Here is a 54537-nt window from a genome sequence, read left to right on the forward strand (position 1 = left end):
GCCCTGGAGCAATCAGAATGGCGGCGGCGGCCCATGGGGCGGCGGCGGTGGAGGAAACAACCAGGGCGGCGGTGGCGGCCCGTGGGGGCAGGGGCCTAACCGGCCTCGCGGCGGTGGCGGCGGCAATGGCGGTCCGCCCGATCTGGAAGAGATCATCCGGCGCAGCCAGGACCGTTTCAAAAATGTGCTGCCCGGCGGTTTCAATGGCGGCGCAGTTGCCATCGTGGTTCTCGTCGTGCTGGTTTTCCTCGGCATCCAGTCCATCTACACCGTCCAGCCGGACGAGCGCGGCGTGGAGCTGCGTTTCGGCCGTCCGAAGGACGAAATCTCGATGCCCGGTCTGCATTTCCATCTGTGGCCGATCGAGACGGTTGAAATCGTCAAGGTCACCGAGCAGCAGCAGAATATCGGTTCGCGGGCCTCGTCGTCCTCGTCGAGCGGCGTGATGCTCACCGGCGACCAGAACATCGTCAACGTTCAGTTCTCGGTGCTCTATACGGTTTCCGATCCGAAATCCTATCTCTTCAACGTCGACAGCCCGGCCGAGACGCTGCAGCAGGTTTCCGAAAGCGCCATGCGCGAAGTCGTCGGCCGTCGTCCGGCGCAGGATATCTTCCGCGATAACCGTCAGGCGATTGCGGCGGATGTGCGCACCATCATCCAGTCCACCATGGACGGTTATGGCGCCGGCATTTCCATCAATGCCGTGGCCATCGAAGATGCGGCGCCGCCGCGTGAAGTGGCCGACGCGTTTGATGAAGTGCAGCGTGCCGAGCAGGACGAAGACCGCTTCGTTCAGGAAGCCAATCAATACGCCAACCAGAAGCTCGGCGCTGCTCGCGGTCAGGCCGCGCAGATCCTCGAAGAGGCGAACGCCTACAAGTCGCGCGTCGTCAACGAGGCGCAGGGTGAGGCGCAGCGCTTTGTCTCCATCTATGACCAGTATCGCACCGCGCCTGAGGTGACCCGTCAGCGCATGTTCCTGGAAACGATGGAACAGGTCCTGAAGGGATCCAACAAGATCATCATCGATGAAAAACAGGGCGTGGTGCCTTATCTGCCTCTGAACGAGATCATGCGCAACAATCCGGGCGCAGCACCGCAGGGAGGCAACTGATATGGGTAACCGTCTTACAGCCGTTCTCGTCGGTCTCGCCGTCCTGCTTTTTCTCGGTTATTCGTCGATCTTCGTGGTCAACGAGCGCCAGCAGGCCATCGTCGTCCGCTTCGGTGAAATCCAGGACGTGAAAACAGCGCCGGGCCTCTATTTCAAGCTGCCCTTCGCCTTCATGGATGCTGACCGCGTGCAATATATCGAGAACCGCGCCTTGCGTTTCGACCACGATAATATCCGTGTTCAGGTTTCCGGCGGCAAGTTCTACGAGGTCGATGCCTTCGTGGTGTACCGTATTACGGATGCGCGCCGCTTCCGGCAGACGGTCTCCGGTGACCAGATGTCGGCTGAATCGCGCCTGCGCACCCGTCTCGACGCATCGCTGCGCCGGGTTTACGGTCTGCGCGGCTTCGAATCGGCGCTGTCGGATGCACGTGCGTCGATGATGCAGGAAGTGCGTGACGATCTGCGTCCCGATGCGGAATCGCTCGGCATCAGCATCGTCGATGTCCGCATCCGCCGTACCGACCTGACGCAGGAAGTCTCCCAGCAGACCTTCGAACGCATGAAGTCGGAGCGTCTGGCGGAAGCCGAACTGATCCGCGCCCGTGGTAACGAAGAAGCGCAGCGCCGCCGCGCTATCGCCGACCGTCAGGTTGTGGAACTGGAATCCGACGCTCGCCGCCAGTCCGAAGTTCTGCGCGGTGAAGGCGATGCGGAGCGTAACAAGGTGTTCGGCGAGGCTTTCCAGCGTGATCCGAACTTCTTCGAGTTCTATCGCTCCATGTCGGCCTATGCCAACGCACTGAACGGCAATGGCACGACGCTGGTTCTGTCGCCGGACTCGACCTTCTTCCGTTATTTCAACAATATCGACGGTGCGGCCCCTGCCTCTCCGGCCGCGCCCGCACCTGCGCCGGCGAACTGATAGCGGATAAAATGAATTTGGAGGGGCCGGTTTTTACCGGCCCTTTCTTTTTGGTGGGGTTTCGTGCCAATGCTGTGGCTAAGGGCAAGGCGTCCCCGCCTGTTCACGAAAAGGTATTTTTACACTTCATCATTCCGCCTTATGCTTTGACGATATATGCAGGGCAAGACGATTTGAAACGCGAGGACGCATATGGCCGTGACCCTTCTTTCGCCTTTTCGCAGCAGCATTTCCGCAGTCGCGGTAATAGCGCTTGTTGCGGGCAGCCTTGCGGCGCCGCTTCCGGCGGGCGCGCAAAGCCACGGGCCGGAATCTGTTGCCGATCTTGCCGAGCCGCTGCTGGATGCGGTGGTGAATATTTCCACGTCGCAGAACGTCAAGACAGATGGCAAGGGGCCGGTTCCGCCACGTCTGCCGGAAGGTTCGCCCTTCCAGGAGTTCTTCAAGGATTATTTCGACAGCCAGAAGCCGGAAGGCGGTGAAAAGGTCAATTCCCTCGGGTCCGGTTTTGTGATCGATCCCGCCGGTTATGTCGTCACCAACAACCACGTCATCGAGGGTGCCGATGCCATCGAGGTGATTTTCCCGAATGGCTCGAAGCTCAAGGCGACGCTTGTCGGCACCGATACCAAGACCGATCTTTCCGTTCTGAAGGTGGAGCCAAAAACGCCGCTGAAGGCGGTCAAATTTGGCGATTCGCGCAGCATGCGCATTGGCGACTGGGTAATGGCGGTCGGTAACCCCTTCGGGCTTGGCGGATCGCTGACCGTTGGCGTCATTTCAGCGCGCGGCCGCAATATCAATGCCGGCCCTTATGACAATTTCATCCAGACGGACGCGGCCATCAACAAGGGTAACTCCGGTGGCCCGCTCTTCAACATGAAGGGCGAGGTGATTGGCATCAATACGGCGATCATTTCGCCGAGCGGCGGTTCGATCGGTATCGGTTTCGCCGTGCCGACGGAGCTTGCACAGAACATCGTTCAGCAACTGATCGAATTCGGAGAGACCCGCCGCGGCTGGCTGGGTGTTCGTGTCCAGCCGGTCACGGACGATGTCGCCGCAAGCCTCGGCATGGACAGCGCCAAGGGCGCGCTGATTTCCGGGGTCGCCAAGGGCGGCCCGGTGGAAAACGGTCCGATCCAGGCTGGCGACGTCGTGCTGAAATTCGATGGCAAGGATATTCACGAGATGCGCGACCTTCTGCGGATCGTGGCGGAAAGCCCGGTTGGCAAGGAAGTCGATGTCGTCATCCTGCGCGACGGAAAGGAAGAGACCGTCAAGGTCAAGCTGGGCCAGCTGCAGGATACCACGGATGAGAAAGCTTCGACTGACGACCAGCAGACTGACGACGGCGACAGCGGTGTGATCGCGCCGGAAGACAATGATGGCGGCGACGATCAGGCCCAGGATCAGACTCCGGAGGTGCGTGAAGCGCCCCAGAGCGTGCTTGGCATGAATCTCGTTGTGCTCAGCAATGAGTTGCGGACGGAAAAGGGCATTGCCGAGAGCGTTGAAGGCGTGCTGGTCGCAAGTGTCGATCCGGGTTCGTCCGCAGAACAGAAGGGCATGAAGGCAGGCGATGTGATTGTGGAAGTCGGACAGGACTTCATGGAGGTTCCCGGCGACGTGCTGGTGCGGGTGAATGGTCTGAAATCGGAAGGCCGCAAGAACGCCCACATGATGGTGGCCGATGCGCAGGGCAATCTGCGCGTGGTGGCGCTGCCGCTGGAATAACGCTTTCCGCACGGTCGGGCAGGAATCGGGTGGTTCCGATGCTGCCGGCTCTTTAAGCCTTGGCCTCCACCGAACGGAGACCAAGGCTATGAAATTACTTGAAAACAAAGTCGCCATCATCATCGGCGCGTCATCCGGCATCGGCCGCGCAACGGCGCGCCTGTTTGCCGCTCATGGCGCCGCCGTCGTCATCAATGCGCGCGGCGAAAAGGCGCTGGACGAGGTTGCCGCCGAGATTCGTGAGGCGGGCGGACATGTGCACACGGTTGCCGGCGACGCTGGCGTTGCGGAAACCCATTCCTGTTTGGCCGAGGCGGCCACCGACGTTTTTGGTGGTCTCGATATCGCCGTCAACAATGCGGGCGGCGTGGGTGCCGCCAAGCCGCTGGCGGAGATTTCGCCTGACGAATGGGATTACGTGCTTAACGTCAACCTGACTTCCGCCTTTCTTGGCGCGCGCTATCAGATTCCGCTGATGCTGAGGCGCGGCGGCGGTTCTATCGTCTTTACCTCAAGCTTCGTCGGCACCAGTGTCGGCATACCGGGCATGTCGGCTTATGGCGCTGCGAAGGCCGCGCTGATGGGGCTGGTGAAGGGTATTACCGCCGATTATGCCGCCCGCGGCGTTCGCGCCAATGCGTTGTTGCCCGGGGGTGTGGACACGCCGATGGCAGGGGATCAGGCACAAAAGGACTGGGCCGCCGGCCTGCATGCGATGAAACGCATTGCCCAGCCCGAGGAAATAGCGCAGGCAGCGCTTTTCCTCGCCAGCCCGATGGCGAGTTTTGTCGCTGGCGCGGCGCTTTTTGCCGATGGTGGCAACGCCGCGGTGAAATAATTCCGGACCGGCGGGTCACGTCAACGCGCCCGCCATTGCTCCAGCGTCAGCGCATAGGTGACGTGCGGACGCAGATGGGGATGCGTCTCCGCGGGCACGCGGGGATGGTCGAAATCCCGCGAGGGATCACGTTTCAGCCCGATTCGCTCCATCACGGCCGTCGAACGGTGGTTGTTCCAGACAGCGAAGGAGACGATTTCCGGCGTCTCCTTTTCGTCAAAGGCCATCACGAGCAGCGACTGCGCCGCTTCGGTGACATAGCCATGTCCCCAGAAACGGGTGGCGAGCCGCCAGCCGATCTCCATGGTGCCGACCGGGAAGGGCGGGTCGAGATTAAGGACGGGCGAAATACCGCAAAATCCCATGGATTCGCCTGTTTCCCGCTGCTCCATCGCATAGAAGCCATAACCACTGCCGCGGATCATGCCATTGATGGTTTCGAGAACCGCGTCCGCTTCCGCATGGCTGCGGCGGAAGGGGAAAAATTCCATGACCTTCTCGTCGGCATTGATTTCACGGAAAAGGTCTCGGTCGCTCTCCTTCCACTCGCGCAGAATAAGTCTTGGCGTCTCGCGAATGATCATGGGGTGACAAAGTCCGTCTTTCGATAACCTTGAATGTAAAGAAGCGCCGTCAGGTCGCCATGGTCGATGCGCATCTGCGCTTCGGCCGCCACGGCCGGCTTGGCGTGCAGCGCGACGCCCGCGCCCGCCACATGCAGCATGCCCAGATCATTGGCTCCATCGCCAACCGCCATCGCCTCATCTGGAGAAATGCCGAGTTTGGCGGCAATATCATTCAACGCATCCACTTTGGCCTGTTTTCCGAGGATGGGTTCGGCAACGGTGCCATCAAGCTCGCCATTTGCCTCACCAAGCAGATTGGCGCGGTTCTCGTCAAAACCGAGCACCGCGGCGACACGGCTGGTGAAGACGGTGAAACCGCCTGACACGAGGGCCGTGTAATAGCCTTTCGCCTTCATGGTGGCGATGAGTTCCTTGCCACCCGGGGTCAGCGTGATGCGCTTTTCTATGACGTCATCGATGACAGCAACCGGCAGTCCTTTCAGCAACGCGACGCGCTCCCGCAGTGCCGGTTCAAAGGCGATTTCGCCGTTCATGGCGCGTGCGGTGATGGCGGAGACCTTGTCCTTCAGCCCGACTTCAGCTGCCAGCTCATCGATGCATTCCTGACCGATCATGGTCGAATCCATGTCTGCGATCAGGAGTTTCTTGCGGCGCTGGTCCTGCTCCTGGATCACGATATCGATCGGCTGGCCGGCGAGGGTGTCAGCGATAGTCCTGTGTGCCTGCTCGGTTGCGGTGCCGGAGGGCAGTGCGATATCGCAGGCAATCCCGTCCGCCAGCCAGTAGAGGCCCGATGCGTTCACGGCCTTCGCGGCCGCTTCGCCGAGGGCCGGTGTCAGAACAGGATTTGACGGATTGGCGATAAGCGTGGCAACCAGAGCCATGATGAAAAACCTTGATGAGAATTTTGATGCGATCCTGATAACCGGCCCGACGGCTAGCGGCAAGTCCGCGCTTGCGCTTCGTCTGGCTGTGGAGCGGGATGGTGTCGTCATCAATGCCGACAGCATGCAGGTTTACGACACGCTGCGCGTGTTGACCGCCCGACCGTCCGAAGACGAGATGGAGGGGGTGCCGCATCTCCTCTACGGTCACGTGCCGGCGAGCAGCCTCTACTCCACGGGCGAATGGCTGCGGGACATCTCCGCCGTGCTTGCCGATCTGCGCGGGCAGGGGCGTTTCCCCGTCATCGTCGGCGGCACGGGGCTTTATTTCAAGGCGCTGACAGGCGGGCTTTCCGACATGCCTGCCATTCCGGACACGATCCGTGAGCCGATGCGGGCCCGGTTGATCGAAGAAGGCGCAGCCATCCTTTACGCCGAGCTTGCCCGGCGCGATCCCGTCATGGCCGACATGCTCCAGCCGGGAGACGGCCAGCGTATTGTCCGCGCGCTGGAGGTGCTTGAAGCGACCGGGAAGTCCATCAGGGATTTTCAGCTTGCCCGTGGCCCGATGATCGTTGATCCGGACCGGGCGCAAAAACTCGTGGTCCTGCCGGAGAGGCCGGTATTGCATGCGCGTATCAACCGGCGTTTCGAAGCCATGATGCATAGCGGTGCGGTGGAGGAGGTACAGGCGCTTCTCGCCCTCGATCTTCCGGCCGATGCCACCGTCATGAAGGCGATTGGCGTTGGCCAGATCGCTGAAATGCTGGCCGGGCGCATGAGCACGGCGGATGTAGTTGAAAGATCGGCCGCTGCAACCCGACAATACGCCAAACGGCAGATGACATGGTTCCGCAACCAGATGGATGAAGACTGGATGCGTATTCAGCCGTGAAGGAACTCAATCTTTCCTGTAGAGACTGCCGAGCGGTTTCTTGAGCAGGCTTTCACGCAGCGACGGGCGTGTATCACCCTGGGGACCATTCTGCGCCTGCATCTGGAAACCGGCTTTGCGCAACTCGTTGACGGCGCTGGAGGCGGTGTCGGTGCCTACCGGATTTTGTGATGCAGGCAGGGCGCGCCCGGGTAGCATGTCCGGGCGGTAGGGTTCGTATTCCTCGCTTACGGCCGCCCCCAACTCCCGCTTCCAGGGATCGATATCGGCCGCGTCGAGAGGCCGCGCGGCCGGTTCCGCCGGATCTGAAAAGGCCGCTTCCACGCTCTGCTGAAAGCCTGTGATAACCGGTCTGCTTGCGGCGCGCATGCGGGTGACGATGGCGTTCAGGTCAACGGTATCGGGCGTTTCCTGGCTGGCGTGGCTGATCGTGCCGCTCGCCTTGGGCAATTTGATGGTGGGCACCCGGTCGAAACGCATGCGCATTGGCACCCCGACTGCCTCGCCGAAGGCGATGGCTTCGCCATTGCCGATGGAGGAAAGAAAGCTTGTGGTTGAGGCCGATGCGTTCGGCACAGCCGAGAGAATGATCTTCTGGTCGATCTCGTTCGACAGCCGCATGGCGAAAACAGTCGAACATTGCGACAGGATTGTCTGATCCAGCTCACTGGGTCTCTGGGTGATGATGCCCAGCGAAATGCCGTATTTCCGGCCTTCCTTGGCAATCTGGGCGATGGATTGCCGGGTGGGGAAAAAGCCGCGCTCGGGGTCGGCGGGAACATAACGGTGCGCTTCCTCGCACACCACGAGCATATGCAGCGAACCGCGCGCCAGCACCGCCAGTTCGAAGGACATACGGCAAAGAACGGAAACCACCGAGTTTACCACTTCGGACGGGATGCCCGACAGTTGGAATACCGAAATCGGTTTGCCTTCCCCGGGGATGCGGAAAATATGCGCCACGGTTTCCAGAATCGTGTCGCTGATCGTATTGCTGGAAAACATGAAATTATAACGCGTGTCGTTGATGGCCGAAAGAATGCGGCCTTTCAGCGTGCGCAGCGCCGGTTTTTCGCCACGCCCCTCCAGCCGCCCGATGCGCTCGTCAATGAGGGCGAGAAGATCGGCGATGCGGTAGGGAACCGGCGTGTCCGGTGTGATCGCGCTCTTGTCGGAGGTGCGGCGAACGGCCGAACCTTCGGTTCCGCGAAACGCTTTTTTCGCCTCGGGAATCAGATCCCGCAGAACATCCATTTCCTCCGGCACGGGTTTGCGGCCGCGGAACACAACTTCCGCGAACTCCTCAAGGCGCATCAACCAGAAGGGAAGGTCCAGCGTATCGGTGTCGATGACGACGGAATGATCTGGGAAGGCGGCGGCGAATTCGTTGTGCGGATCAAGAATGAGGACACGCAGTTTCGGGTCGGTCTCGATTGCCTTGTTCAAAAGCAGGGAGACCGCAGTGGTCTTGCCCACACCGGTCGAACCGACAACGGCGAAATGTTTGGCCAGCATCTGCGGAATATTGATGGCGGCATTGATCGTATCGTCCTGCGTCAGCTTGCCGATGACGCAGGCGTCGCGCTTGCCGCCGTCGTAAATCCTGGAGAGGTCGCTCGCACGGATACGATGCGCGACCGCGCCGAGATAGGGATAACGGGAGATGCCGGTGGAAAAGCGTTCGCTGCCATCTTCGGTACGATAAACCTCGCCCACGAGTTCAACGTCGATCAGCAGCCTGTTCGGCTTGTCTGGCGCCCAGTATTCTTCGCCGGTGCGCATGGCAAAGACAAGCGCGGCGACGCGGCTCGTGCCCATTTCAATGGAGATCAGGCGTCCGACGGACCAGAGCTGCGATACGTCTGTGGTGCCCGGTTCGGTTTCCGTAACAATGGTGGCGCGGGCGCCGTCGCAGGCGATGACACGGCCGAGCATGCGGTTCGCCGGCTGCTCGCCGGATCGCCTTTCGTTTTCGCCCATGCGGGACGCGTTATGAAACGTGTCGTTACTCACATTTTTTCCCGGTACATGCGGATGATCGCGGTGGTTCCGGCAGCATCTGCCTTCCCGGTATAAAAGATTATGCTTAACAACAGGTGTATCGCTCGCGTTCGAAAATTTCGCGCAGGCACGCTTTCCGGTAATAAAAGAAGGCGACGGTGATTTTTTCATGCAATATGCGTTGACGGCTGGGGCTTTTGTGGCTAACACTCCGGCCCATGAAAAATCTTAACGTACTTATCGTGGTGGGACGGCGCATGGGCAGGATGGTGTAACCATCCGGCGAAAGCACCCATGCGCTGAACGAGGCTCCTCTAGGGGCCTTTTTTTATGTCTTCAAACAGGCCCTCGGGCTCCTCGATATCCAAAGCCAAAGCGGGATGGAAACAGGCAATGACGGATAAGGACAATACGGAAAACAGCAATCGCATGACAGGTGCGGAGATCGTTCTGCAGGCGCTGAAGGACAACGGCGTCGAGCACATCTTCGGTTATCCCGGCGGCGCCGTACTTCCGATCTATGACGAGATTTTCCAGCAGGAAGACATCCAGCATATTCTCGTGCGCCATGAGCAGGGCGCTGGCCATGCGGCTGAAGGTTATGCCCGCTCGACCGGCAAGGTCGGTGTCATGCTCGTCACCTCAGGTCCCGGCGCGACCAATGCGGTCACCCCGCTGCAGGATGCGCTGATGGATTCCATTCCGCTCGTCTGCCTGTCCGGCCAGGTTCCCACCACGCTGATCGGCTCGGACGCGTTCCAGGAATGCGATACTGTTGGCATCACGCGCCCCTGCACCAAGCACAACTGGCTGGTAAAGGACGTCAACGAACTGGCTGGTATCATCCATGAGGCTTTCCGCATTGCGCAGACCGGCCGCCCGGGTCCTGTCGTTGTCGATATCCCGAAGGACATCCAGTTCGCCACCGGCACCTACACGCCGCCTTCCGCCGCCGTCCAGCAGAAGAGCTACAAGCCGAAGGTTCAGGGTGACCTTAATGCCATCCATGCCGCCATCGAACTGATGTCGAAGGCGAAAAAGCCGGTTTTCTACACCGGCGGCGGCGTCATCAATTCCGGCCCGGAAGCAACCCGGTTGCTGCGTGAACTGGTCGAGCTGACCGGCTTCCCGATCACGTCGACATTGATGGGTCTCGGTGCCTATCCGGCGTCCGGCAAGAACTGGCTCGGCATGCTGGGCATGCACGGTTCCTACGAAGCCAACATGACGATGCATGATTGCGACGTTCTCGTCTGCGTCGGCGCGCGTTTCGACGACCGTATTACCGGCCGCATCAACGCTTTCTCGCCGAATTCGAAGAAGATCCATATCGATATCGATCCCTCCTCGATCAACAAGACGGTTCGCGTCGACGTTCCGATCATTGGTGATGTCAGCCATGTCCTCGAAGACATGGTTCGCCTGTGGCGCGCTTTGCCGAAGAAGCCTGAGAAGGCGCAGACGGCGGATTGGTGGGCGCAGATCGAGCGCTGGCGTGCCCGCAACTCCTTCGCCTACAAGAATTCCAACGATGTCATCATGCCGCAATATGCACTGCAGCGGCTTTATGAGGCATCGAAGGGGCGTGACACCTACATCACGACAGAAGTCGGCCAGCACCAGATGTGGGCGGCGCAGTTTTTTGGCTTCGAGGAGCCGAACCACTGGATGACCTCGGGCGGTCTCGGCACCATGGGTTATGGACTGCCGGCGGCCATCGGGGTTCAGGTCGCGCACCCCGAAGCGCTGGTTATCGACATTGCCGGTGACGCCTCGATCCAGATGTGCATTCAGGAAATGTCCTGCGCCATCCAGTATGGCCTGCCGGTTAAGATCTTCATCCTCAACAACCAGTATATGGGCATGGTGCGCCAGTGGCAGCAGCTGCTGCACGGCAACCGTCTGTCCAACTCCTATACGGAAGCCATGCCCGATTTCGTCAAGCTCGCGGAAGCCTATGGCGCGGTTGGCATGTATTGCGACGACCCGAAGGAATTGGATGACAAGATTGCCGAGATGATCGCAGTCAAGAAGCCGGTCATTTTCGACTGCCGTGTTGCCAATCTCGCCAATTGCTTCCCGATGATTCCGTCTGGTAAGGCTCATAACGAGATGTTGTTGCCGGATGAGGCGACGGATGAAGCAGTTGCCAACGCCATTGACGCCAAGGGCCGTCAGCTAGTCTGAGCCGGGAGAGGAAAAGGACATGAACGCACACCTACAACCTACCGGCTCCGCCTACTTCATTCAGAAGGAAACGGCTGCCGTCGAAAACCACACGCTGTCGGTTCTCGTCAACAACGAGCCCGGCGTGCTGGCTCGGGTCATCGGGCTCTTTTCCGGCCGTGGCTACAACATTGAAAGCCTGACGGTTTCGGAAACCGAACATGAGGCGCATCTCTCGCGCATTACCATCGTCACGCGCGGCACGCCCATCGTGCTGGAGCAGATCAAGGCGCAGCTGGAACGGATCGTGCCGGTGCACCGGGTTCTCGACCTGACCGTTCGCGCCCGCGAACTGGGGCAGGAGCGGCCGATCGAGCGGGAAGTGGCGCTGATCAAGGTTGCCGGCACCGGTGAAGTCCGTGCCGAGGCGTTGCGGCTTGCCGATGCGTTTCAGGCCAAGGTCGTGGATGCGACGGTGGAGCATTTCATCTTCGAAATCACCGGCAAGTCGTCGAAGATCGACCAGTTCGTGGCGATCATCAAGCCGCTCGGCCTGATCGAAATCTGCCGCACTGGGATCGCGGCGATGAACCGCGGTTCGCAGGGGATGTAATCTCCGTCTTCAGAGCAGATGTTGGAATACAAGCCCGCGGTTCGCCGCGGGTTTTTTATGGCCTGCTCTTGGCTGATATATATTCAACCATATGGTTGACTTTCTTGGGCGGGAGTCTATATTCAACAACATGGTTGAATTATCCGCTTCACATCTAGACACTGTCTTTCATGCCTTGGGCGACGCCACGCGACGCACGATGCTGCGGGATCTTTCCCGCGGTGAGCGAACGGTGACACAGTTGGCTCAGCCGTTCGACATCTCGCTCGCTGCGGCTTCAAAGCACATCAAGGCGCTGGAAAATGCGGGGCTCATCCGCCGCGAGGTGAGGGGGCGTATCCATGTCTGCCGCCTTGCGCCGGAACGGCTGGAAGAAGCGCATGAATGGCTGGATTTCTACCGGCAGTTCTGGGGCAGCCGCCTCGATATTCTTGAGCAGATGCTCAGGGAGGAAGATCAGGGAAAAACCCCTGCAGATGGAGGAAATGACAATGGCTGATATTGCAATGCCTGACAACTATGGTCGCCTCGTTGAACCGACGACCCTGAAAATCGAGCGGCTGCTGCCGGGGCCGGTCGAACGGGTATGGGCCTATCTGACGGAGAGCGACCTTCGCCGCCGCTGGCTGGCTTCCGGCGAGATGCGGCTTGCCGCCGGCGCACCATTCGAGCTGGTGTGGCGGAATGATGAACTTTCCAATCCACCCGGACGCCGCCCTGAGGGCTTTTCCGAAGAGCACAGGATGGCTTCCCGCATCATTACGGTTGTTCCGCCGCACCGCCTTGTTTTCACATGGGGCGAGGGTGCCGAGGTTTCCATCGAACTCCAGGCTCTTGGTAAGGACGTGCTCCTGACGCTGATCCATCGCCGGCTGGCGGATCGCACCACCAGGCTCAATGTCAGCGCCGGTTGGCACGTGCACCTTGATGTTCTCGCTGCCCGCCTTCAGGAGGAGGAGCCGGGACCCTTCTGGGAAACATGGCTGGGTCTGAAAGAGGAATATGAGCACCGGATACCGCAATAGGCACGGTGCGTTCTCGTGATGCAACGGCGCGGCTTGCCGCGCCGTTTCGATTGGTCCGCCTGATTTTCCCTTGGGCGACAGGGCTGCCTATGGGACTTGGCGTTCACATTCCGATTCAACCGCTTGAGCGATTGATTCCGAAGTGTTTCCTAACCGTTTGTTGCGTCAAAGCATTTCCAGCGCCGTCTTGCGCGTTGGCGGGGGGAAGACGGCATCCAGGGCGGCCCAGTCCTCCTCGGTTATATCAAGATCGGTCGCGCCGCGATTTTCTTCGACGCGCGCAGGATTCGAGGATTTCGGGATCGCGATGACGCCTTCCCTTTCCAGCAGAAAAGCCAGAGCCAGTTGCGCCGGGGTCGCCTGATAGGCCTTGGCGATGCGTATGAGTTCATGGTTCTTGAGAATACGGCCCTGTTCTATGGGAGAATAGGCCATCAGTGGCACGCCGTGCTGCTGGCACCAGGGCAACAGCGAAAACTCCGGCCCGCGTCGGGACAGATTGTAAAGTACCTGATTGGCGGCGCAGTTCCTGCCGTCAGGAACAGCGAAAAGCTCTTCCATGTCGTCCGTGTCGAAATTGGAGACGCCCCAGTCGCCGATCTTGCCGTCCCTCTTCAGTCTTTCGAAAGCCGCCACGGTTTCTTCGAGTGGGTGCTCTCCGCGCCAGTGCAGCAGATAGAGATCGATGTGGTCGGTGCCAAGCCGGGCGAGGCTGCGCTCGCAGGCGTCAGCAGTGCCGGTGGCACTGGCATTCCAAGGATAGACCTTGCTTACCAGAAACACGTCTTCGCGATGATTGACGATAGCCCTGCCGACTATCTCTTCCGATCGGCCGTCCGCGTACATTTCCGCAGTGTCAATCAACGTCATGCCAAGGTCGATGGCCCGTCGGATACTTTCAACCTCCTGCTCGGCGGATGATCTCGTCTCCCCCATGTTCCACGTCCCGAGGCCGAGGGCTGGGGCCTCTTTTCCGGATGGGAGGGCAACGTAGGGAATGTCATCATACATCGTTTCGCTCCAGGGTTTTCGGGGAAAGAATAAGCCTTTGTTCCGACTTCTCAACCCGGCACGGGCGGGATCGATCCATCAAAAAAATTGACCTCGTCGATCGGTTTGCCGGGCTGGTCTGATGGCGGTCCCGTGGGTAGGGTTGCCTTCACAGGAGAGATCATGACTGCCGAGACATTTATCGCGCTGGTGCTGTTTGCCTTCACCACCTCCATCACGCCCGGTCCGAACAATATGATGCTGTTTGCTTCCGGCGTGAATTTTGGTTTCCGTCGCACCGTCCCGCATATGCTCGGCATCGGTGCGGGCTTTCTTTCGCTGCTGATAGGGGTCGGATTTGGCCTCGGGGCACTGTTGCATTCGGTACCGGCACTTTATACCGGGCTGAAATTTGCGGGTGGGCTTTATCTCGTCTGGATCGCGTGGAAAATCGGAACGTCCCGCAGCCTCCATGAAGGCACGGCGGCTTCGCAGCCGATGAGTTTTCTTGCAGCAGCGGCGTTCCAGTGGGTCAATCCCAAGGCGTGGGTGATGGCGGTCACGGCAATGGCGACATATACGGATGAGACGCAGTATTTCCTTACCGTAATGCTTGTGGGGGTGGCCTTCGCTGCCGTCAATCTTCCCAGTGTTTCCACTTGGGCCGGTTTCGGCTCGGCGCTTCGCGACTGGCTCTCCGTTCCGGTCCGGCTCAAATGGTTCAACATCAGCATGGCCGTGCTTCTCGTCATCAGTCTCTGGCCGATGCTGAAATAGCGGCTCCACTCGGCGACTCTATGTCGGGAACTGCCGGTAACATTCCTCGGCGATCGCCTGTACCTCGGCTCGCGTCAGTTCCGCGGAGACGGCGTAACCCAGCTCGTTGTCGATCCAGTAGAAGGTCTCGATTCCGTCGGCGCTGGCCATGCGGAAACTGGTGGTGCGGTTTTCCTCGTTGTGGCCTATCAGCACCGTCACCCGCCTGCCGGTCCTGTCCTGGTACATCAACATCGCACCCGGCTTGCCGCTGACGGGGATAAGACGCCCACCGACGAGGTCATATCCAATCTTCGAAAGATCGGGAATCGCGAAGGGGTAGCCGAGCCGCTTGCCAAGCCAGGTTGCGAGATGCTGCTGTTCCCCGGCCCCCACCTCTACGGGATGACGCACTTCGCTCGCGTAGATGAGATAAGCGGATTTCGCCTGGGCAGGAATGTCCGTCGTCAGCGATGCCAGCACCACATCCTGCGGCGTGGAAACGGACCAAGGCAGAAGCCTGCCGGCTGCCGCGCCCGCCGTGAAGATCAGGAAGGCTGCCGCGGTTCGCAGGAGAAGGGGTTTAAGCCGCCAGGCGCGTGCGACCTTTTCGCGAGTCAGCATCGATGCGTCACGCGGATGTGCGGCGGCATAGGAGGCGAAGGCATTTCTCAGGCTGTCGGCCTGTCTCTTCCAGTCTTCCACCCGGCTCTGCTCTTCCGGTCTTTCCGCGAGCCATGCCTCGACAGCCGCGCGGTCATCGTCGGAGAGAAGCCCGTCGACATAGGCGTGCAGGTCGTCTTCGGTTATGGCATCAGCCCGTTTCATCGTGGTCTCCGCAGGGGAATGATATTATCCGCCGCCAGATGCTGGCGAAGGGTTTCGCGGGCGCGGGACAGTCTGGACATGACGGTGCCGACCGGGATCGATAATGTCTCCGCCGCCTCCTGATAACTGTAGCCTTCCACCGTCACCAGCATCAGTACGGCGCGCATCTCAGGCGAAAGCAGCGCAAGCGCGCCATGCAGGCGGTCGTTCTCCAGCGTATCGCCCAGCGTTTCGGCAGCGGCGATCGTTTCATCGAGACTTTCCGAAGGATGCCGTTTCTCTGTCCGGTGGCGGTTGCGATAAAGGTTCGTCATTATGGTGTAGGCCCATGATTTCAAACCGGTTCCCCGCCATGTTGCTTTATTGGCCAGCGCCTTTTCGACGCAGTCCTGCAACAGGTCCTCTCCATCGGTATCTGAGCGCGAAAGGCTGCGGGAATAACGGCGCAGCATCGGTATCAGGGCCAGCATCTCCGCTTCGAAGCTGCCGGCCGCGGGGGATTGTCTCCCCCGCGTCGCAGCTTCCATCTCGTCAGGGTTTTGCTGCATCCCACACACCGTTCACGCCGTCGCCGGTGGCATCGCCCTTCTTGGTGTCCTTGATCCAGTAATAGAGCGGCATGCCGTCCTTCGCCCATTGCTTCTTGCCGTCCTTGCGCGTCACGATGGAGTAAACCCCTTCGGCTTTCGCATTCTCCGCAGCGAAGAAGGGCGGCCAGTTCGTGGCGCATTTGTCATAACAATTGGATACGCCCTTCTTGTCGTTCTTGAAAGTGTAGAGCGTCATGCCTTTTTCACCTGCGAGCACATTGCCTTTTTCGGTCTTGACCGTTTCGACCGCCGGGGCGGCATAGGCTGTTCCGGCAAAGGCCAGAACGAGGGCGGGGACGATGAAGCGGATTTTCATGGACATATCCTCCTTGGTTCGGGCGGGCTCGAGCCGCCGGCACAACAAGAGACACCGCTGGTCCGTGATTTATTCCCTTCGCAAAATATTTTTTTCAGCAGCCTGATGACGAACGGAGAAAACCGGGCGTAAACCTGCGCTTCAGCGCTCACGACATTCATCTTTCGTTCTTTTTCGGTTGCGTACCAGGCTCGAATCCTGCGATGAGGGCGCATGTTATTTTCACCGCAACAGGACGAAGCGCTCAAAGCTGTTTCCCGCTGGCTCAAGGAAGGCCGGTCGCCGGTTTTCCGGCTGTTCGGTTATGCCGGAACCGGCAAGACCACGCTTGCCAAGCATTTTGCGGAAAACGTCGATGGAGAGGTGCTGTTTGCGGCCTTCACCGGCAAGGCGGCGCAGGTGCTGCGTTCCCGCGGCGCGACCAATGCCCGCACCATCCACTCCCTGATCTACCGCCCGCGCGGAGAGGAGACGGTGGAAGACGAAGAAACCGGCAAGACCTCGATTGCGCCGATGTTCTCCATCAACCGCCAGAGTCCGCTCGCCAAGGCGGCGCTCATCATCATCGATGAATGTTCGATGGTAGACGAACAGCTTGGCAAGGATCTGATGAGTTTCGGCACGCCGATCCTCGTGCTCGGCGATCCCGGCCAGCTGCCGCCGGTTTCGGGCGGAGGCTTCTTTACCGAGCAGGAGCCGGATTATCTGCTGTCGGAAATCCATCGCCAGGCGAAGGACAATCCCATCATCCATCTTGCCATGGATGTGCGGGAAGGCCGGGAGATCATGCGCGGCGATTATGGTTCCGCGCAGGTGATCTCCAAATCCGAGGTGACGCAGTCGCTGGTGCTCGATGCCGATCAGGTGCTGGTTGGCACCAACCGCACCCGCCGCCGCTACAATCAACGTCTTCGCGAGCTAAAGGGTTTTACCGCCGATTATCCGCAATCGGGCGACAAGCTGGTCTGCCTTCGCAACGATCCGGCCAAGGGCCTGCTCAACGGCTCGCTGTGGCAGGTGATGAGTTCGTCGCGCGAGACGGTGAAGCCTGGCATCAACCTGATGATCCGGCCTGAAGACGACGATATGGATCGCGGTGCGGCCAAGATCAAACTGCTGAAGGCGGCCTTCGAGGACGTGGAGACCGAAATTCCGTGGTCCACGCGCAAGCGTTATGACGAATTCGATTTCGGCTATGCGTTGACGGTGCACAAGGCCCAGGGTTCGCAATGGAATAACGTGGTTCTCTTCGATGAGAGTTATGCGTTCCGGGACTCGCGCGAGAGGTGGCTTTACACCGCCATTACCCGCGCGGCTGAGACCCTGACCATCGTTCGCTGATCCTGATCAGGCGCGGATGACGCCGAGCAGAACCGCCTTAGCCACCGCCTGAAAACGGTTGCTGGCGCTGAACTTGCCGATAATCTTCGCTTCGAGGATGTTAAGCTCGTTTGCCGAAAGGCCAAGGGCGCGGGCGAGCCTGACAGGGGCGTATCCTTCCGCCATGAGTTCGAGACATTTCCGTTCAGGATCGGTCAGCGCGATGTCGTTTGCCTGTCCCCGCTCGGCCGCGTCCGCGCCATCTTCGTCGCTATCGGTGACGAGCAGTTCCTCGATCTGCTGGGCCTGGCGCTGGAGCGTGGAAAGCTCCGCCGTCAACTCTCGCTTTCGCTGCCTTAGTGCGTCGCGAAATATATCGTCTGCCTCTTCCTGCGAGAGAGAACGGACCAGTTTTTCCATGATCTCCGTAATCGAAGCCACGGAAATACCGACTTCGCGGCAAACGTTGATAACGGCCATGCGCTGGACGTTGCGGTGAGAATAGACCCGCATCTGTCCGATGCGTTTAGATGTCAGCAGTGCCTTTTCTTCGTAAAAATGCAGGGTACGGTGGGTCACTCCGAAGATATTGGCCATGTCGGCGATCGGAACCGGTTCCGCGGGCAGCGATGAGGGCAGGCTTATATCCGGTAGAAAGCTGTTGACCCTTAGATTAGGTTTGTCCTCGTCGCCGTGACTTTCGAACGGCATCCGGCCATCCTGCATTGTCTCCCCCTTCGCGCTCTCCGGCAGCGTGTCTGCCTTTTTAAAGGCGTCTGCTGCTTATTCCCCCGCAACAGACCGTTTTTCGATAAAAACATAACGCCAAACGCTACATCAAAACCGGAACGTGTCATGCGCACTTTCGTTCCCGGTATGATAAAAAATTTATCAGCCTCCTTGCGGTCGGCGTCAACCTGCGTGAAACAGGATGTCAATTCCGAACCGGAGCCCGATGCCATGCCCGCAAAACTCTCTGTCAATCTGAACGCAATTGCCATGTTACGCAACCGCCGCGATCTTCCATGGCCGGATGTCGCGCATTTCGGGCATATTGCACTGGAGGCGGGGGCGAGCGGGCTGACTGTACACCCGCGGCCTGACCAGCGCCATATCCGCTTCTCGGATCTACCGGCCCTGCGCGCGCTGATCGATGACAGGTTTCCCTCCGCGGAGTTCAACATTGAAGGATATCCGAGTGAGGATTTTCTCCTTCTGTGCGAAAAGACCCAGCCCGAACAGGTCACACTCGTACCTGACGATCCGTCGCAGGCAACCTCCGATCATGGCTGGGATTTCCGCGCGCATGCGAAATTTCTGAAGCAGGTCGTCGGACGGCTGAAATCGGGCGGCATGCGGGTGTCGCTTTTCGCAGATGGCGACGGCGAACGCGAGCCGGTGGAACTGGCGGCTGAGACGGGCGCTGTGCGTATCGAACTTTATACCGGGCCCTATGGCGGCTGTTATGACGATCCGCACAAGGCCGATGTGCTCGTCGAGACGCTTGGGCGGACGGCGGACCATGCTGCGGCGCTCGGACTTGCCGTCAATGCGGGCCATGATCTCACCGTCGCGAACCTGCCAAAGCTGATGAAACGTATCCCTTATCTGGCCGAGGTTTCAATCGGCCACGGGTTGACGGCGGATGCCCTGGAATATGGCATGGCGGAAACAGTCCGGCGTTTTCGGCAGGCCTGCGGTCAGGCTATTTCATAACCAAAGCCAATTTTTTCGCCTATGTTCTGCCTTGCGCATGCTCCGTGCGCGAGGGCGGCGGGAGATATGTCGGAACCGGTCCCGCCGAACTAGGTTCTGGGTTGAGTATCGGCGTTTCCGATAGTCGGAATTCACTTTCCGGACCGGTGCTCGGGCTTTTGAAGGCAGAGACATATGCAAGAACATCATGTTGTCGTCGTGGGTGGAGGCTTCGGCGGTTTGCAGCTGGTACACGGGCTGGAGGGGGCCCCTGTCCGCATCACATTGATCGATCGTCGCAATCATCATCTTTTCCAGCCATTGCTTTATCAGGTTGCGACGACTGCGCTGGCGACATCCGAGATCGCGTGGCCGATCCGTCATCTCTACCGCGATCGCAAGGAGGTCACGACGCTGCTTGCCGAGGTGACCGGCGTGGATCGGGCGGCCCGGACCGTGCATCTCAACACCGGTGAAACGATCCGTTTCGACACTTTGGTGCTCGCGACAGGCGCACGCCACGCCTATTTCGGTCACGATGAGTGGGAGCGTTCCGCGCCGGGTCTCAAGACGCTGGAGGATGCGACAACGATCCGCCGCCGCCTGCTTCTGGCTTTCGAACGGGCCGAACTCGCGACCAGCGAAGAGGAACGACAGGCACTGCTAACTTTTGTCATCATAGGGGCAGGCCCGACCGGCGTGGAAATGGCAGGCATGATTGCAGAGCTTGCCCATAAGGCGCTGCCGGCGGAATTCCGCAACGTTGACACCCGAAAGACCCGCGTGCTGCTCGTCGAGGCTGGTCCCCGCGTGCTGCCGGTCTTTACGGAGGATCTTTCGGCCTATGCCAAGGAGGCGCTTGAGAAACTTGGCGTCGAGGTTCTGCTCGGAACGCCGGTGACGGCCTGCAGCGACGAGGGCGTGACGGTGGGCGAGACCCATTATCCATGCCGTACGGTCGTCTGGGCCGCCGGCGTGCAGGCTTCTCCCGCGGCCAAATGGCTCAATGCCGCCGCCGACAGGGCAGGGCGGGCCATTGTGGGGCCACAGCTTAATCTGGAAGATGATCCCGATATCTTCGTCATCGGCGATACCGCCGCCGTCAATCAGGAAAACGGCAAGCCGGTGCCGGGTATTGCGCCTGCGGCAAAGCAGCAGGGCGCTTATGTCGCGAAGGTCATCAAGGCGCGGCTTGACGGCAAGCCGTTTCCTTCCCCCTTCCGCTACGGCCATCAGGGCAATCTTGCCACGATCGGCAAACGCGCCGCGGTGATCGATTTTGGCCGGTTCAAGCTCAAGGGCGTGCTGGCATGGTGGATATGGGGACTTGCCCATATCTATTTCCTGATCGGAACGCGTTCGCGGCTGGCCGTGGCGTGGAGCTGGCTTTGGATTTACTTGAGTGGCCAGCACAGCGCGCGGCTGATCACCCAGAAAGAAACGCTGAAGGACGAGGCGTGAGGCAAGCGACAAAGAAACGGCGGGAAGCATGGCTTCCCGCCGTTTCCTGTTTCGCCGTTTCCGGACGCATCAAGCGTCGAGCGACGCCATGTCGATGACGAAGCGGTAACGTACGTCGCTCTTCAGCACGCGCTCATAAGCCTCGTTGACGTCCTTGATGTCGATCTTTTCGATTTCGGACACGATGTCGTGCTTGCCGCAGAAATCCAGCATCTCCTGGGTTTCCTTGATGGAGCCGATCATAGAGCCAGCCAGAGAACGACGGCCGGGGATGACCGAGAAGGCGTGCACTGGGATCGCATGTTCAGGCACACCGAGAAGCACCATGGTGCCATTGACCTTCAGCAGGCCGAGATAGGCATTCCAGTCGATTTCCGCCGAAACGGTGCAGAGGATCAGGTCGAAGGTACCGGCGAGCTTTTCGAAGGTCGAGGCATCGCTGGTGGCATAATATTCCTTCGCACCAAGCTTAAGGCCGTCTTCCTTCTTGGAGAGTGTCTGCGAAAGCACGGTGATATCCGCGCCCATGGCTGAACCGATCTTCACGCCCATATGGCCAAGACCGCCCATGCCGACGATAGCCACCTTCTTGCCCGGGCCGGCATTCCAGTGCTGAAGCGGCGAATAAAGCGTGATACCAGCGCAGAGCAGGGGAGCGGAGGCGTCGAGCGGCAGGTTTTCCGGAATGGAGAGGACGTAATCTTCCCGCACGACGATATGGTCGGAGTAACCGCCCTGCGTGGCGGTCTTTCCGTCGCGTTCGACGGAGTTATAGGTCTGCACGAGACCCGGCATGTACTGTTCATTGTCGAGATCGCGCGTGGCGCAACCGACGCAGGAATCGACAAAACAGCCCACGCCGACATGATCACCGACCTTGAATCTGGTGACCTTGGAGCCAACGGCGCGGACGACACCGGCGATTTCGTGGCCCGGAACGATCGGGTAGACGGCGTTCTTCCATTCGTTGCGGACGGTATGAATGTCGGAATGGCAGATACCGGCATATTTGATATCGATGACGACGTCGTCATCATTCGGCTCGCGGCGTTCGAAGGTGAACGGGGTAAGCGGCTTCGACGCATCTGTCGCAGCGTAACCTCTTGCAATAGCCATGTGAATATCCTTTCGGGAGTTGGGGACGGCGGAATATGCAATGGAAGAACGAACGGGCGTTAGAGCGATCCTCCTAGCTTTTTGCACGATCCTGCAAAAATATGATGGTGCGCTCTTTGCGCGGGCCGAGAGGCTTTCTAGATAGATGACATCAAACACACCTCTTCCGTCAGTCAAGGGATTTCCCCTATGTCCTTGTCATTCAATGTCTATCAGGAAATTGCCTCCATCGCCGCGCGGCATGCCACCAGCGACGGCGAGGTGCAGACGGCAATTGGCTCCCTTGGCATCAGCCGGCGTACGACTCCGAGCGCTCCCTGCCACGGCAGTTATCGCCCTTGTCTCGCCATGGTGATCCAGGGATCGAAAAGCGTCCAATTGGGGACGGACACCATCAACTACGGTGCCGGCGATTATCTCCTGACATCGCTTGATCTGCCGGTTGCGTGGCGGGTGGTGGAGGCGAGCAGGGAAGTGCCGCATTTCTGCATCTCGCTTGCCATCGACAGTGAAAAGCTGCTCGATCTCATGCGGCGTGTTCCTATCGATCCGCCGGTGGAGCCGACGAATGCGCAGCGCGGCATCGTGGTCAACACAGCCACGCCGGAACTTCTCGATGCGGCCATCCGCCTGCTGCGCCTGCTCGATCGTCCTGCAGACATTGCCGCCGTGGCGCCGCTCATCGAACAGGAAATCCTTTATCGCATTTTGACCGGACCGGCCGGCGGGCAGCTGATGAACATCATTGCCGCTGGAAGTCACGGCAACCGCATCGCCCGCGCCATCGCATGGCTGCGCGAGAATTTCGCACGCCAGCTGCGCGTCGAAGACCTTGCAGATCACATCGGCATGAGCGTCTCGTCCTTCCATCATCATTTCAAGACGATCACGGCCATGACGCCGGTCCAGTACCAGAAGCAGCTTCGCCTGCATGAGGCGCGGCGGCTTATGCTGCTGGAGCGACTGGATGCCGGCACCGCGGGCCATCGCGTCGGTTATCAGAGCCCTTCGCAGTTCAGCCGAGAATATAGCCGCTTTTACGGATTATCGCCGTCGCGGGATATCGATGCATCGCGCGAGATTGCGGCGGGGTAGACTGGGGCTGTGCATTCGTAGCGGGTCGTCGGTGGGTGTGGCTTACCCCCCCTCTGCCTTGCCGGGCATCTCCCCCACAAGGAGGGAGATCGACAAGATGCGCTATCGCCACTTCATTCTCTAAGGTCGAGATGGGCAAAACCTTGCCGCATATCTATCTCCCCACCTGTGGGGGAGATGCCCGGCAAGGCAGAGGGGGGGTAAGCCACACCCACCGACGACCCGCTACCACACACAACCGCCTGAAGACGTACCCCGCGTGCTATTCATCCCACGCCGCACCGCTTCAATTCTCATCCCCCTCTAAAGAATCCGCTTGACCGCAACGCAGCCTCCGCTTAAATGGCGCTCGAACCGTACCGTACGGTACATCAATCGAGCCCCTGGAGTGGAAAGACTTGGCTTCCGACCCGATCACAGCGCAGGAATTTTCGCCGCGCCAGAACGCCGTTCTGGACCAGGCATTGCGTCTATTGGTCGAAGGCGGCGAGAAAGCGCTGACCACATCGGGACTGGCGCGCGCCGCCAACTGTTCCAAGGAAAGCCTTTACAAGTGGTTCGGTGATCGCGATGGCCTGCTGGCGGCGATGATCACCTTTCAGCAGAGCAAGGTCCGCACCTTCGAAAAGGCGGGTGACCGCGTCTCCGCACCGCAGCTTGCCGATCACCTCGAGGTTTTCGCCCATGATCTGCTGGATGTGCTGGCAGGCGACGTGTCATTGGCGCTTAACCGTTTGGCGATAGGGCAGGCGAGCCGGGATGGCTCGAAGCTCGGTGATCTGCTGCTGGAACGTGGTCGTCGCCAGATCGACCGCCGCGCCCGTGGGCTGATCGAGGCAGGTCGCCGTTCCGGTTACCTGCGTTTCGATGATGCCGAAGAGGCATATCGCAGTTTTTACGGCCTTATCGTCTCGGATCTGCATGTGCGCATGCTGCTGGGCGAGGCGCCGGACAAGGATTTTTCTGCCCGGGCGAAGAAGGCGGTCATTGCCTTCCTGGCACTCTACGGCACGGAAAAGGTACATTCGGAACTGGGCGGCAAGGTCGCTTAAGCTTCCGGTTCAGACAACTGAGAGACAAGCATTAGGGAAGGACCATAAAATGCGCGTTTATTATGATCGTGATGCCGATCTCAATCTCATCAAGTCCAAGAATGTCGTCGTCGTCGGTTACGGCTCCCAGGGCCGCGCCCATGCGCTGAACCTCAAGGATTCCGGTGCCAAGAACGTCGTCATCGCTCTCAAGGCCGGTTCTCCGACCGTCAAGAAGGCCGAAGCCGATGGCTTCAAGGTCATGACCGTTGCCGAAGCCGCCAAGTGGGGCGACCTGCTGATGATGGCAACGCCTGACGAACTGCAGGCCGACATCTACAAGGCCGACATTGCCGGCAACATCCGTGATGGCGCAGCGATTGCTTTCGCGCACGGCCTCAATGTTCACTTCGGCCTCATCGAGCCGAAGGCATCGGTCGACGTCGTCATGATCGCACCGAAGGGCCCTGGCCACACGGTTCGCGGCGAATACCAGAAGGGCGGCGGCGTTCCGTGCCTCGTTGCCGTTCACCAGAACGCTTCGGGCAACGCCCTTGAACTCGCTCTTTCCTACGCCTGCGGCGTTGGCGGCGGCCGTTCGGGCATCATCGAGACCAACTTCAAGGAAGAGTGCGAAACCGACCTCTTCGGCGAACAGGTCGTTCTGTGCGGCGGTCTCGTCGAACTGATCCGCGCTGGTTTCGAAACTCTGGTCGAAGCCGGTTACGCTCCGGAAATGGCCTATTTCGAGTGCCTGCACGAAGTGAAGCTGATCGTTGACCTGATCTATGAAGGCGGCATCGCCAACATGAACTACTCGATCTCCAACACCGCAGAATGGGGCGAATACGTCACCGGTCCGCGCATCATCACTGCCGACACCAAGGCTGAAATGAAGCGCGTCCTGCACGACATCCAGACCGGCAAGTTTACCTCCGAGTGGATGCAGGAATGGAAGGCCGGCGGCGCTCGCTTCAAGGGCATCCGTCGCAACAACGACAGCCACCAGATCGAAGAAGTCGGCGCGAAGCTCCGCGGCATGATGCCCTGGATTGGCAAGAACAAGCTGGTCGACAAGGCCGTCAACTAAGCTTCATTGCTTGATGAAAATTTTGGAGGCCGGGGCGAAAGCTCCGGCCTTTTCCGTTAGGGAACGGGCCGGTTTAGCTTGACTCTCGATCAACGATACGTACATAAATCTGTACATATCTACGAGAGGCGGTTCTCATGGCAAATGTGCGATTCACGGAATTCCGGCAGAACTTCGCGACCCATTTCGACCGGGTTCTGGAGACGCGCGCGCCGTTGCTGGTTACTCGGCAGGGGAAGGAGGCGGTCGTGGTTCTCGCTGAGGGGGAATACGAGAGCATGCAGGAAACGCTGCATCTTTTATCCAACCCGGCAAATGCCTTACGACTTCGTACTTCCATGGATCAACTTGAACGCGGCGATATCATCGAGCGGGATCCAACCGAAGAATGAAGCTCGTCTGGACGCTGAGTTCATGGGACGATTACGAGTTCTGGCAAAGAACCGATGCTCGTATGGTAGAGAAAATTAACGACCTCATACGGAATGCCAAACGGACGCCCTTTGCTGGGCTAGGAAAACCGGAGCCTCTGAAGGGCGATATGGCAGGATATTGGTCTCGTCGGATTTCCGCCGAGCATCGGTTTGTCTATCGTGTATCCGGGTCCGGCAGCGAACAAAGGCTGGAGATCATCCAGTGCCGCTTCCATTACCAGTAATTGGTCACTTGGGCGGGATGACGCCCTTCGTCAGCAGAAAGCAGCCGTAAAACCGCGTCTCGCCCGTCGTGATGACGCAATAGGCCTGCTTGGCTTTTTCGTAGAAGGCAAAGCGTTCAATGCCGTACATGGGGGCGGACTTTCCTTCCGCCGCGTCGATTTCCTTCTGCACTTCGGTCTGTACCGGTTCCAGTTGATCGGGCGCGCCCATCACTTCCATGCGGCCGACTGAGGGCTGCAGCGGGGTATCGAGCGGCAGAACGGACAGGATCGCTTTCATTGCGCGGGCAGCGGAGACGTTGTCGATGTGAAGAACCTTGCCGACTGTGGTGTGGCGGGCAACAGAGTCGGAGGGGAAATTGGTGTCCGAGATCACCAGCGTGTCGCCGTGACCCATGGCGCGCAGCGCGTGCAGAACGTCGGCATTCAGCGCCGGGTCGATATTCTTCAGCATGTCCTCAAACTCCCATGATGCTTTCGCCGTGTCGTGGCTCGCGTGCAATCCAGCCGGAAAACCCCGTGGCGTCAATCGCAAAGGTGTGATTGTGAAGCTTTGCGCAAGGGTGTATTTGGCTTTGTCCGCGAAATCGGCCTCGATTGAGACCAGTTAAGGGCAATGTGCAGGGAGGCAGAAATAATTCGAAAAACTGATAAGTCAGTATTGCTGACGTATCGACATTTCTGTAAAGATGCACGCATAAAAACGACACAAGAGGAAACGTACCCATGCTCAATTGGGAACAAATTTTCGCCACGCGCTCTTCGCGTATGAAGGCGTCTGAAATCCGCGAGCTGCTGAAGCTGCTCGAGCAGCCTGATATCATTTCCTTTGCCGGCGGTATTCCGGACCCCGCTCTTTTCCCAGCAGAGGAGTTTCAGCAGGCTTACGCGGAGATTTTTTCCGGCGCGCAGGTCAACGCCGCGCTGCAATATTCCGTCAGCGAAGGTTACAAGCCGCTGCGCGAATGGCTGGCGGGCGAAATGGACAAGATCGGCATCGAATGCACCGCCGACAACGTCTTCATCGTTTCCGGTTCGCAGCAGGGTCTCGATTATCTCGGCAAGCTGTTCCTGTCGCCAAAGGATACGGCGCTGGTCACCTGGCCGACCTATCTCGGCGCGCTCTCGGCATTCAATGCCTATGAGCCCAACTATGACCAGCTGAACCCCGGCGGTAACCGCACGCCCGAGGCTTACCGCGAAACCGCGGCCAAGCTTGGCGGTTCGGTGAAGTTCGCTTATCTATCGGCCGATTTTTCCAATCCGACCGGCGAAACCGTCGATCTGGCCGGACGGCAGAAGCTCCTGGAGCTTGCTGACGAGCTCGATATCGCCGTCATAGAAGACGCGGCTTATCAGTCGCTGCGTTATGATGGCGAAGCCGTTCCGCCGATCATGGCGCTCGACATTGCCCGTTCGGGCGGCATTGAAAACACCCGCACCATCTATTGCGGCAGCTTCTCGAAGACGCTCGCTCCGGGTCTGCGCGTCGGTTACATCGTCGCTTCCGCTCCTGTCATCCGTAAGCTGGTGTTGATGAAGCAGGCCGCCGACCTGCATTCCTCGACGATCAACCAGATCGCCATCGAACGCGTCGCCTCGCGCGGCTTCGACAAGCAGGTGGCCAAGATCAAGGCAGCCTATAGCGCACGCCGCGATGCGATGCTGGCGGCGCTCGAGAAGTACATGCCGAAGACGACCAGCTGGACGAAGCCGGAAGGCGGCATGTTCATCTGGGTGACGCTGCCTGAGGGCATGGATGGGGCGGCGCTGCTTGCCAAATCCATCGCCACGGAAAAGGTCGCTTTCGTTCCCGGCCGTGCTTTCTTTGCGGATGGTTCGGGCACGAACACGCTGCGCATCAGCTTCTCCTGCGCCAACGAGGCGATGATCGAGGAAGGCATGAAGCGCCTCGGGCGGTTGATTGCGACGGCTCAGGCGGAAACGGCTGAGGTAGTTCCGGCGATTTGAGGGTTGCGAGGTTTTTCGGCGGCGACGGGGGTTGTGGCTTCACCCCCCTCTGTCCTGCCGGACATCTCCCCCTCAAGGGGGGAGATCGACTCGCGGTTAAGGTATCGCCTATCGCAACAGTTGAAAATGAAGTGCTGTCAACGCCTCTTGCCGATCTCCCCCCTTGAGGGGGAGATGCCCGGCAGGGCAGAGGGGGGTGAGCCGCAAGCACCAAGAGGCACTGTTCCCCTCAATCCCGCTGGCCCCAACAGATCACACCACTAAAATCCTGCCTGTCACATACATGTTATGCAATCATGTTTTAGCGGTCCCACCGAACAACAGGGACTGGATCCATGAAGACGCTGCTCTCCGCTTTCACCGCCATCGTATCGCTTGGCTTCATCGCCACTGCTGCCAATGCCGCCGATCTGGTGCTTTATACCAGCCAGCCGAATGAGGACGCGCAGGCGACCGTTGACGGGTTCAAGGCTGCCAATCCCGGTCTCGAAGTCGAGTGGGTGCGTGACGGAACGCCGAAAATCATGGCCAAGCTGATGGCGGAAATCAGCGCCGGCAATCCGGTTGCCGACGTGCTTCTGATCGCCGATACCGTGACGCTGGAGCGCATGAAGCAGGCCGGTCAGCTGCTCGCCCACAAGTCTCCCGAAGCCAAGAATATCGATGCCACGCTCTATGATGCAGACGGCTTCTATTACTCCACGAAGCTCATCACGACAGGCATAATGTACAATACGGCCGCCGCGATGAAGCCGACGAGCTGGAAAGATCTGGCGAAGGCGGAAGCCAAGGGTCTCGTGACCATGCCGAGCCCGCTGACGTCGGGTGCCGCACTGATTCACGCGCAGACGCTTGCCGCCGCAAATGGCCTCGGCTGGGATTACTACAAGCAGCTGAAGGCCAATGAAGCCATTGCCGGCGGTGGCAACGGCGCGGTGCTGAAGTCCGTCGCTTCGGGCGAAAAGGCTTACGGCGTGGTGGTCGATTACATGCCGATCCGTGAAAAGGCCAAGGGCGCACCGGTCGAATTCGTCTTCCCGGAAGAGGGCGTTTCTGCTGTCACCGAGCCGGTCGCGATCATCAAGGGCACCAAGCACGAGGAAGCGGCCAAGAAGTTTGTCGATTACGTGCTTTCGGAAAAGGGCCAGCAGGGCTTCGTCAAGCTCGGTTACATCCCTGTCCGTGCCGATGCCGGCATGCCGGAAGGTTTCCCGGCCCGCGACAAGATCAAGGTTCTGCCGCTCAGCGCTGCCGATGCACTGAAGAATTCCGAACAGGATCTCAAGACCTTCTCCGATATTTTCGGTTCCAAGGGCTGATAAATCGGAATGACCCGTTCCAAGGCTTATGGAGACAGCCAGCCGCGCTGGCTGTTTCCTTTTGTGGTGAGTGTTGTTTTTGCGCTGAGCGCGCTGCCGCTCGGACGCCTCGCCTATACCGGCGTCGTTTCGTCACTGAATGGTGACATATGGCGACTTCTGGCCGATCCGGCGCTCTGGGATGCGGCGCTGAACACGCTCTCTACCTCGTTTTTAGGCATGCTGATTTCACTCGGAATCGGCGGCGCTTTCGCGCTTGCCCTGACGCTCTGCGACATCCGCGGCAAGTCGATCTTAAGCTTCCTGTTCATGCTGCCGATGATGATCCCGCCGCAGGTGACGGCGCTGTCGTGGATCGGCATGACCGGCCCGTCGAGTACGCTGCTGAAGGCCACCGGCCTTGCGCCGGCGATGGGTTCGCCGCAGCCGCTTTATTCCATCGCTGGCATCGCACTCTTGCTCGGTGTGCAGCACGCGCCGCTCGTCTATCTGTCGCTGCGCGCCGGGCTACTCGCCTTACCGCAGGACGGCATTGAGGCCGCCAAGCTTTCCGGGGCTTCACCACGGCGCGTTTTGTGCGATATCATCCTGCCGCTTTCCACGCCTGGACTGATCGCCGGTGCGGCGATCTCCTTCGTCTCCAACGTCGGCAATTTCGGCATTCCGGCGATCCTCGGCATACCCGCTTCGATCTTTACCCTGCCGACGCTCATCTACAGCCGTTTTGCCAGTTTCGGCACAAGCACATTCGGCGATATCGCCATTCTCTCGACCATGATCGCCATCATTTCCGTCGCCGGGCTTGCGCTGCAGGAACGGGCGATGAAGGGGAGGGACTATCGCATCATCGGCCTTTCAGGCAAGGCGGCGACCTTCCGGCTTGGGCTGTGGCGGGTGGCGGCGGAGCTTGCCCTGTGGCTCGTGCTGTTCTTCATGCTGGTGGCGCCGCTGACGGCGCTGGTGGCAAGCTCGCTCGCGCCTGCCTATGGGGTGCCGCTCAGCCTCAAGACCGCGACGCTGCATGCCTATGAAGAGTTGCTCTATCGGCAGAGCGTAACCCGCACGGCGTTCCGCAATTCGCTGTTTCTGGCGACGGCGACATCCTTGTGTCTCCTGGCGGTGACAGTGCTGACGGCTTATTTCCTCGTGCGTGGCAAAAGCCGGTTCATGTTCCTGCTTTCGGCGCTGGTGGATATTCCCTATGCGCTGCCGGGGGTGGTGATTTCCGTCTCTTTCGTGCTGCTTTTCGCCGCTCCCATTCCATTGCTCGGCATTACGCTTTACGGCACGATCTGGATCATTCTGCTTGCCTATTTCTCCTCTTTCTTCGCGGTCAGCCTGAAACCAATGGTCAGCGCTTTCCTGCAATTCGATCCATCGCTGGAAGAGGCAGCAAGGCTGTCGGGCGCGGGTTTCTGGCGACGGCTCAAGGATATTATCCTGCCGCTGGTCGGGCCCGCGGCAGGGGCTTCCGTCATCCTCGTGTTTCTGATCGCCTGCAACGAGCTGACGGTTTCGGCGCTCCTTTGGTCTGCCGGCACACAGACGCTCGGCGTGCTCATCTACAACCTCGATGACAGCGGCAGCTTCGATCTCGCCTCGGCGCTATCGGTGCTTGTCGTCATCATGGTGATTTTCCTCATGCTGCTGCTCGAAATTCTGGGGCGCTATCTGCCAAAAGGAGTTGTGCCTTGGCGAAACTGATCCTTAACCGCCTGTCGAAGAGCTTCGGTGCCGGTTCGAAACCGGCCGTGGACGATGTTTCTCTCACTGTGCGGGAAGGCGGCTTTCTGGCGCTGCTCGGACCCTCCGGCTGCGGCAAGACCACAGTGCTGCGCATGGTTGCCGGGTTCGAACAGCCGACGGATGGTTCCATCCTGCTCGGCGAGCGGGTGCTGGCCGATGCCGGCAGCATGGTGGCGCCGGAGCGGCGCAACATGGCAATGGTGTTCCAGTCCTATGCGCTGTGGCCGCACATGTCGGTTGCCGACAATGCCGGCTACCCTTTGAAGGTGCGCGGTATTACGGGCGAAAAATACCGCGAGAGGGTGCGTCAGGCGCTTGCCGCCGTCCGACTTGAGAGCTTCGCGGATCGCCGTCCCGCCGAACTTTCCGGTGGCCAGCGGCAGCGTGTTGCGCTCGCCCGCTGCCTCGTCACCGAGCCTGACGTCGTATTGCTCGATGAACCGCTCGCCAACCTCGACCGGCATCTGCGGCAGGAAATGGAAGAGACATTTCGGGATTTCCATGCCCGTTCCGGCGCGACGATGATTTATGTCACTCACGATCAGGCGGAAGCCATGGCGCTGGCAACCGATGTCGCCGTCATGTCGCACGGCAAGCTGCTTCAGGTCGCGGCGCCTGCGGAGCTTTACGCGCGGCCGGAGGGCAGGCTGGTCGGGTCGCTGGTCGGGCAGGGGACGATCCTCAGCCTCCCACTGCCGGAAGGGGCATCGCGCGATCTCGACTGGTCCGCACTTCGGGCGGCGATGGAGAGAGGCGCGGGAGCATCGCGGGCCGACGTGCTTGTGAGGCCGCAAGATGTGGTGCGGGATGCGGAAGGCATTGCCTGCACCGTCACCTCGGTTCTGTACGAGGGCGAGCGTTATGCCCTTCGTCTTGACCTGCCGGATGGGCAGGCGGTCAGGGCCTATTCGCGTGAAGCCGCAGCTGTGGGTGACAGGCTTCCGGTTGCCATTCGCAGCGGGTGGCGGCTTTAGAGCGCACGCACTGCCGAACGCTGGAAAGGCGGAGCGACACCGGCTAAGCTGGGGTCGCAGCAATAGGAATGATTCATGTCGCTTCGGCTTGCCACCTTCAATATCGAAAATCTTCTCACCCGTTTCGATTTCACCGGCTTTCGCAACCAGACGCGGCGCGACAGGGCGATCCAGCTTTTTGATATCAGGGACGAGGCGACCTATCAGGCCCTTGAAAGTGCGCGGATGGTCTCATCCACCGACGATACGCGCCAGCTTTCGGCGCTCGCCATCGCCGACGCGGATGCCGATATTCTTTGCCTGCAGGAAGTCGACAACATGGCGGCCCTGCAGGCCTTCGAATATGGCTATCTCTATCGCATGGTCGGCAATGGCTATCTGCAGAAATATCTGGTCGAGGGCAATGACAGCCGCGGTATCGATGTCGCGGTCGTCATGCGCGAGGAGACGCGGGATGGCGAGAAGATCGAGGTGGTCGACATCAAGAGCCATGCGGCGCTGACCTATCGCAATCTCGATCTCTTCAATCCGGCACTTGCCGCGACCAACCAGATCGATGACAAGATATTCAAACGGGATTGCCTTGAAATCGATCTGAGGATCGGCGGCAAGCCGCTGACGCTTTACGTCACGCATTTCAAGTCCATGACCAATGCCCGCGAAGCGTTGGACGCCCGGCTCGGCACCATGCCGATCCGCGAGGCGGAAGCCATGGCTGTGCGCCGCATCATCGAAAATCGCTGGGGTGCGGGCAATACGCGCAACAAGAATTTCGCGATCTGCGGCGACATGAACGACTATCAGGAACGCGTCGCGATTGCCGGTGACAGGCGCAATGGCTACAGCTTCACGCCCGTCGAAGAGGCAAGAAGTGCGCTCGATGTCTTCACTGCCGACGATTTTGTCATCAATCCGATGCTGCGTCGCGATGTCATGGACCGCTGGACGCTCTATCATTCGCGGGGCCCACAGGAGCAGCATTTGTGCCAGCTTGATTACATCTGGCTTTCTCCGCGCCTGGCCGAAAGCAACGCGACGCGGGTTCCCGAAATCGTCCGCGCCGGCCAGCCTTATCGCACCATCTTTCCGCCGGGGCAGGAGGTGGAGCGTTATCCGCGCACTGGCTGGGACCGCCCCAAGGCTTCCGATCATTGCCCTGTCGTGATGACGCTGGACCTGATCTGACGTCGTCGGCGGTCGGAAACCGGTGGCTTCTAACCGTTGGCGGCTTTCGGGAAATAGGTGGCCCAGACCCGGTTGCGACCAGCGCGCTTGGCTTCATAAAGCCGGTCATCAGCAATCGCGATCAACTCGTCCCAGCTGTTGACCGCCCGCGCTTCCTGCCAGACGACGCCAAAGCTCGCCGTCAGCGACAATCCACTTTGTTCATCCACGATCTGGGCTTCGATCAGGCGGCGGAGGCGGTCGGCCGTTGCCGTTGCCGTGGCATGGCTGACATCCTGCAGCACCACGACGAATTCTTCGCCGCCATAGCGGGCAAGAATGTCGTTCTTGCGCAATGCACCCCGCAACAAAGCCGCGGTCTTTTGAAGTGCAATGTCACCCATGGCATGGCCATAACGGTCATTGATCGATTTGAAATGGTCGATGTCGACGATCATCACGCCGAGCGACTGACACTGGTCCTCGCCCGTCAACAGGGAACGAACGGCCTTTTCGAGCGCCCTTCGGTTGAAGACGCCCGTCAGCGCATCCGTCTCGGAAAGTGCGCGTAACTGTTCGGCCAGCGCGCGCTGCTGGTTCTCCATTTCGCCCTTCTGACGAAGCTGCTCCCGCAGGAAGTCGAGTTCCTGGAACATCTTCTTCACCTCCGGGGCGACCCTGTCCTCATGCTGCGCCTCTGAAAGATCGCCCGCGGCGATGGCCGCAATCTGTGCCTGAACGGATTGCATGGGCCGGAACAGCGCTGTTTTGTAGACAGATGTGAGCCGTAGCAGGACCAGAACCGCAATACCTGCGAGAAAAAGCGATGTGGCGCCGTAGATCAGGGCTTCCTGCTGCTTCTTTTCGAGTCGCGCGCGTGTCTCGGCCAGAATGAGATCGCGCAACGTATCGGATGAACGCATCCCCGAAATATAGTTCCTGGAAAATTCAAGCACGCTCGGCTGGGCGGACGGCATGGCGATCACGATCGTATTCTGCGCGTAGCGCAGCGCCTGACCGAAATAATAGGTTTCGAGATCGCGGAATGCCCTGTCCAGTCGCGGCGTGGAAAGATAGGCGGCGGTGTAGTTGGTCAACGATGCCTTCAGTGATAGCAGGCTCTGCATCTCCGCATCGAACTTGGCGCGATAACCCAGCTTTTCCTGTCTGTTCGCCCGCAGACCCATGATCACATAGGAGCCGAGGCGACCGATCCTGTCCCGCATGACACCGGCGGTGCCCGTCATCGCGATGTCTATCGCCACATCGGGCGTCACCTTGATGATGGCACGCGCTGCCTTGCCACGCAGCAGATTGACACTGTCGGCGGCCTTGAACATCGATGATATGGCGCCCGACATGGCCGTGTGGCTGCGTGCCGACAGTGGCAGGGCGGCTACCTGATCCACCGCGTTGCGGGACTGCGCGAGTTTCTCGCGGGTCTCGGCCAGCGATTTCGCCAGCTCCGGCTGGGTCCTGATGTCGTCGGCGAAGGAAGCTTCCAGTTCCGACAGCTTGTCGTCCGTTGCCTTGCGCGCGGCAGCGAGAGCTGCGACCAAATCCTGTTCAGTGGTGGATGCGCCCATCACATTGTTCGCGGGACCGCGCTCTGCCGAAACCAGCCATGCGGACTGGAGAGCGGTTTCGAAGCGGGTGAGCTGCGCCGCGTTGGTACGGTAACGCAGATAGTTGGAAACGCTTGGCAGCGCGGCAAGGGTGGCCAGCAGGATGGAGCTCGCGGCGATGACGATCGTGCCCGTTAGCTGAATTTTCTGTATGCTTGCGCGCATTTGATGCGTTGTTCTCACTCAATCGGGTATAATTCATCACCATTTTAGCTGCGCCGCGTAAATACTTCGCTTATATTGCTGCGCTTTTGCCGTCTTGACGATCCTGCCGCCCGGCCTGAGGGCATGGTGTGGAAAAGCGCGCCGCCCGTGCTGCGCGATCAGTTTTCGCTTTACACCCGGTCAGAATCTGATAGTTGGCAAGGCACTGGATTGCCCTTGTAGCTCAGTTGGTAGAGCACCTGATTTGTAATCAGGGGGTCGCGGGTTCGAACCCTGCCGGGGGCACCAGTATTTTCAACCACTTAGATGAGGTTGAGGTTTCCCGCTCTACAGTCGGGGGCACGCAGGGGGCAAATTTGGCACTTGAACCCACCGACCGATTGGCGAAGCACCTCTCCATTCAGTTCCATTTCGATGACGAAACGAAAAGCAGGCTTGTTGCTTTAACGGCGCCTTTCGAAGGGTGGTCGGATCAGTACGATGACTTGATCCAAGCAATGGGCGGCGAGAGTGCGGCCATCATCTCGGCCTTCGAAGGTTGCGCCAATCGATTCCTGCGCGGAAATCTAAAGCCCAATAACAAAGTTCGTCAGAAAGCAATTCTCCAGCAGATTGAACATCACAGCCGTAGTCTCGTGGACCTACTTGTCTCGCCGGAGATAGAAGGCACAATCGCGGATCCATTTTCGATGCTTGCTAAGGTGAGCAAAGGTCGCGAAAAGCCGCTGTCCCGGGGAGACTTCTGGGAGAAGTATTATCAAATGCTGACAACCCTCGAATTGTTCGCCAAACACCGTCTTCTTAGTGGCGTAGAGCCCGATCAGGACGAGGAAGCTTTTGAGAAGCTGAAGCGTCGGAAAGAGTATCCGCGGTTCGTTCTTATGGCTGATCTTCTTTATGCCCATAAGCGCATAACGGGCGTTAACCCGTCAGCGTACGCGACAGTTGATAAGTCCGGCCACCAGAAGCGCAGCGAAGCCGTCGAATTTCTCTCTATCGCCGTGCCTCCGATCCTGAAGCAGGCGAAGGTAAAGAACCCGTTTGTTGATGACCAGGTTTTGAAGCTCGAGATAGGTCGGATAAAAAAGTTCTGGGATGCTGGACGAAACCCGGCCCTGGAATACACTTATGCCGACTGGGGGTCGCTCGTTCCGACGCTTGAGTGAAAATAGGATAAACAGAAATAGCGATTTCGCGCAGATCGTTTTCCTATGTTCTGATATTGTTCTGCGCTAGGATGCACTCCATAGCATTGATGGAGTGTCCCTATGGTAACCCGCATTCTTCCCCTTGAAGAAGTCATCCAGAGGACCGGCCTAAGCCGTCGAACCCTCTACACTGAAATGTCGGAAGGTCGCTTTCCGAAAGGTGTGCAGCTCACAGCCCGCCGTGTCGGCTGGCCTGAACAAGACATTGAAAGCTGGGCTGCTGAGAAGATTGCTGCTCGCGATGGGGTGTCTGCATGACAGGCGCCGATCATCAGCACAGCGAAATAGTCATCACCGCCGCGCAGTGGCTTGCGGAACAAAATCCTAACCCGACGCCAATTATTCCTACCCTGCGCGAGCGCTTCGGGCTCTCTGCCTTGGAGGCATGCGAGGCGGCGGCTTTGTCGAATAAGTATCGGGTATGGAGGCGCGCGCACGGATGACGGCCTCCCGCGATAAAGATGATATGACAGAGCATGAGGTGAAGAGCTTCACATCGTGGAAGCTGGACATCATCGAGGCCATATCTTGCGACTTGGCGCTTGAACCGATCGACAAGATTGTCGCCTTCCGAGTGATGCAACACATCAACATGCGGTCAAGAGATGCAAACCCATCCCTAAATAGAATAGCTGCTCAACTCGGTGTTCACCGAGATACTGTCAAGCGGAGCCTGAAGAGGCTCTGTGATCCAACGGGCGGGAAGCTGTGGATGACGCGTTCTCGCTCCAGCCGCACAGAGTCGTACAGCTACCAGTTCGTAACGGACCGCTTCAACATCGTTATGGACGCAAAAATAGCTCGGGAAGAGGAAGCAAAAGAGAAAGCCATAGCGACAAAGCGCAACCGTCTCGAAGTCGCACGTAAGCACCCTCGCGAAGTTGCAAATGTGCATTCTCATGAGGTTGCACGCGTGCATCATGGCGAAGGTGCAGACGTGCACCCCAAACACCTTCAATATAACCACCTTATAGAAACACCTTTCAATTCTTGCTCTGAGGGGAGTGAGTCTCTCTATAGCGACAGTGATCAAAGCAGCGCAGGCGTAAGGCCATCGGCAGCAAGGAACATTCCCTATCCAGTTCCGGCGAACGATTTCATTGGTCGGCAGATGGTTCTGTCGATCGTGGATGATCGCGACGTACCGGAAGTGATCCAGGAGAAGATGCAGCAGTTCATCATGCTCGGCATTCTGACGCCGGCCATGGCTGAACGCCTGATCGCGCCAGCGGTGCAAATCCCAGATCAGGAATCGGAGTTCAACTCGTGGATCACGCGGAACATTCCCGACCGCGCCAATCACCGGGAAGCCTACCGGCTGCTGCGTGAGCGGAAAATGACACCCGAAGTTTTGCGGAGGCTGGCAGCATGAAGAAAGATCAGCTTGACCTTTTCGCCTGGGCCGATGCGCGGCCGTCGGCGCAGATAATCGATCTGGTACCGATCATCGTGCGGAACATGCCCGACGTAGATCTGCAGTACCCGGAGCCCGCCAAGGTCATTCGCCCTGCATTTGAGCGCAAAAGGAGCGTAGCATGAGCAATGTAGTGAGTTTTCCAGAGCGGCGGCGTGTTGAAATATCCTATGGCCGTCTCGTTCGCTCTGTCGTCATCGATGAGAACGGAATCCGGCCATCGCTTAGCGATATCGGTCAGCATCAGTTTTTCGTTGAGGCTGTTGAGCCAGACAGTCGAGTGGTGATGTGGTCCGGCCCAAGCTACGACGATGCGATCCGGCAAGCCCATGAACTCGACGGAGAGTTTGGCCCTGTCTATGACCTCGTAGTCGAGAGCGCGTGAGGTGCACCGTGGATAATGAACTTCTACCGATAAGTGGTATTCTCGATACCAATTCGACCTTTGGCGATGTCACGCCAGTTGGTGATAAATTGAGCTTGGACAACGGCGCGGCGTCGAGCGTGACATCAGCAAAAGAACAGGCTCGAGAGCGCAAGCGCCGCCAGCGCGCAAGGGAAAAGCAGGTTGCCTCGATCGAGTTCGTCAGGACCGATGCCAGCCTGTTTCTGCACCCCGACAGGCTCAGTCAGAAGGCAGGCGCTCCAAAGCATCACCTTCGGCGCATGGCAATCAAGGAACTGGTCGACAATGCCCTCGATGCGGCTCCCACGGCCGAGCTAACAGAAATAGACGAAGATACGTTTGTCGTGACGGACAACGGCCCCGGTATCGACCCCGAAAAGGTCGCGACGATGTTTTCGGTCACACGACCGATGATGAGCACGAAGCTTATCAGGCGTCCTACCCGTGGAATGGTCGGCAATGGCAATCGTGTTGTTGCAGGCGCAGCTTTCGCCAGCGGCGGAATGCTGGTCGTTGAAAGCCATGGCGTTCGCCAAGAACTGTCATTCGACAAGACCACCGGCGACACCATCGTTTCCAGCCGAGGTGATTCAGAGGTGGCGGAAGGCACCCGGATTACGATAAAGTTCGGGCCAGCAATCCCGAGGGACATAGCCGCATCAGTATGGGGGATGGTTGCCATCACGTTGGCCGGGGAAGCATCAAGCCCCATGCTGACGCACCCTGACTGGTACTCCGAAGCTGCCTTCGATGAACTGCGGGAAGCGGCGCGGGGCACAGCTCAGGACCTAGCGAGCCTTTTCAACGTGGATTTATGTCACGCTTCGGGGGACCTCTTTGAGCAAGATCAATCGGCGGGCGTGCAGCGTGACATCCGGCCAGACGATCCAGCCAGCAGCCTGACGCTTAGCGCCCTCAAGGCTCTTGCGCCAAAAGCCCCGAAGCTGGTTCCTATTGCTGAAGATGCGTTTCACGGCGCTTATAAGATCGAGACGATGACGGCACTCGTCGCCGGTGCGAACGTTCCGGCCGTTGTACAAGTATGGGCAAAACAAGCAGACCGGCGAACGAACGGCACTGACGTTCGGCTTATCGTCAACCGGACCCCTGCTGTAGCCGAAATCTCAATCCATCCCGGTGGCGAAACCTACATCCGCGGCTGTGGAATGCAATGGACATCAATCGGAACTGTTCCTAAAGGCGGGTACTCTGTCACCCTCGCGATCACCACGCCCTCCATTGCGCTCATCAGCGACGGGAAGACACCAGACCTTTCACCTTTCCGCGATGGCATCACGTCGGCTGTTGGTGCAGCGCTACGCAGATCACACCGCCCCAAGTCCCGTGGACTGTCGATCAAGGATGCAGCCTTCGAAATCATGGAAGAGGCTTATCTGAAGGCGAGCGCCAACGGCACGTTGCCGGCGAACGCTCGGCAGATCATGTATGCCGCCAGACCATACATTTTGGAGCGGACGGGCCAGATCAAGCTCAACGACGCTTATTTCACGCAAACACTCCTCCCTGCCTTCATGGATGATTGCCCAAACATGACGGCAAAATGGGATGTGGTTTATGACGCCCGAGGCCATCTCGTGGAGCCGCACACAGACCACAGCCTGGCGCTAGGGACCATCCATGTGCGGGAATACCTTCAGCGCCGACCGAGGCAGGAGGCTGGAGCGCTTATCAGCACGACCGCTGGGCTTCACCCAACTATCGGACCCGGTGACAGATATGGAGCAGTGCTGTTCCTTGAGAAAGAGGGCTTCGAACCGCTTCTCCGCGCTGCAAGGATTTCAGAACGGTTCGACGTGGCCATCATGTCGACCAAAGGCATGTCGGTTGTCGCTGCCCGCGCGCTGATCGACCGCCTTTCCTCGGCAGGCATAAAGATACTTGTCGCCCATGACCTCGATATGGCTGGCATCCGCATTTTCGGAACGCTTGGCACGGATAGCAGTCGATATCAGTTCTCCCATCGGCCGGATGTCCGGCGTCTCGGGCTAACGCTCGATCAGGCCGATTCGATGAACCTACAATCCGAACGTCAGGAGGTTCAAGGCGATCACGCGCGCATCCTCGAAGGTCTGCGCAACCATGGCGCCAGCGAAGGCGAACTGAAGTTCATTGCGTCCGGCCAGCGCGTCGAGCTCAACGCCATGCCATCCGACCAGTTTGTGACATGGATCGAATCCAGCTTACGGGAAAACGATGTTCAGAAGGTCATTCCGCCGGCCGCTACGATTGAACAGCAGGCTCGGCATATCCTGGGCCTGCGTCATTTGAAGCGGTCCGTCGCTGATCTAGAACGCGAAGCGCGGATTCATGCCGCCAAGGTGGAACTGCCATCCGATCTGGATAGCCGCATGAGATCGGCCTTCGAGAATGACCCTTCGTTGCCATGGGAAGACGCCCTTCGTCGCGCTTTGGATGGTGTCGCCTGAATGAGCCACGGCGAGCTATTCACCCCGCAGGAATTGGATAGGTGCGATGGACTAGGCCTCGCGCCTATCCTCATGCGCCATGATGAGATCATTAACTTGAAGATGGCCGTTCATGTGACCGGCCGGAGCGAGCGCACGATCAGGGACTGGTGCAGGGACTTCGGAATAGGTGTGAAGGCTTGCCCAGGCTCACCGCTGCAAATATCGGCACCAGCCCTTGAGATGGTCAAGCATGGTGACTTCGCAGCGCTAGAGCTTTTACGCGAAGGAAATCGACAGCATCCCCGCGTGAAGCGGATATTCGACCACCTTGGCCTCCCCTTGTAGCCAGAAACGTCGCGAAAATCGGTAAAAGGTTGCCGCACCCTTCCAATGCCCAATAGCTGAAAACCGTGGCCTAATGCATCTCGAACACGAGATCAGGAGGTTACGGTTATGTCCATCGTCGCCAAACAGCGAAAGCAGAAAGACCCGATCGTCAACGTCATGTTGAATGGCGGCCGGGTCACTTCGGGCTTCAGAACGGCCCTGTTCGCCGCTGCCAGCCGCGCCGGCGTCTCCGTCAATGAATTCGTGCTGACTGCTGCTGCTGAAAAGCTCTGTGCTTCTGGCAGCCGGTTCTCTGGTGTCTTCGAGCCGGGTGATATCTCGCATAACGTCCAGAGCGCCGCATGAGCAAAAAGAGCCGCGCCATCCGCAAAGAGATCAGAGCCTTGGAGTATCAGGTTGAGCAACTGTTCGATCTGGTCGGCCGGCTGACCGAGAACCAGCGAAAGCTCATGAGCCATACCCAAGGCATCCCTGAAACGGTTGGATCAGCCGTCGGCGGCGCGGTGGCAGGAATTCTCGCAATCACAGAACGAAACCAGGCGGCACTCGATCATGTGCGCGTCGATCACTGAAAGGAAACGCACATGCCAGCAAAAACCGAAATGAGCGAAAGTGTCATCAACCAGCTGACTGATGTCATCGCTGACATCGTATCCAAGGCGGTCGATGAAGCGATCGACAAACGGCTGAACGCGAATGGCACTCTGACCAACAACCGCAAGCCAAGCGCTGGCTTCAAACTGCCGAGGGCCGAAGGCTACAAGGCGCCGGAGGGTGAATGATGTCAGCACCAATGAAACACCTGTCGGTGGTGGAGATAACCGCGAAGCTTTCCGAGATTGCTGAGAAGGAAGCGGCACACAACGCGCGTGACTTCGACGCTGAACTCCGCAAGGTTATGGTCGAGGGCGGTGACATCGACGCCCTTGAGAACGCGCAGCTGGAGGCTGAAAAGCAGGCCCGTCGGCTCCGCGTTCATCGCTCGGCGCTTGAGGCCGATCTACCAATCGCGCGCAAGCGTGAGGCCGAAATCGAGATCAAGGCGAAGCATGACGAGCATGTGGCTCTGCGGTCAGGAGCGGCAGAAGCGGCTGCTGGCGTCGTTGATGCGTGGAACAAGCTCACGGCGGCCCTGGATGAGTGGGAAACCTATCGTGAGAAGTCTGCGGAGATCAGCGAGGATGTGTATCGGCTCTGCTACGACCAAGGCCTTCAAATGCCTGAGCTCGGTCGGTTCGTAAGCAAGAATGTCCACGCTCTGGCGCCCAAAGCTCACGGCGATCTTGCCGACCGGCTAAACAGGTCGATCGGGGAGACGCTGAGCGTCGGTCGATACGTTCGAGGCTATCACGTCGATGGCTAAGAATGGTGGCGCCGGAGGAGTTTTCGTCTTTCGCCTCCGGCGCCATCGCTAACGATAACCGTCTTTATCAGGAGCATTCAATTGGGTGATTTTGCGCAACTGATTCTCACAGCCGATAGCACGGGCCTCCAGCGCGGGGAGCGTGCTTTGGACAGCATAAGCTCGACGGCTGAACAGACAGAGCGCCGCGTGGTAAAGGCGAGTGATGGAATGACGCGGGGTCTACGCTCCATCTCCAGCCAATCGACGTACGCCACTCAAGCGTTGCGTGCCAGCTCGATGCAACTATCTCAAATCGCACAGCAGACGAGCGCAACGGGAAATCTGCTTCAATCGATCGCAATTCAGCTTCCTGATCTTGCTCTCGCCTTCGGGCCTCTTGGCATCCTCGCTGGTGCTGCAGCTGGCGCTGCGCTGTCCTATTATTCGACCCTGTTAGATAGCGGCGATGATGCTGAGCAGACGTTGGCAGATCAAGCTGATTTGATTGTCCGCGCTGCCGAAAGCTGGGGTGAAGCAGTCCCGGCTTTGAGAGCCTATGTGGATGAACTCAAGAAGGCGAAGACAACGGCCGACTTGGTTGCCGCTATGGAAGCGATATCGAAAGAAAAGTGGTCTCTCGCTCGCCAAGAGGTGCAAAACCTCAATATTGATTTGGTGGCGCTTGTCGGAGATCTCCGAGCAGCCGGCGCTGAAGAGGCTTCGGTTATCAAACTCCAACGCTCCCATGCATCTGCCATGATGGCGGCGCGGTCGAATTTGGGCATGCCTTCGGCGCTGGCCGGAACTGTGCTGTTCGGCATTGTCATTCTCCAAATTGTCGAGAGGGTTTTGTCACTCCCTAAAAAGGGAGGCGGTCTTTATGCGAGTTCGAGAGCGGCGCCGCCGGTCAACTGCGGATCACGAGGAGCCGGGACAACCAGAGCAGCGCCGTTGTCGCGCTCGGCGCGTTCGAAAGCAGCCTTCAGAGCCGGGTTGGTAAAGAGGCTGGAGAGGCGGATGTTAACTGTGTTGCGTGCCATGTTTGATTTCCCTTGTTATCATGTTGCATTATTGGTATAAGGCTACATCAAACCAAAGTCAACACTTTTAATGCAAGGTTATATAAAATTGTCGATATCTCCCGCTCAGTGCCGTGCCGCTCGCTCCCTTATCGGTTGGTCGCAAGACAAGCTTTCTGAGGAGTCCAAAGTCGCAAAAGCTACCATCGCCAACTTTGAAGCTGGGAAGCGCTCGCCTTATGAACGGACCCTTGATGATATTCAGGAGGCTCTGGAGAAGGGCGGCGTAATATTCATCGCGGAAGACGAGATGAAAGCCGGTGGCGCTGGCGTTCGCCTCGATCCCGACGCGCAAGGCGACTAACGGGAAACCCGATTATCAATAGCTATCGGCGGGGAAGCGCGAGATGCTAACAACAGCCCTAAAGGGTCTAGTGTTCTTGATTGGCGGCCTACTGGCTCTGGCTTTGCTGGTTCTCCTCGTCTTCTGGTGGTCGTCTGCCAACGCCGAGCAATCGAATGCGGAATGCTCGATGCTGATAATCGAGAAGCACATTTCCCCCGCCAATGTCGCCACCGAGTACCGGCGGGCGTGCATGGCCTCCAAATCAGTATCTCCGCATGGTTCTGAACATCTTCCTTCTTTTCGCCAAGCCGAGCGACGGCCGAAGCCAGATCATTGATAGCCTCGTCCACAGTCTGCGCCCGATCCGCAATCAGCGTGGCCATAAGCGTGAAATTCTTCGTCACTTCTGTTGCGCCTCGACCTGTTGCGCAAAACGGCTTTGAAATCGATGGGCGCACTTTGGTCGCGATGTCGATGAGTGTACCGTCATCCAAATAGTAGGCACCATCGGTCAGCAACTCGATCCGATCATGCATGCAGAGGCTATAGAACATGCTCATAGCGCGCTCCTAAAATTGAGGTTGAAATGCTTGCCTATCAGGGATCCGCCGCCTTTGCTCGGTGAGGCATCGAAGATGGAATCGATGAAACTGTCTTGCAGTTTGTCCAACACTCGATCCAGAGCATTCAGGGCGATGTCGGCCCACTCGGACCAACTGATTTTTCCGTCATCAAGCGCTGATCGCACGTCATGAAGAAGGTCGCTCGTGACGCTCTTGTAATAGTCGGTTTCGTCTGCAAGCGCCTTTGCTGCCTCCGAGGAATTCCAATACTCTTCACCGAGCTTCTGAACAGCGCGCGTGTAGGTATCACTGTCTAGACCGAACTTTTCGTGGAGTTCATCAAGCCGCGTAAGCTCGATGTTGTACTTCTCGGCGGCCGTCCTCGTGCTGTCGTAAAGACTCTGGATTTCGCGCTGCTCTTTGCTGATGCGCTCAACTCGCCTAGACCCGCTGCCCGTATTGCGATTTTCCCAATAAAGTCCCTCTAGCTCGATCTTGGGCCGGTTCTCAGGCGTTGGCGGATTGATGGGCGTGAAGTCGTCACCCGTGTATATCTTGCCGTTCTCCGAAAAGACGGATGTAAGCTGATCCAGCGGCACCTGCCCTGTTGTCAGAGCTTGCACCGCTTGGTTTTGGAACAGACCAGCTTGACGCATAGCTCCCGCTATCGACTCAGACAGGCGTTCGAAGGCGCTTTTGAACTCGTCCACCGCCGGAATGCCTGTCTGGTTCAGTGCGTCGGATAGCGCATCCTGCACCGCTCGCATGGCGTCGGTATCTTCTTTTCCCGCAGCTACCGCCTCTGAGACCTTGTTGAATGCCGCTTACCGTTACATCCGCCGCCAATACTCCGCCAAGCAGATCCAGCGCGGCATTGTGGACGCCTCGTTCTCAGCCTGTCTCAAGACAGCATGGCGCATCGCCAAGCAGCGCCGCGAGGAAGCCCGCCAGGCTGCGAAAGTGGCCAAGGTGATGGAAACCCCTGCCGGTGACCGTCTCCGCGCTCTCCAGTCCGCTCTGGCCGATACCAACTACCTGTCACTCCGATACAGCGCCGCCGCTCGCCGCGCTGCCATCAAATCCGAGATAGCTGCCCTCACGGCGCACTGACCGCTCCAACCAGATAATTAGGAGACACCATCATGCCGAATACGATTCCGGCCGCTGGCGAAGCCATGCCAAAAACCACCAGGCGCGCTTTCCTTGCTGGTGTAGCTGTCGCCGCCATTCCCGCCTCTGTGGCTGTAACAGCCACTCAGATCCAAGCTTCTGGGCTGACAGCGCTCGTGGACAAGCACAAGGAAGCTGTCGCAGCGGACAGGGCGGCATGGGAAGCCATGTCGGACTTCGATGATATGCCGGAACTGCAAGCACGGCCTGTGGTACGAGTTCAAGTCGGACGAACCTTGATGGGGAAGAACGACGCCGGCGAAGACGTATGGAAGCTTAACTACGTCGCGTCGGAAGGAGCTATTCGCGAGGTTTTCGAAAAGCACGACCAGTGGGCACCGGGCCGGATGTTCCACGGCTCGCAGCAGTGGGTAGCTGATCGGCGCGCCGCTCATTACCGGCTTATGGAAGAAAAGCTGGAGGAGCTTCGCGCCATCCGTGCCGAGATAACGCGGATCGAGGATGACTGCGGTTACACAGCTGCATTAACCGAAGCCCGCCGCCTTTCAGCTATTGTGAAGGGCATCGAGGCTGAAATCATCGCCTATGTGCCAGCGACGTTCCAAGAGGCTATCGACAAAGCCAACTGGTGTGTCTGGGCGTCCAAGGATGACTACTGCTACCTCTACGACAGCTACGAGCTTTCAGATGTTCTGACGGATGTCTTGGCGTCGATCGGGAGGGCTTCAGCATGACGAACCCCTCTCAAGCGCGGCTCCAACTGCTCGATATCGTGAACATGATCGACATGGTCAAAAACATGAACATGGCGCTGCACATGGCCACTGCCGATATCGGGAACATGGAGAAGACGAACGCCCTGCAGTCGGTGACTGATGAGATCGAGAACCGCATCTGCATCATTCTGGATCATATCGAAGACTTGCGGGGGATACTCCCATGATTGCGGTCGCAGAAAGCCTTCAAGCCCGGCGCGCTGCTCTCGAAGCCAAGATCGAGGAACTTATAGCCCTGCTGGATCTTCTCGACGGTGACGAAAACCTCGAGCCCTATCTGGCTGACAGCGATCCAGAGGACGGCGACAGGGAGGAAGACGACGACCCGGAGCCGGAAGAAACCGACCAGAACGGCGACGAGCAGGATTGCTGCCATTCTGAGGATGAGTGGCGGCCGTTCAGCGGCGATCTGCAATTCGATGGATCAGGGAACGAGATAGCTCGCCAGATGGTCCACAAGCGCCACAGGAGGCAAGCATGAACACCGTCGTTTGTTTCCCTGTCCACCGCCAGCGCAGCGAGATCAAGCGTTGCGCCGGCAATCTCGACCGGCTGAATGGTGAAGCTGCAAGCCGATACTGGCGGGAGGAAATGCGCCTCTTGGCCGCCCGACTGTCAGCGATCGGAATGTGTGAGGCCGAGGTATCGAAGCAGGCTTTGCTCTTCACCGGTGCCGTCATGGAGGAGATGCAGCGCGCCTACGCCGAGCGCGCGCTTACAGCAGAATGACAGCAGATGACTGCATCATCGCTTCATTTCCAGCACGTTGCTTGGCCGCTGCTGGTCCGAAACAATCTCCATGAGAAGCGCCGCCCATGCATCCAGCGCGCGGCGCTTATCGGCCAGATAGTCGTTCCTGTCGTAGTGCCTGCCGGTGACTGCGGCAGCACCGCCGGTATCGCTAGAATGGGCCAAGACCTGAGAGACGATGAACCGCGGAATCCCTATGCGCTCACTGGTCAGATTTGTGGCGCCGGTTCGTCTCAAATCATGTGGCGTGGCGCGCGTCATTTCGAGCTTGTCGATAAGCCGGTTCATAGCACGGCTGAAAGCTCTTCGATCCATTGGCTTGTCGTCACCCTTTCCCCGAGGCGAGGGGAAAACATACTTCGATTGCAGGTCGTCAGGGCGGCAAGCTTCAGCTTCGTCGAGGAGTTCAATTGCCGCATCGCTCAGGGGTACAAGGTGAGGGCGACCGTGCTTCATTCTTTCGGGCGGAATGAGCCATGTACGCGTGGCACGGTCGATTTCCGACCATTCCATGCCGATGATGCTGCCGCCTCTCTGGAGCGTCACAGCGGCCATTCTGAGGGCAACCCCCATGTTGAGCGAAAGCTGCAGTTCCTCAATCGAACCCGGCTCTTTGCAGGCCGCCCAGAAGCGTTTGAGATCGACGTCGGTCATTACCGTGTCCCGAGCCTCAGGAACCTGCACAGCAATGTCGTGGGCTGGGTTACTATCGATCAGGCCATTGCGGATCGCATAGGCCATCAGCTGGCGGATAACATTGAGGCTGATGCGGCCATTCGATTTGACCTTTCTCGACTGCTTGGAAACGAACGCCTGTATCTCAGCGCGGGTTATGCTTGCCAGAGGTTCAGAGCCGAATGTCTTTTTCACAAGAGCGTCGTAGATCCTGCGCTCCTCTTTGATCGTGCTGGCTCGCTTCGGCTTAGAGTTTGCTCGATGTGTTCCAACGGCGCAGTCATCGAAATAGGCGTCAGCGAGGCCATCAAGCGTGTTGAGGTGCTTTCGTCTTTCCTCGGCTCTAGAAAGCCGCTCAGTGGCTACAACGTCCGATCCGCCAGCAACGGTGCCTTTAATCTTCCTCGCTTCCTCACGGGCCTTTGCGAGGGAAATAGAGGGGTAGGGACCTATCAGCTTGCGGCGGTGTTCGCCGGCGGCATTCCGATAACGGATAGACCATGAACGCACGCCCTTGTCGGTCACACGAAATGTCAGTCCAGGCTCTTGATCGTCTCTAAGCTCAAGGCGCTTGCCGGGCTCGGGCAAAGCGTTCTTCAGGGTATCGTTTGTCAGTTTGACCATCGGGGGCACATCCTCGGGGCACGTCGGGGGCACAAATTACTTGCGCGACAACGCATTTAACTGCACATTGCTGCACAATCAACCCACTGAGAATGCCTGTCAACAAAGGCTTTTGAGGAAATACGAAATGGCATCGCACTTAACCGCACGCAAGAACGCCCTTTTTTGTAATCAGGGGGTCGCGGGTTCGAACCCTGCCGGGGGCACCAGTATTTTCAAGGATTTGGCCTGTCTTTCATACGCACTGCACGACTGATGTTCGTGCAGTGGCTACGGCTTTATGTGATAGAGCTTGTGCACGATCGTCCAGTTGCCGTCGTGCTCCAGCAGGGACAGATATTCGTAAAAATCCATACCGTCGAACCGGGTTGTCAGCTTTACCGAGGCGCTGTCTCCCTCCTTGTCGATGCCGAGGATTTCGAAGGCGGGGTCGTGATCGGGAAGGCCGCGTTCGGTTTTGCGGACCTGATCGACAAAGTCCTCCAGAGACAGCCATTCAGTCGCGCCTTCGAATGTGCCGACGATGCTGGCGCGCGGGTCAAAAACATCGCGCAACAGGCCTTCATCCGCATAGGCCATGGCGTGCACATAATCCGTCACGGTCTGGGTAATGGTTTGCGGCATCGGATCTTCCCTCCCTCGGATCCAAAAGGGGAGCTTACACCCCTTGGCGACATTCCACCATAACCTCCTGAAAATGCGCTTGTTCGGGGCACGTGACGATCTCTCGTGGCGGCCCGTGCTGGAGGCGGTTCCGATGCCGGTCGACGTTTTGCGGCCACTGTCCACAATTTTGTCCCGGCTGTCGTTATAGTCGCCTTGGGTCCGACAAATTTCAGCCTCAAGGGCTTTTTCGCCAGAGAGACCCTCTCGTGCGGGAGCGCGTAAATTCGTGTTCTGCCGGTTTAAGCGCCGTCGCGGGGTGCCGCACGGGACGGATTTGGCCTATGATCCGGTTGCTGACCGGTTGAGAGTGGTAGCGGCGTGCGGGTAACAGTTTGCGTTTGAAGGTGTTTTTGTGATTGATCCCTATGTTTTGCTTGGCGTGGAGCGGGATGCCGACGAGGCGGCGATCAAGTCGGCCTACCGCAAGGTTGCGAAGGCTGCCCATCCCGACAGCGGTGGCGATGCCGAGCAGTTCGCGCGCCTGCAGACAGCCTATGAACTTCTGAAAGATCCCGTGCGCCGCAAGGTCTTCGATGACACGGGTTACGATCCGCAGCTTGCCGATGCCAAGGATCTCAAGGGCCTGCTGATGCTGGAAACGCTGGTCAATGAATTCATTCTGGATGAGCGGGAACCCGGCAGTTTTGATCCCGTGGCTGCCATGCGCCGGAAGCTGACCGACGATATTCTGAAAAGCCGCTTCCATATTCTGGAACTCGAACGGCACCGTACCCGGGTGCGTAAACATATGGACCGTCTCGGACGGAAGCCGGAAACCGATGTGCTGAGTTCGATGCTCCGCGCCCGAAGCCAGTCCATAGCCGAAGCCATACGCAACGCGGAGGCGCAGATCGAGGCGATAGAACAGGCCTATACCATGCTCGAGGGCTATTCCTACGAGCTGGAGAGCGTGACGCTCGCCGAGCCGTTGCTGAAGGGCGAGGCGGCGGAGTAACTGCCTGTCATGGGCCGTTGACGAGGGCGAGTATGAGCTGATGAACCCGCCCGCCCGGGGACAGCTCATCCCGGTCGAAATCTCGGCCGCGTTGACGCTGCTCGTTGGAAAGCTCACCCAACCTTTGCTGCAGAACAGCGCGCACCTTCTGGCATTTGGGATCGTCTTCCGCCCGTAGCCCGGTGCTGAAGGCTTCGATCTTTCTCACCATATCGAGAATGTGCTCGCCATGAACTCGCTCATGGGTTTCCACCCCGGAAATGAAGGTCTTCCAGCTGGCGGCGACGGCGGCCGGCAGATGGGCAGGTGCCTTTGGCCAGGTGTAGATGATGGTGAGATTGGGTCTGGCACTGGCCAGCACACAGGCACCGTCGGGCTGCGGTCGGTAGTCTCTCCGCCACGTCAGCTTGAATGTGGTGTGGGCAATGGCCTGCACGCCCGCAGTCGGGCCGCGCTCGCCGATGGACTGATAAAGCGCACCGCCCGTATTGCCGCTGACGGCATAGGTCTTTATCTGCTCGGCGGGTTTCCAGCCGGTGGACTGTGCTGATAGCGGGAGAGCGCTCAGTAACATGATTGCGGCGGTGACGGTGAATTTGGGGAGGCTGTTGACGGGCACGCATCGATCCTTGCAGGTTGCGCGCCGAAGATAGGCGAGAGGCGGGCAGTGAGGCAAGGGTGCGGGCGGTGGGAATGCTGCCTGATGTTCAGACTTCCACGCATGAAAACCCCCGCGCCGGAGCGCGGGGGGACAAGCCTCGACTGCAGGGGTAATCAGTCGTCCAGCTTGTCGTAATCGAGCTTCGGAGCGTTCTGCAGTGCATCCTTGGTGGTATCGACAAAGGCCTTCCATGTGCCGTTGTCATTATGAACGGCCACGGACGCCGGATCGAGCACCACGTAGCTCTTGTCGATGCCCAGGAAGCCGCCGACGCTGGCCACGAGGCCGATCACCGCCTTGCCATCGCCGATCACGACGTCTTCGATTTCGCCGATGTTTTCATTCTGGGCGTTATATATATCCATGCCATCAAGCTGGGAAGTGGTGAGATCGGTCTTCTGGACATTGACGAACTTCAGCGGGCCGGTTGCCTTCGTACCCATGGTAATGCCGGGGCCCGACAAGGTCGCATCCGCGCCGGCAGCAGGAGCCGTGGCAGCCGTCTGGGCAAATGCCACGGAAGAGGAGAGCGCTGCTGCGGCAGCGAGAGCGATGACATTGATTTTCATGATGTTTCTTCCCTTTTTATGCTGAACATTGCGTTCGGGGAAGAAACGGCAAAGAGCGGATTTGGTTCCTCATGGGACGACAGGAAAATTTGGTCTATGGTGAAAAAGAAACAGGCGTGCGTCGAAATCGGGAGGATGTCATGGCGAAAAACACGGTGACTGAAGATGCAGAGCAGACCGCACCATCAGACTTCATCGACCGGAAGATCGCGGAGCTGGGCGACTGGCGCGGCGAGACGCTCGCGCGTGTTCGCGCGGTGATCCAGAAGGCCGATCCGGAAGTGGTGGAAGAGGTGAAGTGGCGCGGCGTTCCGGTCTGGTCGCATGCGGGCATTCTCTGCACCGGCGAAACCTATAAAAGCGCGGTGAAGATGACATTTGCGAAGGGCGCCTCTCTGGAGGACCCGTCAGGCCTGTTCAATTCGAGCCTTGAGGGCAACACGCGGCGCGCCATCGATTTTCACGAGGGCGATGTCGTTGATGAGGAGGCGCTGGCAGCGCTGATCCGCGCTGCGGTGGCGTTGAACGTGGCGGGAAAAAGCGGAAAGAAGCGGGGATAAAGCCGGGCGGTGTCACCGGCAAAGAACGACAGATCGTGATTTAATCGCGGTTGGCATCCGCTGTCTTGTCCCACTCTCCGTCGATGAATTTCAGCGCATCGATGATCGAAACCTTCCACACGGACCAGACGTGATCGCCATCCGTCACCCGCAGTTCGGATTTGCGGTTGTCCGCCTGCAGGGTCTCATGCAGGGCAATGGCACCGCGCCAGAGGAAGAAGCCATCGTCATCTCCCACAGTCAAATAGGTGGCGGGGAGATCCTGACTTTCTGCGACATGCTGTGCGACGAGGGTGAAGACATTCTTTTCGTTAAAGAGACGTGCATCGAAAGGGGTGCCGAAGGCGCCGGAGAAATGATCGCCGGTTGAGGGAAGCACGATGCCGCTGGTGACGGTGGTGCGGTCGACGCGGTGGAAAAAGGCGCTGTCCTGAATGAGCTTGAGTTCGGCGGGTGTCTTGTCGAGATCGGAGGCGGGCACGTTTTGCCAGATGGCGCCCGACAGGCTGGCGACGGCGCCATAGAGGTCCTCGTGGCCATAGGCGAGATGCAGGGCGCCGAAACCGCCCATGGAAAGGCCAACAATGGCGCGGCCTTGACGATCTTTTCGCACCGGCAGCGTTTTTTCGATCTGGTGGCGCAGATCGCCGGTGAGGGCGGTCTCGTAATCGCCGGGACCGCCGACGGCGGCAGAATCCACATACCAGCTGTTTTTCACGCCGGGCATCACGACAACCAGAGGGCGGATGGCGCCAGCCTCGATGAGCGTATCGAGCGTCTTTTCGATATTGCCGAGATCGCGCCAGCTGTTCTGGTCGCCGTCATGGCCGTGCAGGAGGTAAAGTACAGGCCAGCCGTTTTCGGGCGGCGGACCTTCGGGGCGATAGATATTGACAGGGAGCGGCGCGTTCAGGGCGGCGCTGTGAAAGGTGGCGTCTTGGATATGGCCGGCGAAAGCTGAACCGGAGGACATGAACAGACAGAAGGCCATAAGTTTTTTTCGATACATATGGGTCTCCTGTCATCATTCCCGAAAACGATCAACGTTCCCCGGGCCTACGCGTTCCTGATTTCATAATGTTACGGCAATGTTGTTCGCGCAAGTTTGCGCGCGGTCTGGCGATTGCGACGCCGCAAACGTGGTTTGACAAGCCCACTTCATTAAGCTGCTTTTTTCAGGTTCCAACAGGATGACATTGCCATTATCGCGTTTTGCCTGCCTGTCTGTTTTTCTACTGTTCCTCGCCGGTTGCATGACCGTACCGATTTCCAGCATTCCCAAGCTGATGCGGCAGGATTTTATGACGATGGATTTCGAGCATGTGCGGGTCGGATTGCAACTGCCAGCCAATCTTTCCCTCCGGTCCGGTGACGCCGTGATGATCACCCGGAGCAGGACAGACGGCGCAGCCGAAGAAACCGTTGCGACCTACGCGCTGGTGGCGGATACGGATGCGGCTGCGCTCGCTAAATTCCGGCCGGAAAAACGGGATGGTATGTTGGCGAGCGTATGGCGGGTAAAGCCCGAAGACGTCGGAAGGCTCGCGGAGCTACAGGAGCGGGTGCGCCGTTCCCGCGCTCAGGGTCCCCGTATCAGAGGCAGCACCGAGATCAAGATCGTGAAAGCCTGCTTCAAAGGCACGTTTCCCGCTGGCCCGATCTATTCCTCGATCTATATGAAACCGGCGGAAAACGAAGACTATATTCCCACATCGCTTGATGCGGATCTGGTCAAGCTGTTCGGGGCAACCGCGGTCAAGTCGCTGATCACGCCTTGTGAAGGCTGACAGGCGCCGCCGGCATGCGCAGACGGCGCTGACATGAACGATGGGAGCCTTAGCCGCTGTTCATGTCAGGCGGGCTTTGCACAAAGCGCATCAGCGGCCCGGACGGCCAGTCTTGCCCTTGGTCCGGCTTTTGCGCTTCTGCTCGCCGGCATCTTCATAGGAACCGGCGCCGATCTTGCCACGGACCAGCGGCCGCGGATCGTCCGTGGCGCGTTCGGGCTGGCCTTCCAGCAACGGGGAGAACCTCTTGCCGGGTTCGGTCGCGGGCTTATCGGGCACCGCGCCCCTTACGGGCTTTTCGGTCCGACCCACGGTCATCTCGTCCAGCGTGTTCTTGCGGAAAAGCGGTTTTCCTGCGTCGGAGCCCGGACCCATCTCGTCCAGCGTGTTCTTGCGGAAAAGCGGTTTTCCTGCGTCGGAGCCCGGACCCATCTCGTCCAGCGAAGGTTTGGCGAAGAGAGACTTTCCGCTTTCGTTCGTGGAAGCGGCATCCCCGTCTGCCCTGCCGGATGTCTCCCCCTCAGGGGAGGAAATCGACAAGTGGCTCCGTCTGTTGTTTTTCCCGCCGCCTTCGACCGCACGTGCTTCTTCCTTGGCCATGGGGTCGTCCATGGTGGCAAGTTCGGCTGCCTTGAGGCGTTTGATTTCGTCGCGCAGACGGGCGGCCTTTTCAAAGTCGAGGTCCGCTGCGGCGTCGCGCATGGATTTTTCCAGCGCGTTGAGATGGGCCTGGAGATTGTTGCCGACCAGATGACCGCCATCGGCGAAGCCCTTGCCGGAAACGCCTGAAATATCGGCTCTTACGTGGTCGCGTTCATATACGGAATCAAGAATGTCGGAGATCCTCGCCTTGACCGATTCCGGCGTGATGCCATGTTCCTGGTTATAGGCCATCTGCTTTTCACGGCGGCGGGAGGTTTCCTCCATCGCCCGCTTCATCGAACCGGTGATATTGTCGGCATAAAGGATGACCTTGCCATCGACGTTACGCGCGGCGCGGCCGATGGTCTGGATCAGCGAGGTCTCCGAGCGCAGGAAGCCTTCCTTGTCTGCGTCGAGGATGGCTACGAAACCACATTCCGGAATATCGAGGCCCTCGCGCAGCAGGTTGATGCCGACGAGCACGTCGAAAGCGCCGAGGCGCAGGTCGCGGATGATCTCGATGCGCTCCAGCGTGTCGATATCGGAGTGCATGTAACGGACGCGGACACCCTGTTCATGCAGATATTCGGTGAGGTCTTCGGCCATCCGCTTGGTCAGCACGGTGCAGAGCGTGCGGTAGCCCTTGGCGGCGGTCTCGCGGATTTCGCCGAGAACATCGTCCACCTGGGTGCGGGCGGAGCGGACTTCGACCGGAGGATCGATGAGGCCGGTCGGACGGATGACCTGTTCGGCGAAAACGCCGCCGGATTGCTCCATTTCCCAGCCTCCGGGGGTGGCGGAGACGGAAATGGTCTGCGGGCGCATGGCATCCCATTCCTCGAAGCGCAGGGGACGGTTGTCCATGCACGAGGGCAGGCGGAAGCCATATTCGGCCAGCGTTGCCTTGCGGCGGAAGTCGCCGCGATACATGCCGCCGATCTGAGGAACGGTGACGTGGCTTTCGT

At 58.9% G+C, this 54537-nt stretch carries 62 protein-coding genes and 1 tRNA gene (1 of these 63 only partly in view); 44 read left to right on the forward strand and 19 right to left on the reverse strand.

Features of this window, described 5'->3' with window-relative positions; translation table 11 throughout:
- The 4 genes from hflK to DOU54_RS04480 form a co-directional block, all read left to right on the forward strand.
- The coding region (gene hflK, locus DOU54_RS04465; RefSeq protein ID WP_113730885.1) for an FtsH protease activity modulator HflK at positions 1-1117 on the forward strand (1117 nt) is incomplete at its 5' end.
- A gap of 1 nt (position 1118) precedes the next feature.
- Positions 1119-2042, forward strand: coding sequence for a protease modulator HflC (gene hflC / locus DOU54_RS04470; RefSeq protein ID WP_004442736.1), 924 nt, complete (start codon positions 1119-1121; stop codon positions 2040-2042).
- A 192-nt stretch (positions 2043-2234) separates the two neighbouring features.
- On the forward strand, positions 2235-3779 hold the full coding sequence (locus DOU54_RS04475; RefSeq protein WP_045531887.1) for a Do family serine endopeptidase: 1545 nt from the start codon (positions 2235-2237) through the stop codon (positions 3777-3779).
- An 88-nt stretch (positions 3780-3867) separates the two neighbouring features.
- Positions 3868-4617, forward strand: a complete 750-nt coding sequence (locus tag DOU54_RS04480) for an SDR family oxidoreductase (protein WP_113381170.1) — start codon at positions 3868-3870, stop codon at positions 4615-4617.
- Between the two features lie 20 nt (positions 4618-4637).
- On the opposite strand, the gene DOU54_RS04485 is transcribed toward DOU54_RS04480, so the two are convergent.
- Together DOU54_RS04485 and serB are read right to left on the reverse strand one after the other, a co-directional pair.
- Positions 4638-5201, reverse strand: a complete 564-nt coding sequence (locus DOU54_RS04485) for a GNAT family N-acetyltransferase (protein WP_006697793.1) — start codon at positions 5199-5201, stop codon at positions 4638-4640.
- Positions 5198-6088, reverse strand: a complete 891-nt coding sequence (gene serB, locus DOU54_RS04490) for a phosphoserine phosphatase SerB (RefSeq protein WP_045531885.1) — start codon at positions 6086-6088, stop codon at positions 5198-5200. The genes DOU54_RS04485 and serB overlap by 4 nt, the downstream gene beginning before the upstream one ends.
- On the opposite strand from serB, the gene miaA reads away from it, so the two are divergent.
- On the forward strand, positions 6087-6983 hold the full coding sequence (gene miaA, locus DOU54_RS04495; protein ID WP_113381169.1) for a tRNA (adenosine(37)-N6)-dimethylallyltransferase MiaA: 897 nt from the start codon (positions 6087-6089) through the stop codon (positions 6981-6983). The two genes, serB and miaA, sit on opposite strands and share 2 nt — an antisense overlap.
- A gap of 6 nt (positions 6984-6989) precedes the next feature.
- On the opposite strand, the gene DOU54_RS04500 is transcribed toward miaA, so the two are convergent.
- On the reverse strand, positions 6990-8996 hold the full coding sequence (locus DOU54_RS04500) for an ATP-binding protein (RefSeq protein ID WP_113381168.1): 2007 nt from the start codon (positions 8994-8996) through the stop codon (positions 6990-6992).
- A 381-nt stretch (positions 8997-9377) separates the two neighbouring features.
- Here DOU54_RS04500 and DOU54_RS04505 point away from each other — a divergent pair, with 381 nt between their 5' ends.
- The 4 genes from DOU54_RS04505 to DOU54_RS04520 all read left to right on the forward strand — a co-directional run bounded on the left by DOU54_RS04505 (position 9378) and on the right by DOU54_RS04520 (position 12788).
- Positions 9378-11171 carry an acetolactate synthase 3 large subunit gene (locus DOU54_RS04505; RefSeq protein WP_004442729.1) on the forward strand — a complete coding sequence of 598 codons (1794 nt, stop codon included), beginning with the start codon at positions 9378-9380 and terminating at the stop codon, positions 11169-11171.
- A 19-nt stretch (positions 11172-11190) separates the two neighbouring features.
- Complete coding sequence (ilvN, locus tag DOU54_RS04510; protein WP_004442728.1) at positions 11191-11763, forward strand: acetolactate synthase small subunit; 573 nt, start codon at positions 11191-11193, stop codon at positions 11761-11763.
- Between the two features lie 130 nt (positions 11764-11893).
- On the forward strand, positions 11894-12262 hold the full coding sequence (locus tag DOU54_RS04515; RefSeq protein ID WP_006697797.1) for an ArsR/SmtB family transcription factor: 369 nt from the start codon (positions 11894-11896) through the stop codon (positions 12260-12262).
- Positions 12255-12788 (forward strand): SRPBCC family protein, encoded by a 534-nt coding sequence (locus tag DOU54_RS04520; RefSeq protein ID WP_004442726.1) that lies wholly within the window; start codon positions 12255-12257, stop codon positions 12786-12788. The genes DOU54_RS04515 and DOU54_RS04520 overlap by 8 nt, the downstream gene beginning before the upstream one ends.
- Positions 12789-12953: 165 nt before the next feature.
- Here DOU54_RS04520 and DOU54_RS04525 read toward each other — a convergent pair whose 3' ends face one another.
- On the reverse strand, positions 12954-13799 hold the full coding sequence (locus DOU54_RS04525) for an aldo/keto reductase (protein ID WP_113730887.1): 846 nt from the start codon (positions 13797-13799) through the stop codon (positions 12954-12956).
- Between the two features lie 162 nt (positions 13800-13961).
- Here DOU54_RS04525 and DOU54_RS04530 point away from each other — a divergent pair, with 162 nt between their 5' ends.
- Positions 13962-14555 carry a LysE family translocator gene (locus DOU54_RS04530; protein WP_004442723.1) on the forward strand — a complete coding sequence of 198 codons (594 nt, stop codon included), beginning with the start codon at positions 13962-13964 and terminating at the stop codon, positions 14553-14555.
- Between the two features lie 18 nt (positions 14556-14573).
- Here DOU54_RS04530 and DOU54_RS04535 read toward each other — a convergent pair whose 3' ends face one another.
- From DOU54_RS04535 to DOU54_RS04545, 3 genes are read right to left on the reverse strand one after another with little or no spacing between them, the layout of a single operon-like run.
- A complete protein-coding gene (locus DOU54_RS04535) occupies positions 14574-15362 on the reverse strand; it encodes an anti-sigma factor family protein (RefSeq protein ID WP_004442721.1) in 789 nt (262 codons plus the stop codon).
- Positions 15359-15910: an RNA polymerase sigma factor gene (locus tag DOU54_RS04540; RefSeq protein ID WP_004442719.1), complete on the reverse strand. Its 552-nt coding sequence runs from the start codon at positions 15908-15910 to the stop codon at positions 15359-15361. Before DOU54_RS04540 ends, DOU54_RS04535 begins: the two co-directional genes overlap by 4 nt.
- Positions 15894-16274, reverse strand: coding sequence for a COG4315 family predicted lipoprotein (locus tag DOU54_RS04545; protein WP_044459614.1), 381 nt, complete (start codon positions 16272-16274; stop codon positions 15894-15896). Before DOU54_RS04545 ends, DOU54_RS04540 begins: the two co-directional genes overlap by 17 nt.
- 207 nt (positions 16275-16481) lie before the next feature.
- Here DOU54_RS04545 and DOU54_RS04550 point away from each other — a divergent pair, with 207 nt between their 5' ends.
- A complete protein-coding gene (locus DOU54_RS04550) occupies positions 16482-17609 on the forward strand; it encodes an ATP-dependent DNA helicase (protein WP_004442716.1) in 1128 nt (375 codons plus the stop codon).
- A gap of 6 nt (positions 17610-17615) precedes the next feature.
- On the opposite strand, the gene DOU54_RS04555 is transcribed toward DOU54_RS04550, so the two are convergent.
- On the reverse strand, positions 17616-18314 hold the full coding sequence (locus DOU54_RS04555; protein WP_072494615.1) for a MerR family transcriptional regulator: 699 nt from the start codon (positions 18312-18314) through the stop codon (positions 17616-17618).
- Positions 18315-18548: 234 nt separating this feature from the next.
- Between DOU54_RS04555 and DOU54_RS04560 the strand changes: the two genes are divergently transcribed.
- Positions 18549-19304, forward strand: coding sequence for a pyridoxine 5'-phosphate synthase (locus DOU54_RS04560; protein WP_113381295.1), 756 nt, complete (start codon positions 18549-18551; stop codon positions 19302-19304).
- 174 nt (positions 19305-19478) lie between these two features.
- Complete coding sequence (locus tag DOU54_RS04565; protein ID WP_113381167.1) at positions 19479-20744, forward strand: NAD(P)/FAD-dependent oxidoreductase; 1266 nt, start codon at positions 19479-19481, stop codon at positions 20742-20744.
- A 69-nt stretch (positions 20745-20813) separates the two neighbouring features.
- Here DOU54_RS04565 and DOU54_RS04570 read toward each other — a convergent pair whose 3' ends face one another.
- Positions 20814-21860, reverse strand: coding sequence for an NAD(P)-dependent alcohol dehydrogenase (locus tag DOU54_RS04570; protein WP_004442709.1), 1047 nt, complete (start codon positions 21858-21860; stop codon positions 20814-20816).
- 189 nt (positions 21861-22049) lie between these two features.
- Here DOU54_RS04570 and DOU54_RS04575 point away from each other — a divergent pair, with 189 nt between their 5' ends.
- The 5 genes from DOU54_RS04575 to DOU54_RS04600 all read left to right on the forward strand — a co-directional run bounded on the left by DOU54_RS04575 (position 22050) and on the right by DOU54_RS04600 (position 25734).
- Positions 22050-22955, forward strand: a complete 906-nt coding sequence (locus DOU54_RS04575) for an AraC family transcriptional regulator (protein WP_113381166.1) — start codon at positions 22050-22052, stop codon at positions 22953-22955.
- Positions 22956-23353: 398 nt separating this feature from the next.
- Positions 23354-24007 (forward strand): TetR/AcrR family transcriptional regulator, encoded by a 654-nt coding sequence (locus tag DOU54_RS04585; RefSeq protein WP_113381165.1) that lies wholly within the window; start codon positions 23354-23356, stop codon positions 24005-24007.
- 49 nt (positions 24008-24056) lie between these two features.
- Positions 24057-25076 carry a ketol-acid reductoisomerase gene (gene ilvC / locus DOU54_RS04590; RefSeq protein WP_113381164.1) on the forward strand — a complete coding sequence of 340 codons (1020 nt, stop codon included), beginning with the start codon at positions 24057-24059 and terminating at the stop codon, positions 25074-25076.
- A 137-nt stretch (positions 25077-25213) separates the two neighbouring features.
- Entirely contained in the window at positions 25214-25468 is a 255-nt protein-coding gene (locus tag DOU54_RS04595; RefSeq protein WP_037089948.1) for a type II toxin-antitoxin system Phd/YefM family antitoxin, read from the forward strand.
- Complete coding sequence (locus DOU54_RS04600; RefSeq protein ID WP_037089950.1) at positions 25465-25734, forward strand: Txe/YoeB family addiction module toxin; 270 nt, start codon at positions 25465-25467, stop codon at positions 25732-25734. The genes DOU54_RS04595 and DOU54_RS04600 overlap by 4 nt, the downstream gene beginning before the upstream one ends.
- A gap of 4 nt (positions 25735-25738) precedes the next feature.
- On the opposite strand, the gene DOU54_RS04605 is transcribed toward DOU54_RS04600, so the two are convergent.
- Positions 25739-26188: an RbsD/FucU family protein gene (locus DOU54_RS04605; RefSeq protein WP_113381163.1), complete on the reverse strand. Its 450-nt coding sequence runs from the start codon at positions 26186-26188 to the stop codon at positions 25739-25741.
- 272 nt (positions 26189-26460) lie between these two features.
- Here DOU54_RS04605 and DOU54_RS04610 point away from each other — a divergent pair, with 272 nt between their 5' ends.
- The 5 genes from DOU54_RS04610 (at position 26461) to DOU54_RS04635 (ending at position 32929) form a co-directional block, all read left to right on the forward strand.
- The gene (locus tag DOU54_RS04610; RefSeq protein ID WP_004442697.1) at positions 26461-27705 is read left to right on the forward strand and encodes an aminotransferase-like domain-containing protein; all 1245 of its coding nucleotides are present in this window, start codon (positions 26461-26463) and stop codon (positions 27703-27705) included.
- Between the two features lie 335 nt (positions 27706-28040).
- Positions 28041-29024 (forward strand): ABC transporter substrate-binding protein, encoded by a 984-nt coding sequence (locus DOU54_RS04620; RefSeq protein WP_004442696.1) that lies wholly within the window; start codon positions 28041-28043, stop codon positions 29022-29024.
- Between the two features lie 9 nt (positions 29025-29033).
- On the forward strand, positions 29034-30728 hold the full coding sequence (locus tag DOU54_RS04625; RefSeq protein WP_113381162.1) for an ABC transporter permease: 1695 nt from the start codon (positions 29034-29036) through the stop codon (positions 30726-30728).
- The gene (locus DOU54_RS04630) at positions 30716-31744 is read left to right on the forward strand and encodes an ABC transporter ATP-binding protein (RefSeq protein ID WP_022556551.1); all 1029 of its coding nucleotides are present in this window, start codon (positions 30716-30718) and stop codon (positions 31742-31744) included. Before DOU54_RS04625 ends, DOU54_RS04630 begins: the two co-directional genes overlap by 13 nt.
- 75 nt (positions 31745-31819) lie before the next feature.
- Positions 31820-32929 (forward strand): endonuclease/exonuclease/phosphatase family protein, encoded by a 1110-nt coding sequence (locus tag DOU54_RS04635; RefSeq protein WP_004442690.1) that lies wholly within the window; start codon positions 31820-31822, stop codon positions 32927-32929.
- Between the two features lie 29 nt (positions 32930-32958).
- Here the strand turns inward: DOU54_RS04635 and DOU54_RS04640 are convergent, their stop codons facing one another.
- Positions 32959-34698 carry a GGDEF domain-containing protein gene (locus DOU54_RS04640; protein ID WP_113381161.1) on the reverse strand — a complete coding sequence of 580 codons (1740 nt, stop codon included), beginning with the start codon at positions 34696-34698 and terminating at the stop codon, positions 32959-32961.
- 212 nt (positions 34699-34910) lie between these two features.
- On the opposite strand from DOU54_RS04640, the gene DOU54_RS04645 reads away from it, so the two are divergent.
- The 13 genes from DOU54_RS04645 to DOU54_RS04710 all read left to right on the forward strand — a co-directional run bounded on the left by DOU54_RS04645 (position 34911) and on the right by DOU54_RS04710 (position 43231).
- A tRNA-Thr gene (locus DOU54_RS04645) sits at positions 34911-34986 on the forward strand.
- A gap of 68 nt (positions 34987-35054) precedes the next feature.
- The gene (locus DOU54_RS04650; protein WP_146617329.1) at positions 35055-35864 is read left to right on the forward strand and encodes a hypothetical protein; all 810 of its coding nucleotides are present in this window, start codon (positions 35055-35057) and stop codon (positions 35862-35864) included.
- Between the two features lie 102 nt (positions 35865-35966).
- A complete protein-coding gene (locus tag DOU54_RS04655; RefSeq protein WP_113730891.1) occupies positions 35967-36164 on the forward strand; it encodes a helix-turn-helix transcriptional regulator in 198 nt (65 codons plus the stop codon).
- A gap of 181 nt (positions 36165-36345) precedes the next feature.
- The gene (locus DOU54_RS04665) at positions 36346-37278 is read left to right on the forward strand and encodes a helix-turn-helix domain-containing protein (protein ID WP_286079860.1); all 933 of its coding nucleotides are present in this window, start codon (positions 36346-36348) and stop codon (positions 37276-37278) included.
- Entirely contained in the window at positions 37275-37445 is a 171-nt protein-coding gene (locus DOU54_RS27345; protein WP_169692042.1) for a hypothetical protein, read from the forward strand. Before DOU54_RS04665 ends, DOU54_RS27345 begins: the two co-directional genes overlap by 4 nt.
- Positions 37442-37705 (forward strand): hypothetical protein, encoded by a 264-nt coding sequence (locus DOU54_RS04670; protein WP_113730897.1) that lies wholly within the window; start codon positions 37442-37444, stop codon positions 37703-37705. The genes DOU54_RS27345 and DOU54_RS04670 overlap by 4 nt, the downstream gene beginning before the upstream one ends.
- An 8-nt stretch (positions 37706-37713) precedes the next feature.
- Positions 37714-40173, forward strand: coding sequence for an ATP-binding protein (locus DOU54_RS04675; RefSeq protein WP_113730899.1), 2460 nt, complete (start codon positions 37714-37716; stop codon positions 40171-40173).
- A gap of 435 nt (positions 40174-40608) precedes the next feature.
- Positions 40609-40848 carry a hypothetical protein gene (locus tag DOU54_RS04685; RefSeq protein ID WP_113730903.1) on the forward strand — a complete coding sequence of 80 codons (240 nt, stop codon included), beginning with the start codon at positions 40609-40611 and terminating at the stop codon, positions 40846-40848.
- A complete protein-coding gene (locus DOU54_RS04690) occupies positions 40845-41075 on the forward strand; it encodes a hypothetical protein (protein ID WP_113730905.1) in 231 nt (76 codons plus the stop codon). Before DOU54_RS04685 ends, DOU54_RS04690 begins: the two co-directional genes overlap by 4 nt.
- Positions 41076-41087: 12 nt before the next feature.
- Entirely contained in the window at positions 41088-41285 is a 198-nt protein-coding gene (locus tag DOU54_RS04695) for a hypothetical protein (protein ID WP_113730907.1), read from the forward strand.
- The gene (locus tag DOU54_RS04700) at positions 41282-41866 is read left to right on the forward strand and encodes a hypothetical protein (protein WP_146617330.1); all 585 of its coding nucleotides are present in this window, start codon (positions 41282-41284) and stop codon (positions 41864-41866) included. The genes DOU54_RS04695 and DOU54_RS04700 overlap by 4 nt, the downstream gene beginning before the upstream one ends.
- A gap of 81 nt (positions 41867-41947) precedes the next feature.
- Positions 41948-42928 carry a hypothetical protein gene (locus tag DOU54_RS27350; protein ID WP_193603300.1) on the forward strand — a complete coding sequence of 327 codons (981 nt, stop codon included), beginning with the start codon at positions 41948-41950 and terminating at the stop codon, positions 42926-42928.
- 48 nt (positions 42929-42976) lie between these two features.
- Entirely contained in the window at positions 42977-43231 is a 255-nt protein-coding gene (locus tag DOU54_RS04710) for a helix-turn-helix domain-containing protein (protein ID WP_113731010.1), read from the forward strand.
- Here the strand turns inward: DOU54_RS04710 and DOU54_RS27105 are convergent.
- Both DOU54_RS27105 and DOU54_RS04720 read right to left on the reverse strand, forming a co-directional pair.
- Positions 43228-43773, reverse strand: coding sequence for a hypothetical protein (locus DOU54_RS27105; protein ID WP_146617331.1), 546 nt, complete (start codon positions 43771-43773; stop codon positions 43228-43230). The two genes, DOU54_RS04710 and DOU54_RS27105, sit on opposite strands and share 4 nt — an antisense overlap.
- Positions 43770-44543 (reverse strand): hypothetical protein, encoded by a 774-nt coding sequence (locus DOU54_RS04720; protein ID WP_113730915.1) that lies wholly within the window; start codon positions 44541-44543, stop codon positions 43770-43772. Before DOU54_RS04720 ends, DOU54_RS27105 begins: the two co-directional genes overlap by 4 nt.
- 46 nt (positions 44544-44589) lie before the next feature.
- Between DOU54_RS04720 and DOU54_RS04725 the strand changes: the two genes are divergently transcribed.
- Genes DOU54_RS04725 through DOU54_RS04745 form a run of 5 tightly spaced genes read left to right on the forward strand, consistent with a single transcriptional unit; the run spans position 44590 to position 46412 of the window.
- Positions 44590-44886 (forward strand): hypothetical protein, encoded by a 297-nt coding sequence (locus DOU54_RS04725; protein ID WP_113730917.1) that lies wholly within the window; start codon positions 44590-44592, stop codon positions 44884-44886.
- A 32-nt stretch (positions 44887-44918) separates the two neighbouring features.
- A complete protein-coding gene (locus DOU54_RS04730; RefSeq protein ID WP_113730919.1) occupies positions 44919-45641 on the forward strand; it encodes a hypothetical protein in 723 nt (240 codons plus the stop codon).
- Positions 45638-45850, forward strand: a complete 213-nt coding sequence (locus DOU54_RS04735; RefSeq protein WP_113730921.1) for a hypothetical protein — start codon at positions 45638-45640, stop codon at positions 45848-45850. Before DOU54_RS04730 ends, DOU54_RS04735 begins: the two co-directional genes overlap by 4 nt.
- Positions 45847-46164: a hypothetical protein gene (locus DOU54_RS04740; RefSeq protein ID WP_193603301.1), complete on the forward strand. Its 318-nt coding sequence runs from the start codon at positions 45847-45849 to the stop codon at positions 46162-46164. The genes DOU54_RS04735 and DOU54_RS04740 overlap by 4 nt, the downstream gene beginning before the upstream one ends.
- Entirely contained in the window at positions 46161-46412 is a 252-nt protein-coding gene (locus tag DOU54_RS04745; protein WP_113730923.1) for a DUF6074 family protein, read from the forward strand. The genes DOU54_RS04740 and DOU54_RS04745 overlap by 4 nt, the downstream gene beginning before the upstream one ends.
- A gap of 15 nt (positions 46413-46427) precedes the next feature.
- Here the strand turns inward: DOU54_RS04745 and DOU54_RS04750 are convergent, their stop codons facing one another.
- Positions 46428-47732, reverse strand: a complete 1305-nt coding sequence (locus DOU54_RS04750; protein WP_113730925.1) for a tyrosine-type recombinase/integrase — start codon at positions 47730-47732, stop codon at positions 46428-46430.
- Between the two features lie 270 nt (positions 47733-48002).
- Positions 48003-48356 (reverse strand): nuclear transport factor 2 family protein, encoded by a 354-nt coding sequence (locus DOU54_RS04755; protein ID WP_113381104.1) that lies wholly within the window; start codon positions 48354-48356, stop codon positions 48003-48005.
- A gap of 394 nt (positions 48357-48750) precedes the next feature.
- On the opposite strand from DOU54_RS04755, the gene DOU54_RS04760 reads away from it, so the two are divergent.
- Complete coding sequence (locus DOU54_RS04760; RefSeq protein WP_003522436.1) at positions 48751-49353, forward strand: J domain-containing protein; 603 nt, start codon at positions 48751-48753, stop codon at positions 49351-49353.
- 7 nt (positions 49354-49360) lie between these two features.
- Here DOU54_RS04760 and DOU54_RS04765 read toward each other — a convergent pair whose 3' ends face one another.
- Together DOU54_RS04765 and DOU54_RS04770 are read right to left on the reverse strand one after the other, a co-directional pair.
- Positions 49361-49927, reverse strand: coding sequence for a DUF922 domain-containing Zn-dependent protease (locus DOU54_RS04765; protein ID WP_153776300.1), 567 nt, complete (start codon positions 49925-49927; stop codon positions 49361-49363).
- Between the two features lie 200 nt (positions 49928-50127).
- On the reverse strand, positions 50128-50583 hold the full coding sequence (locus DOU54_RS04770) for a PRC-barrel domain-containing protein (RefSeq protein WP_113730927.1): 456 nt from the start codon (positions 50581-50583) through the stop codon (positions 50128-50130).
- Between the two features lie 140 nt (positions 50584-50723).
- On the opposite strand from DOU54_RS04770, the gene DOU54_RS04775 reads away from it, so the two are divergent.
- Positions 50724-51143 carry a DUF1801 domain-containing protein gene (locus DOU54_RS04775; protein WP_004442680.1) on the forward strand — a complete coding sequence of 140 codons (420 nt, stop codon included), beginning with the start codon at positions 50724-50726 and terminating at the stop codon, positions 51141-51143.
- Positions 51144-51183: 40 nt separating this feature from the next.
- Here the strand turns inward: DOU54_RS04775 and DOU54_RS04780 are convergent, their stop codons facing one another.
- Complete coding sequence (locus tag DOU54_RS04780) at positions 51184-52152, reverse strand: alpha/beta hydrolase (RefSeq protein ID WP_037089963.1); 969 nt, start codon at positions 52150-52152, stop codon at positions 51184-51186.
- 181 nt (positions 52153-52333) lie between these two features.
- Here DOU54_RS04780 and DOU54_RS04785 point away from each other — a divergent pair, with 181 nt between their 5' ends.
- Complete coding sequence (locus tag DOU54_RS04785) at positions 52334-52930, forward strand: hypothetical protein (protein ID WP_286079861.1); 597 nt, start codon at positions 52334-52336, stop codon at positions 52928-52930.
- A gap of 90 nt (positions 52931-53020) precedes the next feature.
- Here DOU54_RS04785 and uvrB read toward each other — a convergent pair whose 3' ends face one another.
- Positions 53021-54537, reverse strand: the 3' portion of a protein-coding gene (gene uvrB / locus DOU54_RS04790; RefSeq protein ID WP_113381290.1) for an excinuclease ABC subunit UvrB. The gene runs 1510 nt beyond the window's last position; 1517 of the gene's 3027 nt are visible here — the last part of the coding sequence; its start codon lies beyond the right edge, outside the window — the gene reads right to left on this strand; it ends in the stop codon at positions 53021-53023.

Source organism: Agrobacterium sp. MS2 (genome assembly GCF_003261015.1).
Classification (GTDB): Bacteria; Pseudomonadota; Alphaproteobacteria; order Rhizobiales; family Rhizobiaceae; genus Agrobacterium; species Agrobacterium pusense.

Excerpts from the sequence above, each read along its gene's own strand:
- hflC (WP_004442736.1), top strand. The coding sequence starts at position 1,119 with ATGGGTAACCGTCTTACAGCCGTTCTCGTCGGTCTCGCCGTCCTGCTT.
- DOU54_RS04475 (WP_045531887.1), top strand. The coding sequence starts at position 2,235 with ATGGCCGTGACCCTTCTTTCGCCTTTTCGCAGCAGCATTTCCGCAGTC.
- DOU54_RS04480 (WP_113381170.1), top strand. The coding sequence starts at position 3,868 with ATGAAATTACTTGAAAACAAAGTCGCCATCATCATCGGCGCGTCATCC.
- DOU54_RS04485 (WP_006697793.1), bottom strand. The coding sequence starts at position 5,201 with ATGATCATTCGCGAGACGCCAAGACTTATTCTGCGCGAGTGGAAGGAG.
- miaA (WP_113381169.1), top strand. The coding sequence starts at position 6,087 with ATGATGAAAAACCTTGATGAGAATTTTGATGCGATCCTGATAACCGGC.
- serB (WP_045531885.1), bottom strand. The coding sequence starts at position 6,088 with ATGGCTCTGGTTGCCACGCTTATCGCCAATCCGTCAAATCCTGTTCTG.
- DOU54_RS04505 (WP_004442729.1), top strand. The coding sequence starts at position 9,378 with ATGACGGATAAGGACAATACGGAAAACAGCAATCGCATGACAGGTGCG.
- ilvN (WP_004442728.1), top strand. The coding sequence starts at position 11,191 with ATGAACGCACACCTACAACCTACCGGCTCCGCCTACTTCATTCAGAAG.
- DOU54_RS04515 (WP_006697797.1), top strand. The coding sequence starts at position 11,894 with ATGGTTGAATTATCCGCTTCACATCTAGACACTGTCTTTCATGCCTTG.
- DOU54_RS04520 (WP_004442726.1), top strand. The coding sequence starts at position 12,255 with ATGGCTGATATTGCAATGCCTGACAACTATGGTCGCCTCGTTGAACCG.
- DOU54_RS04525 (WP_113730887.1), bottom strand. The coding sequence starts at position 13,799 with ATGTATGATGACATTCCCTACGTTGCCCTCCCATCCGGAAAAGAGGCC.
- DOU54_RS04530 (WP_004442723.1), top strand. The coding sequence starts at position 13,962 with ATGACTGCCGAGACATTTATCGCGCTGGTGCTGTTTGCCTTCACCACC.
- DOU54_RS04535 (WP_004442721.1), bottom strand. The coding sequence starts at position 15,362 with ATGAAACGGGCTGATGCCATAACCGAAGACGACCTGCACGCCTATGTC.
- DOU54_RS04540 (WP_004442719.1), bottom strand. The coding sequence starts at position 15,910 with ATGCAGCAAAACCCTGACGAGATGGAAGCTGCGACGCGGGGGAGACAA.
- DOU54_RS04545 (WP_044459614.1), bottom strand. The coding sequence starts at position 16,274 with ATGTCCATGAAAATCCGCTTCATCGTCCCCGCCCTCGTTCTGGCCTTT.
- DOU54_RS04550 (WP_004442716.1), top strand. The coding sequence starts at position 16,482 with ATGTTATTTTCACCGCAACAGGACGAAGCGCTCAAAGCTGTTTCCCGC.
- DOU54_RS04555 (WP_072494615.1), bottom strand. The coding sequence starts at position 18,314 with ATGCAGGATGGCCGGATGCCGTTCGAAAGTCACGGCGACGAGGACAAA.
- DOU54_RS04560 (WP_113381295.1), top strand. The coding sequence starts at position 18,549 with ATGCCCGCAAAACTCTCTGTCAATCTGAACGCAATTGCCATGTTACGC.
- DOU54_RS04565 (WP_113381167.1), top strand. The coding sequence starts at position 19,479 with ATGCAAGAACATCATGTTGTCGTCGTGGGTGGAGGCTTCGGCGGTTTG.
- DOU54_RS04570 (WP_004442709.1), bottom strand. The coding sequence starts at position 21,860 with ATGGCTATTGCAAGAGGTTACGCTGCGACAGATGCGTCGAAGCCGCTT.
- DOU54_RS04575 (WP_113381166.1), top strand. The coding sequence starts at position 22,050 with ATGTCCTTGTCATTCAATGTCTATCAGGAAATTGCCTCCATCGCCGCG.
- ilvC (WP_113381164.1), top strand. The coding sequence starts at position 24,057 with ATGCGCGTTTATTATGATCGTGATGCCGATCTCAATCTCATCAAGTCC.
- DOU54_RS04595 (WP_037089948.1), top strand. The coding sequence starts at position 25,214 with ATGGCAAATGTGCGATTCACGGAATTCCGGCAGAACTTCGCGACCCAT.
- DOU54_RS04600 (WP_037089950.1), top strand. The coding sequence starts at position 25,465 with ATGAAGCTCGTCTGGACGCTGAGTTCATGGGACGATTACGAGTTCTGG.
- DOU54_RS04605 (WP_113381163.1), bottom strand. The coding sequence starts at position 26,188 with ATGCTGAAGAATATCGACCCGGCGCTGAATGCCGACGTTCTGCACGCG.
- DOU54_RS04610 (WP_004442697.1), top strand. The coding sequence starts at position 26,461 with ATGCTCAATTGGGAACAAATTTTCGCCACGCGCTCTTCGCGTATGAAG.
- DOU54_RS04620 (WP_004442696.1), top strand. The coding sequence starts at position 28,041 with ATGAAGACGCTGCTCTCCGCTTTCACCGCCATCGTATCGCTTGGCTTC.
- DOU54_RS04625 (WP_113381162.1), top strand. The coding sequence starts at position 29,034 with ATGACCCGTTCCAAGGCTTATGGAGACAGCCAGCCGCGCTGGCTGTTT.
- DOU54_RS04635 (WP_004442690.1), top strand. The coding sequence starts at position 31,820 with ATGTCGCTTCGGCTTGCCACCTTCAATATCGAAAATCTTCTCACCCGT.
- DOU54_RS04640 (WP_113381161.1), bottom strand. The coding sequence starts at position 34,698 with ATGCGCGCAAGCATACAGAAAATTCAGCTAACGGGCACGATCGTCATC.
- DOU54_RS04655 (WP_113730891.1), top strand. The coding sequence starts at position 35,967 with ATGGTAACCCGCATTCTTCCCCTTGAAGAAGTCATCCAGAGGACCGGC.
- DOU54_RS04665 (WP_286079860.1), top strand. The coding sequence starts at position 36,346 with ATGACGGCCTCCCGCGATAAAGATGATATGACAGAGCATGAGGTGAAG.
- DOU54_RS27345 (WP_169692042.1), top strand. The coding sequence starts at position 37,275 with ATGAAGAAAGATCAGCTTGACCTTTTCGCCTGGGCCGATGCGCGGCCG.
- DOU54_RS04670 (WP_113730897.1), top strand. The coding sequence starts at position 37,442 with ATGAGCAATGTAGTGAGTTTTCCAGAGCGGCGGCGTGTTGAAATATCC.
- DOU54_RS04685 (WP_113730903.1), top strand. The coding sequence starts at position 40,609 with ATGTCCATCGTCGCCAAACAGCGAAAGCAGAAAGACCCGATCGTCAAC.
- DOU54_RS04690 (WP_113730905.1), top strand. The coding sequence starts at position 40,845 with ATGAGCAAAAAGAGCCGCGCCATCCGCAAAGAGATCAGAGCCTTGGAG.
- DOU54_RS04695 (WP_113730907.1), top strand. The coding sequence starts at position 41,088 with ATGCCAGCAAAAACCGAAATGAGCGAAAGTGTCATCAACCAGCTGACT.
- DOU54_RS04700 (WP_146617330.1), top strand. The coding sequence starts at position 41,282 with ATGATGTCAGCACCAATGAAACACCTGTCGGTGGTGGAGATAACCGCG.
- DOU54_RS27105 (WP_146617331.1), bottom strand. The coding sequence starts at position 43,773 with ATGAGCATGTTCTATAGCCTCTGCATGCATGATCGGATCGAGTTGCTG.
- DOU54_RS04720 (WP_113730915.1), bottom strand. The coding sequence starts at position 44,543 with ATGCGAGCGGTGCAGGATGCGCTATCCGACGCACTGAACCAGACAGGC.
- DOU54_RS04730 (WP_113730919.1), top strand. The coding sequence starts at position 44,919 with ATGCCGAATACGATTCCGGCCGCTGGCGAAGCCATGCCAAAAACCACC.
- DOU54_RS04735 (WP_113730921.1), top strand. The coding sequence starts at position 45,638 with ATGACGAACCCCTCTCAAGCGCGGCTCCAACTGCTCGATATCGTGAAC.
- DOU54_RS04740 (WP_193603301.1), top strand. The coding sequence starts at position 45,847 with ATGATTGCGGTCGCAGAAAGCCTTCAAGCCCGGCGCGCTGCTCTCGAA.
- DOU54_RS04745 (WP_113730923.1), top strand. The coding sequence starts at position 46,161 with ATGAACACCGTCGTTTGTTTCCCTGTCCACCGCCAGCGCAGCGAGATC.
- DOU54_RS04750 (WP_113730925.1), bottom strand. The coding sequence starts at position 47,732 with ATGGTCAAACTGACAAACGATACCCTGAAGAACGCTTTGCCCGAGCCC.
- DOU54_RS04755 (WP_113381104.1), bottom strand. The coding sequence starts at position 48,356 with ATGCCGCAAACCATTACCCAGACCGTGACGGATTATGTGCACGCCATG.
- DOU54_RS04765 (WP_153776300.1), bottom strand. The coding sequence starts at position 49,927 with ATGTTACTGAGCGCTCTCCCGCTATCAGCACAGTCCACCGGCTGGAAA.
- DOU54_RS04770 (WP_113730927.1), bottom strand. The coding sequence starts at position 50,583 with ATGAAAATCAATGTCATCGCTCTCGCTGCCGCAGCAGCGCTCTCCTCT.
- DOU54_RS04775 (WP_004442680.1), top strand. The coding sequence starts at position 50,724 with ATGGCGAAAAACACGGTGACTGAAGATGCAGAGCAGACCGCACCATCA.
- DOU54_RS04780 (WP_037089963.1), bottom strand. The coding sequence starts at position 52,152 with ATGTATCGAAAAAAACTTATGGCCTTCTGTCTGTTCATGTCCTCCGGT.
- DOU54_RS04785 (WP_286079861.1), top strand. The coding sequence starts at position 52,334 with ATGACATTGCCATTATCGCGTTTTGCCTGCCTGTCTGTTTTTCTACTG.